Genomic DNA, 54,332 nt, shown 5'->3' with positions numbered 1-54,332 from the left:
GATCGCCACGGTCTCGCGGGCCTCGGCGGCCGTGAGGGTGGCGACCTGGACACCCCTGCGGCCGTGCGGCACCACGAGTCCCTCGGCACGCAACTGCCGCAGCGAGTCGCGGATCGGGCCCCGGCTGGTGCCGAACCGGTCGGCGAGCTCCTGGACGATCAGCCGCCGCTCCGGCTCCAGTCCCCCGGACAGGATCAGGTCACGGAGTTCCCGGGTGATCGCGGCTCCCAGGGCACCCAGCGGCGCCGCGGACTTACTTTCGTCGACCAAATCCTTCACAGCGGTCGACTTTAGCGAGCTAGAGTCGGTCCTGGACTTATTTTGGTCGACGAATTAGGAGAGTCCGTGACAATCACGGGACTGGATCACGTCGTGCTGGTGGCGGACGACGTCGACGAGACGCTCGGCTGGTACGTCACGGTGCTCGGCGCACGGGTGCTGGATCTGGCCGAGTGGCGGCGGGGCGACGCCGAACACCCGGTACTGCACTTCGGCTCGTTCAAGATCAACGTCCATGCGGCGGACGGTGACCTGGCACCGCGGGCGGCACTGGCCCGGCCAGGGACGCTCGACCTGTGCTTCGTCTGGAGCGGCGACGTCGACGCGGCCCGTCGTCAGCTGACCGAGCACGGCGCGGCGATCGAATTCGGCCCGGTCGCCCAGCCCGGGGCTCGCGGCGACGGCACGAGCGTGTACACCCGCGATCCGAACGGCAACCTCGTCGAACTGATCTGCTACCCGGATCCGGCATGAACGGGGTGCACACCCGGATCGCGGCGGCGGTTCGCGACCTCGGCGATCGGCTGTGGGACGTGGCGACCGACCTGCACGCCAACCCGGAACTCGCCTTCGCCGAGCACTATGCCGCCGGGCGGCTGACCGCCGAGCTGAGCGCGGCGGGCTTCACCATCGACCGTCCGGTCGCGGGACTGGACACCGCGTTCACCGGCCGGTTCGGCGATGGCGGCCCCGCGACGGTGGCGCTGCTACTGGAGTACGACGCCCTGCCGGAGCTGGGACACGCGTGCGGCCACAACCTCATCGCCGCCGCGGGCCTGGGGGCGGCGCTGGCGCTGGCACACGCACTGCCGGAACCTGGCGGGACCGTGCTGGCCGTCGGCACACCGGCCGAGGAGGGCGGTGGCGGCAAGGTGATTCTCACCGAGCGCGGCGTGTTCGACGGTGTCGACGCGGCGTTGATGTTCCATCCCGCCGGCCACACCTGGACCTCGGCGACGCTGACCGCGTTCACCGAGATACGCATGACCATGCGGGGAAAGGCCGGTCATCCCACCGGTGATCGCGGCATCGCCGTCAACGCACTCGACGCGCTGCTCCGGGCGTTCCTGGCAGCCACGGCGGAGAACGACCGGCTGCCGCCCGGCGGCAACGTCCACGGCATCATCACCGCCGGTGGCACCAGGACGAATATCGTCCCCGACTACGCCGAGGCACGGCTCGCCCTGCGCAGCCCCACCACCGCGGGCCTGGACGGGTTGTGCGCGACGGTGACCGCCCACGCCCACCGCGCCGCCGCCGAAGTGGGCGCTGTCGCCGAGGTCGTGAGGGACGGCCCCGCTTACGACCATTTCCGCGCCAACGACCCGCTCGCCGAACGTTTCGGCCGCCACCTGGCCGCCGCCGGACTCCCGCCGGCGCCGTCCCGGCCGGAGGTCGTGGTCGGATCGTCGGACATCGGCAACGTCAGCACGGTCGTTCCCGCCATTCACCCGCTGGTGGCGATCGTCGACGAGGACGTCTCCGACCACACGCCCGAGTTCGCCGCTGCCGCCGCCGGTCCGCGGGCCCGCACGGCGTTGCTCGCGGCCACCGAGGCGCTGGCCCGCACCGCCGCCGACGTGCTGCTCGATCCCGGCCTCCGCGACGCGGCACACGCGGCGTTCGCACGCGAGCGGGACAACGACAGCCGCTGACCGACGTCACCGGGCCATCCGCACACCGGGGTGGTTGGCGCGGACGTTGACCGCGGCCAGTTCCACCGTGCGCGCGATCCGGCGCTGCCGGGTCGACGGCCGTTTCGCCGTCGCGATCCACTCCACGATCAACCGCCGCGACGACGGCGGGAAGCGCTCGAAATTGGCGTGTGCTGCCGGATCGGCCTCCAGCGCCGCGCGCAGGTCACCGGGCATCCCGCCGCCCCCGGCCGCGGCGTCCCAGGTGCCTGCCGCCTTGGCCTGGTCGATCACGGCCTGTCCACGTTCGGTCATCTGGCCGAGCTCGGTCATGCGAGCGGCCCGTTCGCGGTTCACCGCACTCCAGCTGCTGCGTGGCCGTCGCGGGGTGAACCGCAACCGCAGGCTGTGCCTGTCGTGCCGGCGGGCATGGCTGTCGATCCAGCCGAAACACAGCGCCTGCTCGATCGCCTCGCCGTACCGGACCCCGGCGACGCCGCTGTCGCGGTGCGGGATGACCAGCCATACCTCGGTCTCCGACCGGCCCGCAGTGGCGAGCCAGGCCCGCCACTGCGCCGCGTCGGCCACGCTGAGAATCCCGGCCATGTCACCGCACTCCCCGCGACCCGGCGATCTCCAGGTAGTGCTGGTTGTACATCACGCCGAGCAGGTTGCCGAACGGGTCGATCACCGACGCCGTGACGAACCCCGGCCCGCGCTCGGTCACCTTCTCGTGCACCGTCGCGCCCAGCGACACCAGCCGGTCGAATGCCGCGTGCACGTCGTCGATGTGCCAGTAGGTCACCGGGCCGCCCTTCGGTTCCGGCCGGGGGTAGGGCGCGAACCGGGCGTCGATCAGGCCCAGTTCGTGCTCGAAGTCGCCGATGCGGAACTCGACGTACGCGGTCGTTCCCTGGATCTCGCGCCGGAAGTACGGCTGGACGCCGAGCAGCTCGGCGTACCAGTCGACGGCGGCGGTCAGGTCGTCGGCGAACAGGTTGACGGTGGACAGTCCTCGCAACATCGGGGTCTCCTTCGAACTCGCTGTCGAAGACCATCCTCCGCGTCAAAGTGCTCACCGAGTGAGCACTTTTCAGCCGCGGTCGAGACGTTTCATCGCGGGGGTCGCGGTGACGCCGTGCACCAGGATCGAGCCGATCACCACCAGGCCGACGACCCGCCACAACGAGTCGGCCGCGGCGAACCGGCCCTCGGCCAGCGCGTAGGCCAGGTAGAACACCGAGCCGACGCCACGCACACCGAAGAACGCGACAACGGCCCGTTCACGGCGGCCGAGATCCGACCGCAGCAGTCCGGCCAGCCCGGCGACCGGGCGCACGACGAGCAGGACCAGCACGGCGACGAGCACCTCGCGCCAGGTCGTCCCGGCCAGCAGTCCGGTGACGGCCGCGCCACCCAGCAGGAAGATGATCACCACGGTGAGCAGGCGTTCGACCTGCTCGACGAACCGGTGCAGGACGACGTGGTAATCGTGCGGCCGCTCCCCCGCGCGCAGCGTGCACCCGCAGACGAATACGGCGACGAACCCGTATCCCTGCACCAGTTCGGTGACCCCGTAGGTGAGAAACGTCGCCGCCAGTGCGACAAAGCCCTCGGCGTGCCCGGCCAGCCGGTACTTCTCCGACGACGCCGAGAAGAACAGCTTGCGCAACAACCGGCCGGCGAGCACACCCAGCCCGACGCCAGCCACCAGCCGCCACAGCACGTCGACCGCCAGCCACTCGCCGAGCCAGCCCGACGGCGCCACACCCGCCAGGCTGATCGCCACCGCGGCGTGGACGAACGGGAATGCCAGGCCGTCGTTGAGTCCCGCCTCGGAAGTCAGCGAGAACCGCGGTTCGTCGTCGCCGGTGTCGTCCGTGGCCGGCTCGCCGACCTGTACCTCGGTGGCCAGCACCGGGTCGGTCGGCGCGAGCACCGCGCCCAGCAGCACCGCACCGGCCACGCCCAGCCCGAGGAGACCCCAGCCGAGCAGGCCGGCGGAGAGCATCGACACCGGCATGGTGACGGCCAGCAGCCGCCAGGTCGTCGACCACCGGCGCAGGCCCACCCGCCGGTTGAGCGCCAGCCCGGCGCCCATCAGCGAGACGACCACACACAGTTCGGCCAGGTGCCGGGTCACCGGGGCGTACCGGACCGGGTCCGGCGGCGAGAGCCCGCCGACTAGGCCGAAGGTGAGCGCTCCGGCGGCCAGGAACACCATCGGCATCGACACCGGTACCTGCCGCACCATGCGTGGCACGACAGCCGCGGCGAGGGTGGCCACCCCGGCGGCGGTGATCAGCACGGTCGCCGTCGTCGCCATCGTCGGCGGGTCCCCGCGCGGACGGAGTCCGAAACGTCTACCGGGGCACGCAGACCGAGCCGACCGCGACGTCCAGCGCACGCCGGTGCAGAACGTCCAGACGATGTTCGACGGCCCCGGCGATCCTGGCCACGACGAGGTGGACCCGGCACAGCGGGTCGCCGTGCCGCAGCCGCTCGGTCGCCGTCAACTCGGCGAGGATCGCGTGGGTCAGCCGGTCCAGTTCGGTGCGGACCTGGCCGAGGTCGGGTGGCGCGGGGGCCTCGCCGGGATGCTCGGTCCAGCGCTCGAACAGCCCGCGCTGCACCACCTTGCTCGCGGCGATCTGGTCGGTGAACACGGCCACGGCCGCGTCGACGTCGATGCCCAGTGCCGCGGCCTCGGTGCGGACGGTCGCCAGCAGTTCCGCTTCCCGCACCGGATCGTCGATCGGACGACCCGTGCCGAACTTCGCGGCGGCGACCAGGTCGGCCAGCCGCAGCCGTTCGATGAGCAGGTCCGCGAGCGGGCCGAACTCGCCGGCTTCCGGAGCGGCCCCGGACGCCACCGGCGTCCCCGCTGCGGGGGCGGCGTGCGCGGCAGGCCCGATCGCGGACGCGGCGAGGACGACGCAGAGGCAGACGACGCTGGTGCGCAGGCGCATTCCCCCATCATCGCGCACCGCGCCCGGCTACGGCACGAACTTCACTGCTCGCGGCGCTGCCGCTGCTCGTCGGCAGCGGCCTCGGCCCTGGCCCGCTCGGCCGCGGCCTCCTTCTCCGCCACCTCACGCTGGGACTCGGCCTTGTCCTGCTGAGCCGCGCCCTCACGGTGCAGCGAGTCGTTGCCGAACAACGCGCCCGCGGCCTCCTTCACCGAACCCTTGACGCCTTCCACCGCACCCTTGATGCCCTCGGAAGGACCGCCGCTCTTGTCAGCCATGGAGAACTCCTCACGCTCATGGATCCTGGACGCACCGTGGCTACCCGCCGTCGCGGCGGTGAAACGGTCGCGGCCCGCGGGCAGGGTCCGCCTGCGGCCGAGCGCCAGCGCCAGCGCGGCCGCGAGCGCGACGCTGACCACCAGGAACGCGGGTCCGCCGCCGAACCGGTCGCCGAGCCAGCCGCCCACGGTGGAGCCGGCCGCGCTGCCGATCTGCCCGACCGTGACGAACCAGCCGTACAGCTCGGCGGCCCGTTCCCCGCCGGCCTCGGCCACCACCTGGTCGTGCGCGGCCAGCCAGCCGGCCAGGCCGAGCCCGAAGACACCGACGGCGATTCCCATGCTGAGCACCGTGCCGGGCAGGACCAGCGGCAGCGAGGTCGCCGCCAGGACGCCCAGCAGGACCAGGTACCGCGTCCGGGCGGGCGACCGGCGTGGCAGGAGTGCCACCGCCACGCCGCCGGCGACGCTGCCCGCCGACCAGACGGCCACCAGCACGCCCGCGGCTGCCGGGGCGCCCGCCCGTCCCGCGAACGCGGGCAGCAGGACCCACATGGCCCCCATGCACACCCAGTACCCCAGGTAGGCACCCGCGAGCGTGCCGACCGCGGGGGTCAGCAGGGTCGAACGGTCCGTCCGGCCGGGCCGGTGCGGCCGCCCGGCAGGGGCGAGCCACGCTCCCGCCGCCAGCGCCACCGCCCCGGTGACACCGGTGACCAGCAACGCCACGACCGGTCCCGCGAACCCCAGCCACGCGGAGACCCACAGCGGCCCGGCCACGTACACGACCTCGGTCGCCACGCTGTTGAGCGTGTACGCCCTGCTCAGCGAGGCCGGTTCGGCGAGCCGGCGCAGCAGCGTCCGCACGCTGCTGGCCACCGGCGGCGTCGTCAGCCCGGTGACGGCGGCCAGCCCGACGAACCAGGCCGGTGTCGCGGCGAACGCGAACGCGACCTGCGCGAGCAGGTACACCGTCCCGGCGACGGCGAGCACCCGGCGGTCGCCGTGCCGCGGCAGGGCCCGCGCCCACCACGGTGCCGACGCGGCCAGCCCGGCGGCCGCCGCCCCGCCGGCCAGGCCCGCCACCGTGAACCCGCCGAACAGTTGCGCTCCCGCCAGGCTGATCAGCAGCGGCCGCATGGCCACCGGCAGCTGCGCGAGGTTCAACGCGACAACGAGGCCACCCAGGCGTACATTCATAACTTATGAATGACTCCGGGGCGGCAGCGGTAAACCTCCTCGGCGCGGCCGGTCTGCTGATCTCCGGGGTGGTCCGGGAGGCGGTGACCGAGGCGGTCGGCGCGGGCGGCGCGCTCGGCGAGGCCCTGATCGCGATCAGGGACCAGCCCGGCAGAACTGCCGACTGGCTCGCGGCCGTCCTGCGCGTCTCCCAGCCGGGCACCGCCCACCTGGTGCGCAGGCTGACCGAGCAGGGCTGGGTGGAACGGGGAACGGCGCGGGACGGGCGCAGCCGTCCGCTTCACCTGACCGCGGCCGGCGAAGCCGTGGCGGACGAGGCGCTGCGGGCACGGCGGTCGGCGCTGCGCCGGCTCGCCGCCCGGCTCACCAGCGAGCAGCACGCGCAGCTGGCGGCCATCGCCGGCGCGCTGCTCGGCCCGGAGGCCCGTGACGAGCGGTGCCTGGCCAGGCTGTGCAGGCTGTGCGACCGGGACAGCTGCCCGCACTGCCCGGTACACGAGGGCTGGCAGCGCGCGGGCGAACGCTAGCGTCGCGGTGTGCTCACCACCCTGGCCGTCGAGAACTACCGCTCGCTGCGCGACCTCGTGCTGCCGCTGTCCCGGCTGACCGTCGTGACCGGGCCCAACGGCAGCGGCAAGTCCAGCCTCTACCGTGCCCTGCGCCTGCTCGCCGACGCCGCGCGCAACGGCGCCGTCGCCGCGCTGGCCCGCGAGGGCGGGCTGCCCTCGACCCTGTGGGCGGGCCCGGAAACCCACGGACGGGCCGTCCGGGAAGGCACGGCACCGGTGCAGGGCACCGTGCGTGGCAAGCCGGTGGGGCTACGGCTCGGCTTCGCGGGCGACGAGTACGGCTACGCACTCGACCTCGGCCTTCCCCGGCAGGGCCGGACGGCGTTCAACCTGGACCCGGAGTTCAAGCGGGAAGCCGTGTGGCACGGTCCGGTACCGCGTCCGGCGACGTTGATCGCCGACCGGTCCGGCCCCGTGGTCCGCACCCGCGGCGAGACCGGCGGCTGGGCGAGCGAGCAGCTGCCGATCGGCCTTACCGACAGCATGCTCAGCGAGCTGGCGGATCCGAGGGCCTGCCCGGAGCTGCTGATCGTGCGTGACCGCATCCGCTCGTGGCGCTTCTACGACCACTTCCGCACCGACGCCGACGCCCCGGCCCGCCAGTCCCGCATCGGCACGCGCACACCGGTGCTGGACCACGACGGCGGCGACCTGGCGGCGGCACTGCGCACGATCGAGGAGTTCGGCGACACCGAGGCGCTGGCGCAGGCCGTCGACAACGCGTTCCCCCGCTCCCGGATCGAGGTGGCCACCACCGACGGCCGGTTCGAGCTGCGGTTGCACCAGCACGGCCTGCTGCGCCCGCTGAGCGCGGCCGAGCTGTCCGACGGCACGTTGCGGTACCTGCTCTGGGTGGCGGCACTGCTCAGCCCGAAGCCGCCGGAACTGCTGGTGCTCAACGAACCGGAGACCAGCCTGCACCCCGACCTGCTGCCCGCCCTGGCCGCGCTCATCGCCACGGCGGCGAAACGAGCACAGCTCGTCGTCGTCTCGCATGCCCGCACGCTGGTCCGCGCCCTCGACGAGGCCGGCGACGACGTCGCGTCGCTCGAGCTCGCGAAGGAGTTCGGTGCGACCGTCCTACCCGGACGCGGCCTGCTGGACCGGCCCGCATGGCGATGGCCGTCACGCTGATCGAGTCTTGACCTGAAGTTTGGTCCAGGTTCTAGCGTCACATGCATGACAAAGACGACCGAGGTACGCGCCGCGCGGGTACGACGCACGCCGACCGCCCTGCTGGCGACGCTGCTCGGCGTCAGCACGATGACCATCATGGCCAGCGCCACCATCACCCCGGCGTTGCCGGGCATGCAACGGCACTTCGCCGGCGAACCACACGCCGACGTGCTGGTCCGCCTTGTCCTCACCCTGCCCGGCCTGGCGATCATGCTGGTGGCGCCACTACTGGGTTACCTGGGCACGCGGGTCGGCCGGGTACGCGTGCTCGTGGCCGGGCTCGGGTTCTACGTCGTCGGCGGCGGTTCCGGCCTGCTGCTCGACTCACTGCCCGCGCTGCTGGCCGGGCGCGCGTTGCTCGGCGTCGGCATCGCGGCGATCATGACCACGGCCACGGCACTGCTGGCCGACCACCACCCGCCCGCCGAGCACGGCAGGGTGCTCGGCCTGCAGGGCGCGGCCATGGGGTTCGGCGGCGTGGTCGCCATGTTCCTCGGCGGCGCACTGGCCGAACTGGACTGGCGTGGACCGTTCGCCGTGTACTTGCTGGCGCTCCCCGTGTTGCTGCTTGTGCTGCGGTTCGTTCCGGAAGCGCCGGCGCCACGGACCGATCCCGACGGCGAGAGCGCGACCGGTACGCCGTGGACACCCCGGCTGCTCGGGCTGTACGGGCTGACCCTGCTCAGCATCGTGGCGTTCTACGTGATCCCCACCCAGGGGCCGTTCTGGCTGGCCGAGGTCGGTGACGCGAGCCCGGTGGTGACGGGCGCGATGATCGCCGGGGTCAATCTGGTCATGACGATCGTCGGCCTGAACTTCGGGCGCCTGCGGGCCCGGTGGGACTTCCGGTCGCTGGCGATCGTGCTGTTCGCGGCCTACGCCGCAGGGCTCGTGCTCATCGGCACCGCCGGCAGCCTGTGGACGGCCACCATCGGGATGCTGATCACCGGTATCGGCGTCGGACTGAGCAACCCCACGCTCAACGGCTGGGTGGTCGCCTCGGTCGATCCGGGCGCCCGGACCCGGGCGCTCGGCCTGGTCACCTCGGTGCTGTTCCTCGGCCAGTTCGCCTCGCCGCTGCTCGCGCAGCCGATCGTCGCCGCCTCCGGCCCCGGTACGACGTTCGTGTTCGCCGGTGCCCTCGGTGCCGCGGTCGCGGCGACGCTGGCGATCGTCCACCTGAGCGCCCGCGCCCGCCGCTGACCGCGTAACGTCGGCCGTGCCCCGAGGAAAGCGAGCGCTTCTTCACCATGGCCAGAACGACTCCAGGCGTGACCAGGCAGCGGGTGCTGGACGAGGCACTGCGGCTGTTCGCCGAGCGCGGGTACGCCGCCACCTCGGTGGCCGACATCCAGGTGGCGTGCGGCCTGGCGCCCGGCTCCGGCGCCCTCTACAAGCACTTCCCGTCGAAGCGGGCACTGCTCGAACACGCGGTCCGCCGCAATCTCGACACGGTGGCGGGCCGCAGCGACGACGCCGTGGCGGAGCTTCCCGCCGAACCAGCCGAGGCGCTGCGGCTGATGGCCGAGGTCGTGTGGGCCACGATGGACGGCGAGCGGAACCTGATCCGGATCATGATCCGGGAGTTCGACGTCTTCCCCGAGTTGTTCGAGCCGATGTGGGACACCGTGGTCGCCGCCGTCTACCGCCGCTGCGCCGACTGGGTGACCGCGCTCGCCGGCCGCGGGATCACGCGCGTCGAGGATCCGGAGGCGACCGCGGCGGTCCTCGTCGCGTCGCTGACCTACTTCCCCATTCTCGACGTCCTGATCGGACGCACACCCGGCGACGTGGGCAAACGCCGGTTCCTGGACGCGTGGCTCGCGCACGCCGCCCGCACGCTCGGCCTGGAGGCCTGACCCGGCACCGATGAGTTTCCCGCGCGGCCGCCGTCAGATGGGTGAACGGACCGACCGGACAACGCGGAGGACGCCATGCGCACACTCGCCATCACCCAGAACATCACCGTCGACGGCGCGATCGAGATGCTCGGCGACTGGTTCGACCCACAGGGCCAGGGCGACCAGTCGGACCTGCTCGAGGAACTGCACCGCCAGGACCGGGAGGCGGACGGCTTCCTCGTGGGCAGGCAGACGTTCGAGGACCTGCGTAGCTACTGGCCCGAGCAGACCGGCGACACCACCGGGATCACCGCCTACCTCAACGCGGTCGACAAGTACGTCGTCTCCTCGACGATGACCGACCCGAAGTGGCAGAACTCGACGGTGCTGACCGGCGACCCGGTTGAGGAGGTCCGGGCGCTGAAAGCCCGTCCGGGCAAGGACATCGTGGTCACCGGCAGCATTACACTGTGCCACACCCTGATCGAGGCGGGGCTGGTCGACGAGTACCGGCTGTTCGCCTACCCGGTGGTGCAGGGCCGCGGTCGGCGGCTGTTCCCGGACGGCTACGCGGTGCCCCGGCTGCGGCTGCTCGACTCGAAGTCGTTCCGCTGCGGAATCAGCTACACGGCCTACGCCCCCGCCTGAGCCGACCGCCACGCGGCCAGTTCCCCGTGCACGCCGCGCAGTGCCGAGTGCACGCCCCGGTAGGCGCGGTAGAGCGGTTCCAGCCGCTCCACCGCGCCGGCCGCGGGTTCGACGAGCTGCCCAGGGCGCACCGCGACCGCCGCCGCGGTCTCGGCGTCGGGGAACAGCCCGGCGGCGACGGCGCCGAGCAGGGCCGCGCCGAGCGCGCCGCTGTCGGGTACCGGAGATCGCTCGATCGGGCGGCCGAGGACGTCGGCGTGGATGCGCGCCCACAGTTCGCTGCGGGCACCGCCGCCCGCGAACACCAGGGTCGACAGCGGACCACCACCCGCCGCCTCGACGACCTCGAGGACATGCCGGGCCGACATCGCCACACCGTCGAGCACGGCACGGGACAGGTCGTCGGCGGTGTGCCCGGAGCCCAGGCCGAGGAAGGCGGCACGCAGGTCGGCGTCCCACAACGGCGCCCGCTCCCCCATCAGGTACGGCGTGAACAGCACACCGGACGAGCCGCGGGCCGCCGAGGCGAGGACGTCCTCGACGGTCCCGCCGCGGACCCGGCTCCACCAGCGCACGGCGTCACCGGCGGCCTGGGTCGGGCCGGCGTGCACCACCACGTCGCCGCGCGGCGGGAAACGCACGACCCCGGCCACCGGCACCGAGCGGTCCGACGCGCCCGCCACCACCAGCGACGTCCCGCAGGACACCATGCCGCGGCGGGGTTCGGTGGTGCGGGTGCCGAAGACCGCGCCGAAAGCGTCCATGGTGCCGACCGCCAGGCCGGTCCCGGTCTCGGCGGCCAGGCCGAGCGAGCTGTCCGGCGGCAGGATCTCGGGCAGCCGCTGCGCCAGCCCGTCGACGACCGCGACGGCCTCGGGCAGGTACCCGTCGCCACCGGCGATCCGCACGCCCGACAGGGCGTCGGTGGCCACCCGCCCGGTCAGCTTGGCGCCGATGAAGTCCTTCGGACCGAGGATCCACCTGGCGGCCGCCCATTCGCGCGGGGTGTGGCGGGCGAACCAGGCAGCCCTGGCGCCGACGAACGACGCGTCCAGCGCCACCGGTCCGCCCCAGATCCGGGTCTTGTCCTCGTCGCTGAACCGGGCGTCGAGTTCGCTCGCCTCACCGGCGCAGCGCTGGTCCTGCCACAGCACGGCGGGGGTCAGCGGGCGCAGCCCGGCATCGACCAGCAGGTGGGTATTGACCTGGCTGACGATGCCCGCGGCGACGACGGTGCCTCCGTGCGTCGCCGCGGACACCGCCCGCAGCCCCTCGGTGCAGCCACGCCACCAGTCCAGTGGGTCCTGCTCGGCCCAGCCGGGACGGGGCCGGTGGATCGGGTAGGGCACGGTGTGGGCCGCGACCGGTTCGCCGCCGGTGGTGAACACGACCACTTTGACCGCGGTGGTCCCGACGTCGATGCCGATCATCAGCTCCATGGCCCCACCCTGTCACCTCACCGGTGGTAGGCGTGCACCACGGCATGTCCGGCGCCGCGCCCGATCAGCCACTTGTTCACCGGCACGGTGAGCACGAAGGCTACGGCGAGAGCGAACGCCAGCGCGGCCCAGAACAGCCAGCTCGCCAGGCCGGCGTCCATGGCGCCCGGCACGACGACCATGACTCCGTTGTCGACGATCTCCATGACGGCGATCGACACCGTGTCGGCGGCCAGCGCGATCTTCAGTGCCTGACGGAAGCCCACACCGGCCCGCAGCACGCCGCGCATGGTCAGGGCGTAGCCGAAGACGAAGGCCAGCGCCACGGCGAGCACGATGGTGGGCACGGTGCCCCAGCCCAGCGCCGTTCCGATGACCATGCCGAGCACCTCGCCGATGGCGCAGCCGGTGAGGCAGTGCAGCGTGGCCGACGCGGCGGTCCGCCAGCTCGCGCCGCCCGCGGCGTGGCCGTGGTGTTCGTGGTGGTGTTCGTGTTCGGACACGACCTTCATCCTTCCCGGTCAAATACGGGTGGGGGGTATTGCCCGGCGAATGTAGCACCGAACCGGTGGATACGCCAGGGGGGTATACGGACCCGGTGTCCGGGAACGCTGTGTTCCCGGACACCGGGAACGGCTCAGCCCTGCGGGAGCTTCGCCCGCATCTCGTCGATCTCTGCCTGCTGGGTCTCGATGATGCGCTGCGCGAGGGCCTTGGCCTCGGGATCACTTCCGCCGGCGACCTCGGCCCTTGCCATCTCGACCGCACCCTCGTGGTGCTTGATCATCATCGTCAGCCAGAGGCGGTCGAACTCGGTGCCGCGTGCCTGCTCCAGCGCACGCATGTCCTCGCCGGTCATCATCCCGGCCATGGCGTGGTGCCCGCCGTGGCCGGGCGCCTCGGCCGGCGCGCCCCACCGGGACAGCCAGCCGCGCAGCTGCTCGATCTCCGGCGCCTGCGCCTGCTCGATACGGGTCGCGAGCGCCTTCACCGCCGGGTCGGCGGCACGGGTGGGCACCAGCTTCGCCATGTCGACGGCCTGGCTGTGGTGCGGGATCATTTCCTGCGCGAACCGGACGTCCTGCTCGTTGTGGCCGGCCGCCTGCTGTTCCGGCGCACCGGAGCAGGCGGCCACGAGCGCCAGAACGGCGAGCACGGTCGCGACGAACCTCGGTCGAATGTTTCGCATTGGCAAACCTCACTGGTCGTGTCGGGATTGGACGGTGACAGCGAGGTCTGTCACGTCCGCGACACGCACAGCGAGGTGAGTACGATCCGGCCGCGTCTGTCCGGCGGCCGGCCACCGGGAGGGCCGCGGAACCGGCCGGGCGGGCGAGGCAGCGTGACCACCGGAGCACGCTCGCCACGCAGCAACGCCAGGACGAGCAGCGCGGTGCCGAGCAGACCCAGCACGGCCAGGCACAGGTGCAGCGCGTCGTGCTCCGAGCCGGCCGGCGCCCCGGGATCGTTCTGACCCGGGTCGTGGCCGGGCATCGGCAGGTCCGTCACGACGGCGTGCCCGGCGGAGGCGCCGTGCTCCCCGCCGGTTCCGGCGACGTGGTGCATGCCGATGACACCCAGCACCAGGGCGCAGAGCAGCAGCAGGTAGCGCAACGTGCGCCGGTCTGCCGCGTCGTGCCTCATCAGGTCACGATGGTAACCGCGGCCGTCCGGTCACCGGCCGCCGCGTTGGCGTGCGGTGGCGGCGAGCGTGCCGAGAAGGGTCAGGGCCTCGCTGCTCGCCGAGGCGGGCTCGGCGTGGTACACGACGAGTTCCTGCCCCGGGCTGGACCGGACGTCGAACGTCTGCATGGTCAGCGTCAGCGGCCCGACGTCGCGGTGGTCGAACCGTTTGTGCGCCAGCGCCTTGCCCCTGGCGTCGTGGCCGGCCCACAGGCGGGCGAACTCCGGGCTCTCGTCGAGCAGTTCCCTGAGCACCTGCTGGATCCGGGGATCGTCGGGGGCCGTGCCGTGACCGAGGCGGAAGCCCGCGACCGAGTTGCGGGCCACTTCGGGCCAGTCCCGGTAGAACGTGCGGGCGGCCGGGTCGGTGAACACGACGTGCATGAAGTTGCGCGAGTGTGCCCAGTCGTGGAACAGCGCGTCCGCGATGGGATTGGACGCCAGCACGTCGTAGGCGCGGTTGTAGACGACGGCCGGGTTGTCCGGCCAGGCCGCCATGAGCGTCAGCAGGGCGGGATCGACACGATCGCTCACGGCGGACTGCCGGGCGCGCGGGCTGAGCCCGGCCAGGCGGAACAGGTGCAGGCGGCCGTCGTCGTCCAGCAGAAGCGCGCTGGCCAGGGCCTCCACCACCTGCGCCGACGGCGTTCGTTCCCGGCCCTGCTCGAGCCGGACGTAGTAGTCGACGCTGACGCCGGTCAGCGCGGCGACCTCCTCGCGCCGCAGCCCCGGCACCCGCCGGTGGCCGGTGCTGGGCAGCCGCAGCTGTTCGGGGCTGACCTGCGCCCGCCGGGCCTTCAGGTACGCGCCGAGCTCGGACCGTGTCACACCGGGGATGGTAGGCCGCGCGGCGGACGGCTTCCTGGGTGCGGCACTCCCAGGAAGAACGTGCCCTGCCGCGGCCCGGCACGGCCGGTCACCGTTGTGGACATGTCCGTCAACCCAGAACTACGTGAGCAGACCGGCAGCAAGGTCGTGCTCGTCACCGGCGCCAGCAGCGGGATCGGCGAGGCCGTCGCCACCCGGCTGGCGGCCGAAGGCCACCGGGTGGTCGCCGGTGCGCGCCGGACCGATCGGCTGCACGCGCTGGCCGAGCGTGCCGGCGGCGGTGTCCACCCGGTCCGCCTCGACGTCACCGACCAGGACGACGTCGAGGCCTTCGTCCGGCTCGCCCGTGATCGTTTCGGGCGGGTCGACGCGTTCGTCGCCAACGCCGGTGTCATGCCACTGTCGCGTTTGGACAGCCTGCTGGTCGGCGAGTGGAACCGGATGATCGACGTGAACGTCCGGGGCCTGCTGCACGGGATCGCCGCCACCCTGCCGTGCTTCGCCGACCAGGGCGCGGGCCACTTCGTGACGATCGCGAGCATCGGCGCTCACCAGGTCGTGCCGACCAGCGCCGTGTACTCCGGCACGAAGTACGCGGCCTGGGCCATCACCGAGGGGCTGCGCCAGGAGTCCGACCCGTCGATCCGCGTCACGACCATCTCCCCCGGCGTGGTCACCTCCGAACTCGCCGACTCCATCACCGAGTCCGGCGCGGCCGAGGCCATGCGCACCTACCGGGCACACGCCATCGAGCCCGACGCCATCGCCAGGGCCGTGGCCTACGCCCTGGAGCAACCGGCCGACGTCGACGTGAACGAGATCGTCGTGCGCCCGGCCCGGCAGCGCTGACTCATGACCACTCCTCCTTCCACCTGGGACCTCACCGGCCGGGTCGCCGTCGTCACCGGCGCGGCCCGCGGCATCGGCCTGGCCACCGCCACCCTGCTGCGGGAACGCGGCGCGCGGGTGCTGGTCACCGACCGGTCCGACGCCGTCGAGCAACTCGCCACAGACGACCCGGACAACGTGGCCGCACTGGTCGGCGACGTCGCGGACGAGGACCACGCCAGGATGACCATGCGGCTGGCCGCCGAGCGGTTCGGCAGGCTCGACATCCTGGTCAACAACGCGGGCCGCACGCTGAACAAGCCGATCACCGACACCACGGCCGAGGACTTCGACTCGATCCTGCGGGTCAACGCCCGCGGCAACTTCCTGCAGGCGCGCGAGGCGTTCCGCGTGATGGAGGCCGGTGACGGCGGAGCGATCGTCTCGATCGCGTCGGTCTCGTCCGTAGTCGCCTTCGCCACCCAGACCGCCTACGCGGCCTCGAAGGGCGCGCTGGCACAGATCACCCGCGTGCTCGCCATCGAAGGCGGGCCGAAGCGCATCCGGTCCAACGCCGTGCTCCCCGGGGTCGTCGACACCGACATCATGGAGGGCGTCGTGGAGGACGGGCGCGCGATGCTCGCCTCGTTCGGCGACGCGCATCCGATCGGCCGGATCGGCCGGCCCGAGGAGGTGGCCGAGGCCGTGGCGTTCCTCGTCTCCGACGCCGCCGCGTTCATCACCGGCGCACTCGTCGCCGTCGACGGTGGCTGGACAGCCCAGTAGCCCATCTGGACAGTTTGTCTGCACTGGACATATAGTCCAAACTCGTGGACGACCCCAGAGTCCGGGCGTGGGCACCGGCATGCGAAGCCGTGGCCCGGCTGCTCGGCCCCTACGCCGAGGTCGTGCTGCACGACCCGGTCACCGACCGGATCCTCGCCGTCTGGAACCCGGCGAGCGGGCGCGGCCCCGGCGACCCGTCGCTGCTGGGTGAGCTGGACGCGCTGGACGAGTCGGCACGCGACGTCTTCGGCCCGTACGAGAAGCTGCTCGCCGACGGCAGGCGGCTGTCGTCGGTTAGCGCGGTGCTGCGTGACGAGCGTGGCGAACCGGCCGCCGTGCTGTGCGTCAACCTCGACCGCACTCCGCTGGAGCAGGCGGCGGCCATGCTGTCGGCGTTCGGTGCCCCGGTTTCCCCTCGCCCAGAGCCGTTGTTCGAGCAGGACTGGCCGGAGCGGATCCAGCAGCTGATCGGCGAGTTCCTGCGCGAACGCGGCCGGCCGGTGGAGCGACTGACCCGGGCGGACCGGCTGGCCGTGCTGCGGCGGCTCGACGAGGCCGGGGTGTTCACCGTGCGCCGGGCGGCGCCGCTGGTCGCGGGAGCGCTGCGGGTGTCGCGGTCGACGCTGTACAGCCTGCTCGCCGAACTGAGGGAGGAGCCATGACCCGGCTGCCCGACTTCCGCCTGGAGACCTACTTCTCCCGCTGGGAGTTCACCGCCCGGCACCACCTGACGGCCTCCGACGCGCAGACCATGACCGTGGCCGAACTGCTATCACTGGCCGGCGAGGACCGCGGCGTCCTGGACAACCTGCCGCTCGGCTACACCGAGACGTTCGGCGATCCCGCGCTGCGTGAGGCCATCGCCGCGACCTACGACCACGCCGCGCCCGCCGACGTGCTGTGCTTCGCGGGCGCCGAGGAAGCCCTCTACCTGGCGATGAACGTCCTGCTCGACCGCGACGACCACGCCGTGGTGGTCACCCCGAACTACCAGGCGGCGGAAACGGTACCGCTCGCACTGTGCGAGGTCACCGGGGTCGCACTCGACCCGGACCGCGACTGGGCACTCGACCTGGACCGGGTGCGTGCCGCGCTGCGGCCGAACACCCGCGTGGTGTCGGTGAACTTCCCCAACAACCCCACCGGCGCGGTGACCGGCCGTGCCGAGTTCACCGAACTGGCCCGGCTGTGCGACGAGCGCGGCATCCACCTGTTCAGCGACGAGGTGTACCGCGGGCTGGAGCGCGATCCCGCACGCACGCTGCCGCAGGCCGCCGACCTGTCGCCGCGGGCGCTCTCGCTCAACGTGATGTCCAAGGCTCTCGGCCTGCCCGGGCTGCGGATCGGCTGGATCACCTGCCGGGACCGGGAACTGCTGAGCAGGCTGGAACGGGCCAAGCACTACACCAGCATCTGCAACTCCGCCCCCAGCGAGGTGCTGGCCCGGATCGCGCTGGGTGCCCGCGCGGCGATCCTCGACCGCAACCGCCGCCTCATCGACCGCAACCTGCCGGTGTTCGACGAGTTCTTCGCCGAGTTCGGCGACCTCTTCGAATGGCGCCATCCCGACGGCGGCTGCGTCGCATTCCCCCGCTACCGCGGCCCCGGCGACGTCGAGCGGCTGTGCACCCGGCTCGTCGAGGAGGCGGGTGTCCTGCTGCTGCCGGCCAGCATCTACCGGTCCGAGCTCACGCCGACGCCCACCGACCGCTTCCGGATCGGCGTCGGCCGCCGGGACCCCGAGGCCGGTCTGGCCGAGTTCGCCCGGTGGCTGCGGCGGCGGTGGCGGCCTCAGCCCAGCACGATCAGGACGAACGACGCGATCGACAGGACGAGGTAGGACACGGCGTAGCCGATGTTGTGGAACACCCTCGCCCGCACGTGCGCGCCGACGGCCCCGACGAAGAACAGGACCAGCCCGGCGGCCGCCGCGACGCCGATGAACGGAACACCGGCCAGGCCCGCCACCAAGCCAGCGGCACCGGCCGCCTTGAGCGCCCCCAGCGCGGGTAACCACGACCGCGGGACCCGCACCTGTCCCGCGTTGGCGAACACCCGCTCCGGTAACGTCCAGTCGACGACGGCCGAGAACACGCAGGCCACGGCGGTGACCACGATGACGACGGTGGTGACGATCTCCATGCCGCCACCTTCACGCCGCGACGACGACGACGTCCAATACCTGCTTCTATAACCTGGCGGCATGGATGTGGACACCCGGTTGCTGCGCTACTTCGTCGCGGTGGCCGAGGAAGGCAACCTGACCCGCGCCGCCGAGCGGTTGTTCGTGTCCCAGCCAGCGCTGACCAAGCAGATCAAACAGTTGGAGTCCCAGCTGGGGACCCGCCTGTTCACCCGGTCGCGGGCCGGTATGGAGCTGACCGAGCCCGGCAGGACACTGGCCCAGCGGGCGCCGGCGTTGCTGTCCGGCTGGGAGCAGGCCGTGCGGGAGGTCAACGCCACGGCCAGCCGGGAAGCCCACGTCCTGCGGGTGGGCTTCATCGCGAGCGCCGCCAACGAGGCGACGCCGGAGATCGTCGCCGCGTTCACCCGCCTGCGACCGGACTGGCGGGTCGACATGCGGCAGGCGTCGTGGTCGAACCCGACGGCCGGGCTCGCCGACGGCGAGGTCGACGTCGCACTGCTCCGGCTGCCGTTCCCCGGCCAAGAGGACCTGCGCGTCGCCGAACTGCTCAGCGAGCCGCGGCTGGTGGCGCTCGCGGCAACGCATCCCCTGGCGGACCGGGAGGAGATCGCGTTCCACGAGCTGTGGGACGAACCTTTCGTGAGCGCTCCGGGCGCGACCGGGGTATGGCGGGATTTCTGGCTGGCCACTGGGGACCGCGACGGGCGGCCGGTTCGTATCGGCGCGGTCACCGATCAACCCGACGCGTGGCTCAGCGCCATCGCCAACGGCTACGGTGTGGCACTGGCACCGGAGTCGGCAGCGCGGTTCTACGCCCGGCCCGGGGTCGTGTACCGGCGGGTGAGCGGCGTCAGCCCGACCCGGGTGGGGGTCGCCTGGCCGCCATCGGCCGACGACGATCCCGTCGTGCGGGACTTCGTCGCCTGCTGCCTGGAGAACCGGACCCGCTAGGAGGCGCGATGGCCGTCGTCACCCTGGTGCTGGTCGTCGCCTGGGTCACCGTCGTGGCGGTGGTGCCCACTCTCGTGCAAGCCCGCCGGGGCAACCGGGTGCCGCCGTTGCGAACCACCGACCGGCCGGGAAGCGCGCAGTGGTGGGCACGGCTGTTGTCGGCGGTCGCCTTCGCCGGCATGCTCGCCGGCCCCATCGCCGAACTCGCCGGCCTGCCGCCGTGGCGGCCGCTCGATCACCCGGGCGTCCGGGCCGCCGGTATCGCCGTGGCGCTGCTCGGAATCGCGGCCACCCTGACCTCGCAACTGGCCATGAAGGACTCCTGGCGCGGCGACGTCGATCCGGACCAGCGCACCCCGCTGGTGACCGGCGGTCCGTTCCGGCTGGTCCGCAACCCGGTCCTGACCGCGACCGGGTTCACCGCCGCCGGTCTGGCGCTGACCGTGCCGAACCCGATCATGGCGGTGGCGCTGGTGCTCGTCCTGGCCAGCCACCAGCTCCTCGTCCGCCGCGTCGAGGAGCCCCATCTGCGACGGGTGCACGGGCCCGAGTACGCCCGGTACGCCGCACGAACGGGCCGGTTCGTCCCGTGGGCCGGCAGGTCACGTTCCGGCTGAGCGCCGCCACGCCCGCTCGCCCACTTTCAGGCGCCACGGCCGCAGGGCGAGCACGGTGATCCGCTCGTCCCGGTGGTCGGCGCTGCCGAGCATGCGCGGGTCGAAGCCGAGCGGCGGGGCCGCCGTCTCGAACAGGTCCCATACCCGGCGACGGCTGCCCTCGTCGCCCGCGAAGGTGGCAGCGCACTCGGCGACGGCCGTCTCGTGTCCCGGGTCCCAGTAGGAGCAGGACGCGAACGGGCTGTGGTCCAGGTGCGCGACCTTCAGCGGGGTGGGCCGCGTGAACACCCAGCCGACGACCTCGTCACCGGAGACCTCCCAGTACGGGTGCACGACCCGCGAGCGCGGCCGTCCCCGCCGGTCGACCGTCGCCAGCGTGCACCAGACGATCCGGTGGGCGACCCGCACGAACTCCCCGGTCAGCTCCGGCGGCGGTACGGTAGATTCCACAACCATGGTTGTGAACCCTACCTCGGACGAGCTCGATCTGTCACTGCTCGCGCTCTTCGCGGGCTGGGCGATGCAGGACGAGGTGCAGCGGCGGCTCGTCGCCGACGGATTCGGCGACCTGCGGTTCAACGACGGCGTGGTGATCCAGCACGTACTGGCCGGCCCGCTGACGATCACCGCCCTGGCCGACCGAATGGGCGTCACCCAGCAGGCGGCGTCCAAGGCCGTGGCCGACCTGGAACGCCGCGGTGTGCTTACCCGGCGTCCCGCGCCGGACGACGGCCGGGCCCGGCTTCTCCACCTCACCAAGCACGGCACCGCGGCCGTCGAGGCAGCACGGGCCCATCGCGCCGCACTCGACGCCGAGGTGACGGCACGGTGGGGCGCCGAGCGGGTCGCGGGGACCCGGAGCCTGCTGCGGGAGATCCTCACCCGGTTCGACGCCGACGACACCGTCCGGCACCGCCGGGTCCGGCCTCCCGCCTAGACCAGCCCGGAACCGATCTCGCGGACCACAGACACCAGCAGCTCGATGTCGGCCTCGCCGGTACGCCAGTTCACGATGGCCGGGCGCAGCCCGGTCCGGCCGCGGTAGGTGGTGGTCCCGGCGTACACCCGGCCGTCGGCCAGCAGCCGCTCGCCCAGCTCGGCGTTGAGCCGGTTCAGCCGGTCCTCCCCGAGACCGTCCGGGCGATACCGGAAACACACCACGTTGAGACCGGGTGGCGCGAGCGCCTCCAGGTCCGGCGCCTGGTCGACCAGCCGTGCCAGCAGCAGCGCCAGGTCGTGGTGCCGCTCCACCATCGCCCGGTACCCGTCCCTGCCGTACGCCCGCAGGGTCGCCCAGATGGGCAGGGCGCGCGCCCGGCGGGACGACTCGGGCCCCAGCGCGTTGAAGTTGACCCTGACCTCGTCGCCGACCGGAAGGTAGGCCGCCTCCAGGGTGCCGAACGCCTCGGCCAGCCGCCTGGCCTCCCGGACGAAGGCGAAGCCGCTCTCGTAGGGAACGTTGAGCCACTTGTGCGCGTCGGCGGCGACCGAGTCGGCCCGTTCCACCCCGCGGACCAGGTGCGCGGTCCGCGGTGAGACGGCGGCGAACAGGCCGAACGCGCCGTCCACATGCAACCAGGCGCCGTAACTCTCGGCGAGATCGGCGAACTCGGCGATGGGGTCGAAATCGCCGGTGTTCACCTCTCCCGCGTTGGCGATCAGGACCGCGGGCCCGCCCACGGCAGCCAGTCCGGCCTCCAGGGCCGCCAGGTCGGCCCGTCCGGCGTCGTCGCGGGCGAAGACCCGCACGCTGTCGCGCCCGCATCCGAGGATCTGCAACGCCTTGCGGCTACTAGGATGTACGTAGCCGCTGGACAGCACCGGCATCCGGGGCAGGCCGGCCAGGCCGTCCGCACTCACGTCCACGCCGTGCCGGCCGGCCCACCAGTGCCGGGCGGCGGCCAGCCCGGTCACGTTGGCCAGCGTGGCGCTGGGTGTGAGCACCCCACCGTGGGAGGCGGGCAGCCCGAACAGCTCCTTGAGCCAGGCCAGCGCGATGTCCTCCACCCTGGTCGCGAGTGGCGAGGCAGGCCACAGCCCGGACACCTGGTCCAGCAACGAGGTCAGCCAGTCCGCCGCCTGTGCCGCAGGCGTCGACCCGCCGACCACGAAGTGGAAGAACCGCGGCCCGGACGAGTGGGTGGCCGCGTCGGTCGCCACCCGCAGCAACTCACCGACGGCGGCCAGGGTCCCGTCGCCCCGCTCCGGCAGCGGGCCGTCCAGTTCGTCCGGCAGCGTGCCGGTGGCTGGGTCCTGGACCAGCCGATCGCCCAGCGACGCGAGGTAGGGGCCCGCCGCGTCGGCCACCACCTTCAGCGCTTCGGCGGCCAGGTCCGCGTCATCGCGAGGATCACCCATGGCGGCAGAAGATCACGCGCGGGGCCGCACGGGCAAGACCGGGCTCACAGCTCCGTGTAGCAGCTGAGCTGGTTGCCGTCCGGGTCGGTGAACTCGAAGTACGCCACGGCGCCCTCGACCCGGATCAACTCGCCCACCGCCACACCGAGGGAGGCGATCCTGTCCCGCTCGGCCGCGGCATCGGCCACCCCGAGCCTGAGCACCCACTCCCCCGGCGCAGGCGCCGGTACCCGCATCAGCTGGAGCCAGCACCCGCCGAGGTCGTACTCGGCGACGCCGGGCACCGGCTCGTACTCCGGCGGGCCCAGCTCGAAGACCCGCTCGTACCATTTCCGCGCGGCGGCCAGCTCCGCCACCGCGACCCCCACGGTCACACCCGTCCGGTCCACGGCCGCCTCCCTTGATCCACTCGGGTCGGACCACGATACGGAGCCCGCGGGATCACGACGACCGCTCTGCCATCGATTTGCCAGCTATGGAGTTGTCAATCAGCACGGTTGTCCGCGGCGAACACAACTGACGTTACGGTCGTGGCCGGGGCGCGCCATCCGCATTTCGTCGACATCGGTATTCGACTTTGGTCTCAGACCGTCCGTCTCTTTCGCGACATCACCGATATCCGAAAGTCGGATGCCACCCGGCCGTGCCAAGGGCTGTACTTTGAGCAACCGCGTCCACACCGGCGGCGCGACCGAACGACGAGGAGACGAACGATGGTGACCACAATGGACATACCCGCGCCCCGTGCGCTGTACGGCTGCATGGGTCTCGGCGGTGCCTGGAACACGGAACCGTACGGACCCGCCGACATCGACGTCGCCGAGAAGGCCATCGGTGCCGCACTCGACGCGGGTATCACCGCGTTCGACCATGCCGACATCTACCGGCACGGCAAAGCCGAATCGGTGTTCGGCGAGGTGCTGGCCCGCGCGCCGGACCTGCGCGGGCGGATCCTGTTGCAGAGCAAGTGCGGAATTCAGCTGCCGGCCGGTGGCCGGGCCGGCTTCTACGACCTGCGTGGCGGCGGTCTGGAGGACCGTGTCGAGGAAAGCCTCGACCGTCTCCGTACCGACCACCTCGACGTACTGCTGCTGCACAGGCCCGATCCGCTGACACATCCGGACGCGGTCGCCGCGGCGGTGCGCAGGTTGCACGAGCAGGGCCTGATCCGGCACATCGGCGTCTCCAACATGAGCGGCGCGCAGATCGCCGCCCTGCAGGCGCGGCTCGACCTGCCGATCGTCGCCAACCAGCTGGAGATGAGCCTGTCCAGGCGGGACTGGGTGGAGTCGGGTGTGCTGGTCAACACCACGCAGGCGACGGCGAACGGCTTCCCGCACGGGACGGTCGAGCACTGCATCGACACCGGTGTCCAGTTGCAGGCGTGGGGAGCGCTCGCGCAGGGCCGCTACACGGGCAACGAGCAGACACCGGCCGAGCGGGCCACGGCGGAACTGGTCCGCCGGCTGGCCCGGGAGAAGGACACCACACCCGAGACGATCGTCCTGTGGTGGCTGCAGCGGCACCCAGCCGCGATCGCCCCGGTCATCGGGAGCACGAACCCGAGCCGGATCGTCGCCTGCGGCGACGCGGTCCGGCGTAAGCCGATCCTCTCCCACGAGGAGTGGTACGACCTCTGGGTGGCGGCCCGCGATGAACCACTTCCGTGAGAACCGGGCAGGGCAGGACGAAATGTTCCTTTTCTTGCTTAAGCTAACTAACATCATGGGGTATGCGCCCACGCAGACTCCCCACCCTCGCCGTCCTCGTCCTGTCCGGCATGGCTCTGGCCGGAGGCACCACGCCCGCTGTCGCCGTACCCGACGACGGCCTGAATGTCACCTCGGTGGCGTGCAGCGAAGCACCCCGCGAACTGCCGATCAACGAGTTCACCGACCACCGTGAGCTGGGAATCGAGCTGGACCGGATCGAACGGGTCAGCGGCGGCAAGGTCCAGGTCGAGCAGGCCGGCCGCAGCAACCGCGGCCGGGAGATCTACACCGCTCGCGTCGGGACCGGCCGCAAGGCCGTCCTGCTGACCAGTGAGATCCACGGCAACGAGAAGACCGGCACCGACGCGATCCTGGACCTGCTGGACTGGGTCGGCACGAGCGACTCGGCCAAGGCGAGGAAGTGGCGCAGCGAGCTGACCATCGTCGCCATTCCGAAGATGAACCCGGACGGCGCCGAACTCGACCGGCGCGGCAACGACATGACCTGGCAGGAGGTGACCGCCCGGCACCCGCAGCTGCGCGGTGCGCAGCCGGCCTGGAACTACTACACCACCCCACGGCAAGGTGACGACTACGCCGTCCGGCCCGGGTTCGACATCAACCGCGACTACAACCCGGACCTGAACTACGTGCCACGCAAGGAGGACCTGCCGGGTCACTCCGCGCAGACCGGCTGGTACCTGTCGCCGGAGACGTCCCTCGTGCGTGACGTCTACCGGGGCCTGACCGCCGAGTTCGGCAAGGTGGACACCTACGTCGACCTGCACCACCAGGGTGCCTGCTTCGTGATGCCGGACGACCCCGACGAGTTCGTCACGTTGTCGATCTCGGGCAAGTTCGTCGACGACCCGGCGACCACACCAGGATTGGAGAAGTATGCGAGGAACTACGACCTGACCTACTCCAAGCAGCTCAACGTCGCCGTGAACAACGCACTGCAGGGCGCGGCCAACAACCGGCCGGTGTTCGGCAACGTGACGCTGTACCCGCAGGACACCAACCTGCCCGGTACCGGGCTGGGCTCGTTCGCCCTCAACGGCAGCGGAACGGTGTTGTTCGAGGTACGCGGGCAGACGCAGACCCTGGGGCAGAAACACCGTGCGGTGCTGACGAGGTCGGTCTACATCGGACTGGACGGCATGCTGTCCGCGGTCGCCAGCGGCCAGGTGCGCAAGCTGAACCCCGCCGACTACGACCGGATCCCGCCTCGCGGACCCAACGTGGGAACCGGCGCCGAGGAAGCCCGCGTGGACTTCTGACCACGCGGCCGGCCCGGCGCCGGGGACGCCGCGGGCCCGTTCAGGTGCCCGCGGCGCGCTCCCGTGCGGTGGCGACGGCTTCGGCGAGCGATCCCCGCCACGGCAGGCCGTGACCGGGCAGCACCAGGTCGGCGTCGAGGCCGTCGAGGACGTCCAGGGCCGCGAGCGCTTCGTCCGGTGAGTGGGCGAAGAACCCGGGCAGCAGTTGCGGGCCGTGCCGGCGGGTGAGCGGGTGGCCGGTGACCAGCGCGTCGCCGGTGGCGACCGCACCGGCGGCGGGCAGGTGGTACGCGCTGTGGCCGGAGGTGTGGCCGTGGCAGGTGACCGGGACCGGCCGGCCGGGCAGGTCCAGCGGGCCGTCGGCGGGAAACGGCCGCGCGTGCGGGACCGACGTGTGCCGGAGCGCGCCGGCCCGGATGATCCGCGCGCTCCAGGCGAGCACGGCAGGGCGCCAGGCCCGTCTGGCGACGTCCAGTGGCGTCGCCTGCTCCAGGCGGCCGTCGCGGGCGTGCGGCACCTCGGCGGGGTCCATGTACACCGGTGTCCCGTAGCGGTCGTGGAAGTGGTTCAGCGCGCCCAGGTGATCCAGGTGGGCGTGGGTCAGCAGGATCGCCCGGATGTCCTCGGGGCGGCGGCCGAGGGCGCGGATGGACCGTTCGACGGCGGGCAGGTCGCCCCGCCAGCCGCCGTCGATCAGGGTCAGGTCACTGCCTTCGCGGACCAGCACCCAATTGACGTCGGTTCCGCCCACGCAGAAGACGTCCTTCGCCACCTCGCGCACACCGGCCTCCTCGGGTCGTTCACGGCACCGGCTCCAGTGTGACAACCTCCGGGTGCGCCCCGGACAGGCTGACGGCCCGGCGCGCCACGGGCGTCAGCCCGTGCGTGGCCGCGCCGGCCAGCAGCGCCGCCGCGTCCGGGACGAGCAGCACGGCCCGGCCGTCCGGGCGCAGCACCCGGCGCAGCTCGGTCCAGAACCTCGGCGGCCGCCGGGCCAGTGTGCCCGCCGGTGACACCTGCCGTCCCCACGGCGGATTGGTCACCACCAGGTCGACCGAGCCGGACGCCACGGGCAGCCTGCCCGCGTCGGCCAGCGTCCACGCGACGGCCGTGCCCACACCGTTCGCCGCCGCGGCCGCCACGGCCGCCGGGTTCACATCACCGGCCACAATGGACAAAGCCGTCCCCGACCGCGCGGCTTCGACGGCGACGGTTCCCACCCCGCAGCAGGGATCCAGCAGGCGGGCCCCGTCGAACGGGCCGGCCAGCCGCACCATCGCGGCCGCCAGCGGCGGATGCAACGCGCCGGGCAGCGACACCCGGCGGTACCGCCTGCGGTGCAACGGCCGCCGGCCGATCCGCAGTGCCAGCAGCGCGCGGTCGCCGGTGAGGGTGACCCGCCAGGCCAGAGTGTCCGCCGGGGGCGCGACGCCGGCCCGCCTGCTGTGGTACGGCAGGCCGAGCGCGGTGGCCAGCGGTTCGCCGACCGCGTCCTCCACGTCGTACCGGGTGAAGTTGCGCCTGCCCAGAAACGACGCCGACACGTCGACCGCCACCGCACCGGCGGGCCGCCCGGCGCACCGGGCCCGGGTCGCCAGCAACTCGGGCACCGGCACGGACTTCACGGCGTCGGCCAGCAGCCGCAGGCCGGACCGGGCCCGGCCCACGCCGTGCACCACGGTGCCGACCAGGAACACGTCGTCGGCACAACGCAGGTCCAGCACCCCCGGTCCGGGATCGGGGCAGCGGAACCACACCTCACGGTGGTCCAGCTGTTCTACCGTGCCCAGTCCCCGATCCCGGACCTCCCCGGCCAGTACCCGCTCGATTCCCCGCACCGTCCGCGCCACCAGGCGCGTGGCCGTCACCAGGCGACGACGGTGCCAGGACGTGGAGTGTCCCCGGCGTGCGGGCACGCCGGTACGAACGAGATCACGTTGATCTTCTCCTCGTCGCGACTCGGAGCGGAATGTCGCCGCTCCGCATCGCCGGCGAGGGGTTTCCGCAACCCGCCGGCGGTCGCGTCAGACTCGGAAGAAGAAGTTCATGCCCGCAAGGCTAGCGACGGGCGCAACCGGATTCCGGCCACACGGGCCCGGCACCTACAGGTCCGGTGCCGGGCCCATCGCGTTGAGCCGGCCGAGCACGGTCCGCTCCTCGTAGTCGAAGTGCGCCTCCAGCTCGTCGGCCAGCCGGTTCAGTTCTGCCCGCAACCGGTGCGGATCGCTCTGACCCGGCACGTACTCCTCGGTGAGCCGCCGGATGTCGGCCTGCAACGCGGCGACCACCTTGTGCTCCTCACCGAGCCGGGTCAGTTCCGGCTCCAGCTCGGGATGTGCCGCGGCCAGCATCGGAAACGCTCCCCTGTCCTCCCCGGTGTGGTGCTGTTCCAGCGCACCGCAGAACTCCCGGCAGTGCAGCCGCAGCTGCTGCCGGAGGCCGGCACCGTCGACGGCCCGGTCCGCCTCCCGCCGCAGCTCCGCCAGCTCGGCACGCAGCCAGTCGTGTGCCTCCCGCAGGAAGTCACCCAGGCCCCGCACCCGGGTCAGCGTGACCACCGGCAACGGCCGCGCCGTGTTCGCCTGGTACTCCCCCATGCTCGCGTCCTGCGCGACCACGTCGGCGAACAACGCCTCGCGGCGCGCCCCGGACGTCACGGCCGCGGTCGCCCGGTAGGTGTCGGTACCGGTCTCCACGACGACGTCCGGATTCGCCCGGACGTTGTGGTACCAGGCCGGATTCACGTCCGACCCCATCGCCGACGCGACGACCAGCGGCTGCCCGCCGACCTCGAAATAGCCCAGCACGCTCTCCCGCCGCAGCCCCGTCCTGGCTCCGGTGGTGGTCAGCACACACAGCCGGTAGCCCTCGAACATCCCGCCGACCCTGCCGTCGTTGGCACGGAACTCGGCGATGATCCCGCGCTGGAACGCCCGCGGGTCGAAATCCTCGGTCAAATCAATCCTTTCGGTGTCGACGTGACCGGGCACGACAAAGCCCCGCAGGCTGCCTGACGACATGGAGACACACCGGATCAACACTGGTGTGAAAGGGAAGCCATACGGAACACGGCCTTGCCGTGTCCGGATCACTGGTGGCTCAGAAAGCCGTAACCTCCATGCGTAGGCCCATACGGGGCACGCGCTGAGGCTACCAACACCGGCACCGCGACCGCAACGGCGCTCAGTCGTCCAAAGCGGCGTACGCCAGCTCCCAGAAGTCCCTGATGAGCCCGGGCGTGTCCGCCGTGTCCTGCGCCACCTGGGTCAGCAGCACACCGCTGAGCTGCCGCGCGGGATCGACCTGAACCGACGTGCCGAGGCCACCGTCCCACCCGAACTGTCCGACGGAGGCGGCACCACGGCGGATGGTCCGGACCCCCAGCCCGAACCCGAAACCACCGTGGTCGCCGAACAACTCCGGGAATCTGTCCTTCTCCTCTTTCTGTTCCGGCGTCAGCTGATCGGTGGTCATCTGCCGCACGGACTCCTCCGACAGGATCCGGACCGCGCCGCGCCTGCCGCCGTTCAGCAGCATCTGCGTGAAGACGTGGTAGTCGTCCACTGTGGACACCAGACCGTCGCCGCCGACCTGGAACGGTGGCGGGCTGCTGTACTTGCCGCCGGCGGCCGGGTCCCACACCACCAGCTCGCCGGTGTCCGGGTCGTGCGCGTAGCTGGTCGGCAACCTGCCGATCTTGCCGGCGGGTACGTGGAAACCGGTGTCGACCATGCCCAGCGGCCCGAACACCCGCTCGGCGAGGAAATCTCCGAACGTCCCGCCGGTCACCCTGGCCACCAGCACACCGAGCACGTCGGACCCGGTGTTGTACAGCCATCGCTGCCCGGGCTGGCACATCAGCGGCAGGCTGCCGAGCCTGCGCAGCCACTCGTCGGGATCCAGCGCCGCGGGTGACGTGCCGTCGCTGCCGATGCCCAGCTCCGCCATGGCCCGCTGGATCGGGTAGGTGCCCGGCGGTGCGATCACCATGCCGAACCCCCAGGTGAACGTCAGCAGGTCGCGCACGGTCACCTCGCGGCGGGCGGGCACGGTGTCGTCGAGCTCGGCGTCGATGCCGCGCAGGACCCGCCGGCCGGCCAGCTCGGGCAGCCAGCGCCGCACCGGATCGTCCAGCCGCAGCCGCCCGTCCTCCACCAGCCGCAGCACCGCGGTGGCGGTGACCGGCTTCGTCGCCGAGGCCATGCGGAAGATCGTGTCCCTGCGCATCGGCTCACCCCCACCGGCATGCAACGTGCCCAGCACCTCGACGTGCGGCTCCCCCTTGACGGCGACCAGCGCCACCACGCCGGGGAACGCACCCGAGCCCACCGCCTCGGTCAGCCGTTCGTGCAACGCGTTCATCTCGACCCCCAGTCATATTCTGTGTTGACTGACATAGAAGCAGACGGACAGCACATCCGCTAGCCTTCGACACAGATCGACCACCAGGAGGACCGATGCCGACCCGTCGCGCCGAGACGAGCCAGGAAAGCCGCAGGCTGCTGATCGAGGCCGCCGTCACGGCGTTCGGCGACCGCGGCTACCGGCAGACCACCGTCGCCGACATCGCCGACCTGGCCGGCATCAGCCGCGGCTCCATCCCGTGGCACTTCGGCAGCAAGGAAGGCCTGCTGCTGGCCGCGGTCGAGCACACCTTCGGCCGGACCATCGACACGTTCCCCCAGCCACAGCGCCCCGGCCCGGACGGGCTGGCCGACCTCACCGGCCGGATCTCCGCCTTCGTCCGGCTTCCCGTCACCAAACTGCTGATCAGCCTGCTGGCCGATGCCATGGACCCGGACTCGCCGATTCACGGCCAGTACGTCGACCTGCACCGGGCCATCCGCCGGCACGCCGCCGACTGGGCCGAGACGAGCCTCGCCACCCACGAACTGCCCGACGGGACGACCCCCGACGACATCGGCACCCTGCTGCTCGGCGCCGCCATCGGGATCCACCTGCAGTGGCGGGTGGCCCCCGGCGATGTCGACCTCGACCGCGCCTTCGAGACCCTGAACCGGGTCGTCGGCGCCGCGCTGACGCCCCGTCAGGCCAGCGGGAACGCGGCGAGCTGATCGAACCGGGGCCGCCCCGGCGCCGACCTGTCGGCCAGCAGCTCGACGGTGCCCGCCGTCCACTCGGCGGCGACCGGCTGACCGGCCAGCGCGGCCGGGACACGCCCGCGGGCCAGCACGACGTCGGCCTGGAACGGCTGCGGATGGGTCACCGGGACCAGCGGCTCGGTCGCGGCGAACACCACGTCCGCCAGCTCGTCCAGCCCGGCCACCGGCGCGCCCAGCCACTGGCCGCCGATCCGCCTGGTGACCGGTCCCAGCACACACCGGACGGGCCCGGCACCGGCCAGTTCGGCGGCGAGCACGTCCACGAGCGGCCCGGTCACGTGCTCGGGCACGTGACCGAGCGGACGTAGCGTCACCAGCCACTGCCCGGGCGCCGACCAGTTCACCCGCGACGCGGGCTCGCGCGGCAGCCGCCGCAGCACGTCACACACCCGCGACGGCGGCCGGATCGCCACCGACAGCCTGGTCACCGCACCTCCCTGTGGCCGAGCCCACATCGTCACACGTTTGCCCTCCGGCCGTCACCGGGACAAACTCTAACGAGTGTTCAATTTTATCCGGAGCAACCCGTACCGTGAGCTGTTCGCCGCCCGCGGCTCACTGGCGTTCACGGCGGCGGCCTTCGTCGCCCGGACCGCGATGCCCATGACCGGCATCGGGATCATCACGATGCTGTCGCAGCTGCGCGGCGAGTACGGCCTGGCCGGAGCCGTCGCCGCGGCCTTCACCCTGTCCCTCGCGGTCGCCGGGCCGCAGGTCTCCCGGCTGGTCGACCGGCGCGGCCAGGCCCGGATCCTGTTGCCGGCCACCGGGATCAGCGTGGCCGCGCTCGGCGGCCTGCTGCTGTGCGCCCGCTACGACGCGCCCGCCTGGACGCTGTTCGTCCTCGCCGTCGCGGCCGGCTGCATGCCGAATCTGGCGGCGATGGTCCGCGCCCGCTGGTCGCGGCTGTACCAGGACTCGCCGCGGCTGCACACGGCCTTCGCGTTCGAGTCCGTTGTGGACGAACTGACCTACGTGGTCGGCCCGGCCCTGTCCGTCGCGCTCAGCACCGTGGTCTTTCCGGAGGCCGGCCCGCTGGTGGCCGCCGCCCTGCTGACGCTGGGGGCGCTGCTGTTCGCCGCGCAACGCGGCACCGAACCCGCCGTGGTTCCGGCCCGCCGCGACGCCACCCGCTCGCCGATCACCTCGGCGCCGCTGGTGGTCCTGGTGCTGATCCTGGCAGGCGGCGGCACCATCGTCGGCACGGTCGACGTCGTCAGCGTCGCCTTCGCCGAGCACCAGGGCAACGGTGCGGCAGCCGGCATCGTCCTGTCGGTGTACGCGGTGGGCTCGGCACTGTCCGGGCTCGTGTTCGGGGCACGCCGGCCGCCGTGGCCGCTGCCGCGGCTGCTGCTGGCCGGGGTCGCCGGGACGGCGCTGACCACGCTGCCGCTGCTGGCGGTGGACGGCATCGCCACGCTGTCGGTCGCGGTGTTCCTCGCCGGGGTGTTCTTCGCGCCGACCATGATCGTGGTGATGGGCCTGGTCGAGCGGATCGTGCCGGCTTCCGCGCTGACCGAGGGCATGACCTGGGCGATCACCGGCCTCAACGTCGGCGTCGCGCTCGGTGCGGCGGTGTCCGGCGCCGCGGTGGACGGGTACGGCCCGGCGGGCGGCTTCGCCGTCGCCATCGCGGCGGGAGCGGCGGCGCTGCTGATCGCGGTGGCCGGTTACCGGGTGCTCGCCGGTGCGTATTCTCGGGCCGCCGAACCGGACCGGGAGTGCCACGCTGAACGAGCCGACGACTGACGGGCGCCGCCTCAAGGGCGAACGCCGCAAGCGGGAACTGATCGAGGCCACCCTGCGCGTCGTCGCGCGTGACGGCGTCGCGGGGGTCAGCCACCGGACGGTGGCCAGGGAGGCCGGCCAGCCGGCCACCGCCGCCGCGTACTACTTCAAGAGCATCGACGATCTGCTCACCGCGGCGCTGACCAGCTGCATGGACGCCGACGCCGAGCGGATGCGTGTGCTGGCTGCCGAGGCGGACGGCGGCGCGGACAGCCTGCGCGCGCTCGCCCGCCTGATGGCCGAGGTGGTCCGCGAACCCGCCCACCTGCTTGCCGAGTTCGAGCTGTACCTGCTGGCCGCGCGGGACACCGCCCTGCGCCCGTCCACGCAACGCTGGCTGGCCGCGGTGGCCGACTTCGCCGGGCGCTACACCGACGACCCCGCGCTCGTAGCGGCCGTCGTCGGCGCCGTCGACGGCCTGCTGATGCAGGCCCTGCTGACCGACCGGCCACCGTCCGCGCAGCAGTTCGAAGCGATCCTGCGGGCGTTGCTGCCCTGCGCGGACTGACCGGACCCGCCCTCCTGCTTCCGGAGGAGGTGGTCCGGCCCGCCGGCGGATGCGGGCACCCCGCGCCGCCGTGAACGTGCCGGTGGACCACCGCGAGCCGGACGGCGAACGGCTGTCGATGGCCGTGGCCCGCCGCACGGCAGGCGACCCGGCCGCCCGGGTGGGCACGCTGGTCTACCTGCCCGCGGGGCCGGGTAGCTCGGGCGTGCAGGCGGTCACCGACGACGCGATCTTCCGGCTGGTGTTCCCGCCCGAGGTGGCGCGCCGGTTCGACATCGTCGGGTTCGACCCGCGCGGGGTCGGCCGCAGTAACCCGGTGGTGTGCGATCCCGCGGTGGTCGCCCGGCTGCAGCAGCTGCCCGAACCCGCCGACCAGGCGGGGTTCGACCGGCTGCTGGCCACGCAGGCCGACGTCGGCGCGGACTGCCGCCGCCGCACCGGCCCGGTGTTCGACCACCTCGACAGCAACGACATCGCCAGGGACGTCGACGCGCTGCGGGCGGCACTCGGCGAGTCCACGATCAACCTGTACGGCCTGTCCTACGGCACGGTGCACGGGCAGATGTACGCCGAGCGGTTCCCGGACCGCATCCGCACGCTGATCCTCGACGCCGTGTTCGACCACAGCGTCGACTCCGACACGTTCGCCCGCACCGGCGCCGTGGCCGCGCAGGAGTCGTTCGGCCAGTTCGTCGCCTGGTGCGACCGCACGCCGGACTGCGCGCTGCACGGCACCGACGTCCGCGCGACGGTCGCCGCGTTGTTCACCAGGGCGGAGCAGGGCAGCCTGCCCGACCCCGACGACCCCGCACGCCCGCTCACCCCGTCCGGGCTCACCAGCCGGATCGTCTCGCCGCTGACCCGGCCGGACCTGCCCGGCGTGGCCGCCGACATCGCCAGGCTCTCCGGCGGAACGGCCGGGCAGCCCCGGACGGTGGCCGCAGGCGAACCGATCCGGCTGCCGATCTACCTGTCGTGTGCGGACAACGTCAACCGCACCCGGTCGTTCGCCGCGGCGCAGCGCCTGCGGGAACAGTCCCGGCGGCTGGCCCCGGACATGCGGGAGTCCGCGTTCGAGATCGCGTCACTGTGCATCAACCCGCCGGTGCCCGCGACCAACCCGCAACGCAGGCTGCACGCACCGGCCGCGCCGCCGGTCCTGGTGCTCAACGCCCGCTACGACGCCTCGACGCCGCACGCGGGTGCGGTCCGGGTGGCCCGGCAGCTGCCCAGGGCGACGCTGCTGACCTACGACGGCATGGGGCACGGCGCCGCGACGCGGACACCGTGCACCAGGGACGCCGTGCTGCGTTACCTCACCGACCGGGTCCTGCCCTCACCCGGCGCGCACTGCCCCGCCGGGTGAGGACGGCCCGGCCTACTGGGCGGACTCGGCGGCGAGCCGCTCCGCGCCGCTCTGGGTCTTCAGCGGGATCTGCCGGATGAACAGCAGCACCACGAACGCCAGCACGGCGATCGGTGCGCCGATCAGGAAGATCTCGCTGGTGGCCTCGCCGTAGGCGTCGCGGATCACGGTCGCCACCGGCTCGGGCAGCGTGGCGAGGTTCGGCACGGCGTGTGAGCCGCCCCCGCCGGTCTCCGGCATCGGGATGCCGAGCCCTTCGGCGGTGAGCGTCCCGACCCGGCTGGCCAGCACGGCACCCAGCGCGCTCACCCCGATCGATCCGCCGAGGCTGCGGAAGAACGACAGTGTCGACGTCGCCGTGCCCAGGTCGGTGACCGGCACGTCGTTCTGCGCCACCAGCACCAGGTTCTGCATCAGCAGACCGATGCCGACACCGAGCACCACCATGTAGACGCTGAGCAGCAGCACCGGCGTGTGTGCGTCGATCGTGCCGAACAGCAGCAGACCCGCGACCAGCAGGATGCCGCCCAGCAGCACGTGTGCCCGCCAGACGCCGGTGCGGCTGATCAGCTGACCGGACACAGTGGACGACACGAGCAGGCCGAAGATCATCGGCAGGCTCAGCAGGCCCGCCTCCGTCGGCGACTTGCCCAGCGACAGCTGGAAGTACTGGGACAGGAACACCGTCCCGGCGAACATGGCGGTACCGACCAGGAAGCTGGCCAGCGTGGTCAGCGTGACCGTCCGGTTGCGGAACAGCCGCAGCGGCAGGATCGGCTCCGGCACCCGCGACTCGACGTACAACGCCGCACCCAGCAGCGCCAGGCCGCCGGCGACCAGCGCCGCCGTCTGCCAGGAACCCCACTCGAACTGGTGACCGGCCAGCGACGACCACACCAGCAGCACCGACACGCCGCTCATGAGCAGCGCGGCGCCGAGGTAGTCGACCCGCACCTCCTTGCGCACGGTCGGCAGGTTCAGCGTCCGCTGCAGCAGGACGATCGCCGCCAGGGCCAGCGGCACACCGAGGAAGAAGCACCAGCGCCAGCCCAGCCACGACGTGTCCACCATGAGACCGCCGATGAGCGGCCCGGCGACGGTGCCGACGGCGAACACGGCGCCGAAGACGCCGTTGTACTTGCCCAGTTCACGGGGCGAGACGATGAGCGCCAGGATGATCGGGGCCAGCGCCGTGAGGCCGCCGGCGCCGACGCCCTGCGCGATCCGGCTGCCGATCAGGACCTCGATGCTGGTCGAGAACCCGGCCACCAGCGAACCGACGACGAACAGCGCCAGCGACAACTGCACCAGCAGCTTCTTGTTGTACAGGTCGGCGAGCTTGCCCCACAACGGCACGGTCGCCGTCATCGCCAGCAGCTCGGTGGTGACCACCCAGGTGTAGGACGACTGGGAGCCGCCGAGCTCGGACACGATGCGCGGCAGCGCGTTGGCCACCACGGTCGAGGCCAGGATGGCCACGAACATGCCCATGAGCAGGCCGGAGAAGGCCTGGAGCACTCCCGTTCTGTTCATCTGCTGCCCGGATCTCTCCGGGCTCTCTGCGGTAACGCTCACGAAAACCCCTTCATACTGCGGAGAACTCCTAGACGTCGCCGGATCACGACGCGGGATCGGGTGCCGGCAGGCCGGCGGTGAGGCAGGCGAACGCCTCGTCGAGCAGGCCGGAAAGCGACGACTTCCCGTCGGCGATCTGCCACTGGCGGACCGCCGTCGTCGTCGCGCCGTGGACCGCGGACAGCACCAGCCGCGGGTACAGGTGCCGCACCGGGTCGAGCCCGGTCCGGGTGGCGACGGCCGCCAGCAGCGCCTCCTCGCTGGGCGCCTGGGCGACCAGGATGCGGGCCAGCAGCGCCGGGTTGTCGGCCACGACCTTCATCCGGATCAGCCATTCCTCGGGATCGTCCTCGATCGCCATGACCGCCGGCCGCATCGCCTCGGCCAGCGCCGGGACGGGCGCGACACCGGCCGGCATGGCCAGGAACCGCTCGACGACCTCGCGGTTGCGCTCCTCGACGTCGGGATAGGGCGAGAGCAGCGCGTCCTCCTTCGACGCGAAGTAGTTGAAGAACGTGCGTGGTGAGACACCGGCGGCGGCGCTGATGTCCTCGACCGTCACCTCGTCGATCCCCCGCTCGGCCACCAGGCGCAGGGTGGCGGACACGAGTTCACGGCGGGTGGCGGCCTTCTTCCGTTCCCGCAGACCGGTTACCTGTTCGGACACCATTCCTGTGTAGCAAGAAAATTGCAGAGCCTGCAAACTTGCAGGCTCTGCAACTTCGTGGTCTTGATCACAGTGCCGGCCGGCCGCCTGCCGCCAGCCGCATGAGGTCGGAGTCGAGATCGATGTCGACCTCCGTCCCGCCCGCGCTGCCGAACTCGTGCTGGTAGCTGTGCCAGGACTCGTCCCGCACCTGCTTGGCGAACCCGCTCTCCATCAGCAGCACCAGCTCGAACGCGGCGCGGTCGACGCGCTTGTTCAGCGCCGGGTCGCCCCAGTCCTCCGTGGAGGCGAACAGCGACGTCGGCACGGTCGTGGTGCGCAGGTAGGCGAACAGCGAGCGCAGCTGCTCGTCGACGACCAGGGCGTGCCGGGCGGTGCCCGCGGTGGCGGCGAGCACGACCGGCTTGGCGATCAGCAGGTCGTTGTCCAGCACCTGGAAGAACGAGGTGAACAACCCGCTGGGCCCGGCCTTGTAGACCGGGGTGCTGACCACGATGCCGTCGGCCGCACCAAGGGCCTCCACCGCCTTCGCCAGCTTCGGCCCGGTCAGCTGGGACACCAGCGCGGTGGTGATCTCACCGGCGATCTCCCGCAGGTCGATCACCCGCACCCGCACCGGCTCGCCCCGCTTGTCCGCGATCGCGCCGACCCGCTGGGCGACGCGGTCGGCCAGCATCCTCGTCGACGACGGGTCGCCCGTTCCCGCTGTGACGACCACCAGGTCGAAGCCGCTCATGAGTCCTCTCCGTTCTGTGCCGCCAGCTTGCGGCCGATCGATTCCAGCTGTGCGATCTCCTCGGGCGTCAGCCGCCCCGCGACGGCCCGCGCCACCCCGCGGGCGTGCTGCCTGCCGATCTCCCGCTGCGTCCGCGCGCCGGCCTCGGTCAGCCGGAGCAGCACCCCCCGGCCGTCGGCGGGATCGGTGTCCCGCGCGACGAACCCGCGGGCCACCAGCCGGTCGACCATGCGGGACAGCGCGGGCTGGCTGAGCAGCACATGCCGGTTCAGCTCGCCGATCCGCACCGGATCGTCGCATTTGGACAGTGTGTAGAGCACGTCGTACTCCCGCATGGACACGTCCCGCCAGATCGCCTCGGCGGCGAACTGCTTCATCAGCACGGCGTAGGCGGACATCAGTGCCTCCCACGCGTTGTTGGCCAGCGCCATCACAGGCTCGGGTAGCTCGCCCGGACCTCCGGGGCGGTGTCCTGGTACGGCGACGCCCCGGTCACGTTGTCGCCGCGGTTGGCGTTCGGCCTGGGCTGCCGCGGCGGGGTGTCGCCGTACTTGGCCTTGACCAGGCCGGCGTGGGTCGGCGCGTCCGGCACCTCGGGGTCGCGGCGGGCGGCCAGTTCCTTGCGCAGGGTCGGGACGACCTCGCCGCCGAGCAGCTCCAGCTGGTCCAGGACGGTCCCCAGCGGCAGGCCGGCGTGGTCCATCAGGAACATCTGCCGCTGGTAGTCGCCGAAGTGCTCGCGGAAGGTCAGCGTCTTGTCGATGACCTCCTGCGGGCTGCCCACCGACAGCGGCGTCATCTCCATGAAGTCCTCCATGGACGGCCCGTGCCCGTAGACCGGTGCCTCGTCGAAGTACGGCCGGAAGTCACGCTTGGCGTCCTGGGACCGGCGGGCGATGTAGGCCTGTCCGCCGAGCCCGACGATGGCCTGCTTCTCGGTGCCGTGGCCGTAGTGGGCGTAGCGCTGCCGGTAGAACCGGATCAGGCGCATGTAGTGCTCCTTGGGCCAGAAGATGTTGTTGGCGAAGAATCCGTCGCCGTAGTACGCGGCCTGCTCGGCGATCTCCGGGGTGCGGATCGAGCCGTGCCAGACGAACGGCGGCACGTCGTCCAGCGGGCGCGGGGTCGAGGTGAAGCCCTGCAGTGGCGTGCGGAAATTGCCTTCCCAGTCCACGACGTCCTCCCGCCACAGCCGGTGCAGCAGGTTGTAGTTCTCCAGCGCCAGCGGCAGGCCCTGGCGGATGTCCTGGCCGAACCACGGGTACACCGGCGCGGTGTTGCCGCGGCCGAGCATGAGGTCCATCCGACCCTTGGAAAGGTGCTGGAGCAGCGCGTACTCCTCGGCGATGCGCACCGGGTCGTTGGTCGTGATCAGCGTCGTCGAGGTCGACACGACCAGTCGCTTGGTGGTCGCCGCGATGTAGGACAGCAGCGTTGAGGGCGCCGACGACACGAACGGTGGATTGTGGTGCTCGCCGATGGCGAAGACGTCCATCCCCACCTCTTCGGTCTTCTGCGCGATCCGCACGAGCGCGTCGATCCGGTCGGCTTCGCTCGGCGTCTCGCCCGACACCGGGTCCCTGGTGATGTCGCTGACGGAGAACACTCCGAACTGCATGACCGCCTCCTCAGGTTCTATGCATTTGCATCTAACCCTAACGAGACGGCTCCCGGATCTATTTCCCGCTGGTCAGCGGCGCTGCCGTGCGGACGACGAGCAGACCGCCGATGCCGGGGATCAGCGCCATGGCCTTGCCCCGGCCCGGACAGCCCGCCACCCAGGTGAGCGCGATGGTGGCGAGGTAGGCACTGCCGTGCAGCGGCCCGAACAACGACGAGACCACCGGCAGGTGGACGGTGGCCACGTTGGCCAGCAGCACCACCAGGGTGGCCAGCTCGGCGACCGAGACGGCCTTCAGCGCCTGCCACACCCGCGGCGACGGCGTCTGCGTGCTCATCTCACACCCCCGTCGTAGAGCCGGGCCGGACGATCATCAGGACGGTGACGACGACCCAGGTCAGCGCGAACATCCCGGTCACCATGGACAGCCGCTTCAGCCGTGCCGTCACGGAGTCATCGGGCGCCTGCCCGGTGATGACCGCGAGAATCCGGCGCTGTTCCGGCACGATCACCACCGCGAGCAGGACGACCGCCAGCGCGGTCAGCGCCATCGAGACCAGCAGCCACGGGTCGGTGAGCACCCCCAGCTTGGCGCCGGTGGCGACGCCGAACACGGGCACGGCGACGGCGGCCACGCTGTAACCGACGCTGATCCGGTGCAGCAGCTTCACCACCGCACCGTCGGACCCGTCGCGCAGCGCTTCGCGGCCGTACCGGGGGAACAGGCTCGCGGCCACCGTGATCGGCCCGATCAGCACGATGGCGCCGATGACGTGGACACTCAGCAGGAACGCGGTCATCGGTGCCCCCTACGGCAGTGCGGCGACGATGTCGGCCGGGCCGCGGCGCGGACCGGTGTAGAACGGGGTCTCCTCGCGGACATGGCGCCGGGCACCGGAGGCCCGCAGCGCACGCATCAGGTCGACCAGCCGGTGCAGCTCGTCGGCCTCGAACGCGAGGATCCACTCATAGTCGCCGAGCGCGAACGACGACACCGTGTTCGCCCGCACGTCCGGGAACCCGCGGGCCTGCTGCCCGTGCTCGGCGAGCAGTTCCCCGCGCTCGGCCTTCGGCAGCAGGTACCAGTCGTAGGAGCGCACGAACGGGTACACGCACACGAAGTCGCGGGGATCCTCCCCGGCCAGGAACGCGGGCAGGTGGCTCCGGTTGAACTCGGCGGGCCGGTGCAGCGCCACCTGCGACCACACGGGCTCCAGGTGCGAGCCGAGCACCGTCCGGCGCAACCGGGCGTAGGCCCGCTGCAACGCCGAGGAGTCCGGAGCGTGCCACCACACCATGACGTCGGCGTCCGCGCGGAAACCCGAGACGTCGTAGAGCCCGCGGGTGACGACACCGTCGCCGGCCAGGCCGGCCAGCAGTTCCTCCAGCTCGGCGGTACACGACGCGCGCCGGTCCGGCAGCGGTGAACGGGACCGGAACACCGACCACATGGCGTACCGGATGGTCGCGTTCAGCTCGTTGATGCGAGATGCCTTCGTCGGCTTCGGTTCGCTCACGCCGCCAAAGTAACAGCCAGGCTGAAACTCGGGTACGACTGTGACGAAGGTTTCAGTTAGACTGTTTCTATGCCCCGAATCGAACTGTCCGCCGGCCCCGTCGAGTACGAGGACACCCGCGGGACGTGACGCTGGTACTCAACGACTGGGGCGGCGGCCAGTTCCTGATCTCCGAGGGCCGCGCGGACCGCGTCGGCAAGCTGGCCTTGGTGGCGCGCGAGGCGTTCGACAACTTCCCGCCCGGCCCGGCGAAGGCCGTGAGCCGGATCGCCGGCCTGCCCGGCGGGGTGTGGCTGCTGATGCAACTGCTCCGGATCCGGCCGATCCGGAACGCCCGCAACGGCTACGGCGGCATGAGCCTGCGTGGCGCCCCCGACGAGGTGCTCGACGACTGGTTCGCCCCCGCCCGCGGCAGCGCCGAGATCCGCAGGGACTTCGCCAAGTTCGCCACCGGTGCACCCGACAGGGCGACCCTGCTGACGTGGAGCGAGCGACTGCGGGATTTCGACCGTCCGGTGCTCGTGGTGTGGGCGGCCGAGGACCGGCTCATGCCGCGCGAACACGGTCCCCGCCTGGCCGAGCTGTATCCACGGGGCCGCCTGGTCGAGATCGCCGGCTCCTCCACACTGATCCCCGAGGACCAGCCGCAACGCCTCGCCGAGGTACTGATCGACTTCGCCGGTTAGGTCACGGCGAACCGCCGGCGGTACTGCTGCCGAACGGTCACATCGCGCTGAGCAGCCCCGCGACCAGCGCCCCGATCAGCACCGCGACCAGCAGGAGCGGCAGCCGATCGCCGGCCCGCAACGGCAACGTCATACCAGCTCGCCTCGACATCGGTGTCCTCCTCCGCACGACTGCTCTCGCAGCCGGAACGCGGCCGGACGACGGCCATGACGCGAGCCGTCCCGACGATCACCCACAGGGGTGACGACGGCTGAAGCACGTGAAGGCCACCTTCATCACGTCTCACGTGGTGAAGGTGGCCTTCACGTGCTGTGGGGCCCCGGACGGTCAGGCGCTGGCGGCCTTCGCCGGGGCGTCGTCGAGGTCGGTGGTCAGTACCGCGGCCACCGCCTCCAGCGCCTCCTCCGCACCCGGGCCCTCCGCCTCGATGGTGACCGTGTCACCGCCGGAGACGCCGAGGGCGAGGATCGAGATCAGGCTGCCGGCGTCCACCGCCGGCCGGTCACCGGCGCTGATCCGGACCTTCACCTCCTGCTCCCCCGCGGTCTTCGCGACCACCGCGGCCGGCCGGGCGTGCAGCCCGATCCTGGACGCGACCACGACCTGCTTGCTGGGCATGAGTCCTCCTCGACTACCGGGTCAGCCCCGGATCTCCTCGCCGTCCTTGATGGCCTTCTCCACCTCGTCGAACACCGGGTCGCCGAGGAAGGCGTTGAACGGCACCACGACGGCGTTCGGCGCGGACGCCCTCGCCCGCTCGGCCAGGTCGGTGTGGGTGAGCACCACCTGCGCGTCGTCCGGGATGTCGTTGACCGGCACGTGCTCGACGGTCACGCCGTACGGCTTGAGCCTGGTGCGCATCTGGCTGGCCAGCATCACGCTGCTGCCCATGCCCGCGTCGCAGGCGACCAGCAGCTTCTTGACGTCCTTGCCGGCGACGACCCGCGTCTCGCCCGAGGACGGCGCCGTCGACGCGCCGACCTTCGCCTTCGCGGGTGTCTTCGCGTTGACCGCGGGTACGTCGACCAGCTCGTCGGCCCCGCGGCCGAACCGCAGCAGCATCGCGGCGAGCAGGAACGACACACCGGTGGCGACCACAATGGACAGCAGCACGCTGAGGTGCCCGCCCTTCGGCGTCACCGCGATGTAGGCGAAGATGCTGCCCGGCGACGGCGACGCGACCAGACCCGAGTTGGTGATCATCGCGGTGGCCACGCCTGCCATGCCGCCACCGATCGCGGCCAGGATCAGCCTCGGCTTCATCAGCACGTACGGGAAGTAGATCTCGTGGATGCCGCCGAGGAAGTGGATGATCATCGCGCCGGGCACGCTCGGCCGCACCACGCGCGGGCCGAACATGAAGAACGCGATCAGGATTCCCAGTCCCGGCCCCGGGTTGCTCTCGATCATGAACAGCAGCGACTGGCCGACGCTGCTGGACTCCGACGCCGCCAGCGGGCTGAGCACGCCGTGGTTGATGGCGTTGTTGAGGAACAGCACCTTCGCCGGTTCGACGATCACCGACACCAGTGGCAGCAGGCTGTTGTCGACCAGGAAGTCGACGCCCTTGCCGGCCAGCGACGTCAGCCCGTCGACGAGCGGGCCGACCGTGACCAGGCCGAGCACGGCCATCGCGCCGCCGATGATGCCGGTGCTGAAGTTGTTGACCAGCATCTCGAAGCCGGACTTGATCTTGCCGTCGATGAGCCGGTCGAAGCCCTTCAGCACCGCCGCGGCGGCCGGGCCGATGATCATGGCGCCGAGGAACATCGGCGACTCGGCCGCGGCGATGACCCCGACCGTGGCGATCGCGCCGATCACCGCGCCGCGCTGACCGTGTACCAGCCTGCCGCCGGTGTACCCGATCAGGATCGGCAGCAGGAACTTGATCATCGGCTCGCCCAGCGCGTTCAGCGTCTCGTTGGGCAGCCACCCCGTCGGGATGAACAGTGCGGTGATCAAGCCCCACGCGATGAACGCGCCGATGTTCGGCATGACCATCCCGGCGAGATGGCCACCGAAACGCTGCACTCTGGCACGGAAGCCGTTGCCTTGTAAGTTCTTCAGATCTGCGGGACTCGTCATCGAATCTGCTCCAATCCGTACACCTCATGGGGACCGCTCAACGGCCGGGAAAGGTCCGGCGGCTGGTGGAGGCGGACCGTGGACCGGTCCACGTCCTCCGGCGCCGGCATGCGACTGCCCGGCATCCGGACCGCCGCGGCCCCCCACGACAAGGCTTCGACCAGTGCGTCACCACCGGTGCTGCCGGCGGCCAGGAACCCGGCGAGCATCGCGTCGCCTGCTCCGACCGAACTGCGTCCGCCGCCGTCGACCGGCGAATCGCCACACCGCACACCCCGTGCGTCGACCAGCACCGCGCCGTCGGCTCCGAGGCTGGCGAGCACGGTGCCCGCGCCGTCGCGCCGCATCCGCTCGGCCACGCGCACCACGTCGGCGACGGTGGTGATCGGGTGCCCCGCGAACTCGGCGAGCTCGTCCCGGTTCGGCTTGACCAGCGCGGGCTCCGCCGCGAGGGCGGCCCGCAGCGCCGGACCGGACGTGTCCACCGCGAACCGCACGCCGAGATCACGCAGCGCGTGCCCGAGTTCGGCGTAGAACGTGTCGGGCACGCCCGGCGGCAGGCTGCCGCTGGCCACCACCCACTCCGCCTGCTCGGCGGCGGCCAGCACGGTGCGCACGATGTCCTCGAGGTCGGCCTCGCCGAGCTGCCCGCCCGGTTCGTTGACCTTCGTGACGGTTCCGTCGGGTTCGGTGAGGCTGACGTTGGATCGCGTGTAACCGCTGACCGCGACGGCACGCACGTCGATACCACCGGCGATGAGCAGCGCCACCAGCTCGTCACCCGCGGCTCCGTTGCGTGGAACGACGGCACAGGAAGGGATACCGTGCACGGTGAGCGCCCTGGCGACGTTGACCCCCTTGCCGCCGGGGTCCAGCCACGTGCCGGTCGCACGCATCATCGCACCCGGGACCAGCTGGGACACCTCAATGGTCCGATCGAGGCTCGGGTTGAGCGTCACCGTCACGATCATGTTGGCGTCTCCGTCGCGGATGCCCGTACGACAGTTCAGCATGTGGCCTTGCTGCCGTTTCATCTGTGTATCGTTGTGTTTACATTGTTTCGCCTGGTGTGGTCAAGACCATAGTCACCAGGTTTCTCCACATTTCGGTATCGGAGCGTGATCGACAGCTTCACTCGGTGAGGTGACGAAGGTCTCCGACCGAAATGGTCGGTTAGCCGACCGATCCGGTCGTAAACGCTGTTAACGTCGTGGGCATGCCCCGATCGTTCCGAGAGCACGTCGACGAGGAAATCCTCGAAGGCGCGGCCAGCCTGTTCGCGCAGCACGGCTTCGCCCAGACGTCGCTGCAGGCCGTCGCGGATGCCGTCGGGCTGTCCAAGGCCGGCCTGCTGCACCACTTCCCCACCAAGGATGCCCTGTTCACAGCCGCACAGGACGTGGTGAGGGTGCAGAGCGAGCGGGTCCACGGCATGGTCGCCGACCTGCCCCCCGGGCAGGCGCGAGACCGGCGGGCACTGGAGTTGCTGGTCGACATCGCACTGGACCGGCCGGGTCTGGTCGCGCTGGCACTCGGCCCGCTGAGCCATCCGGACACCTCCGACCCCAAGACCGGCGACATCGCCGGCGACGGTGGCCGGATCTTCGAGATCTTCGCACTCGATCCCCAAACGGGGGACCCCGAACGGCTGGTGCGGGTGATGGGCGCGCTGAGCGCCCTCGCGGTCCTCAGCCTGGCCGCCAACCGCGCCGGTGAGCGCACCGGCTGGCGGCCGCACATCGTCGCGACCTGCCTGGACGCACTCGGCTACCACCACGCCGCGCGCCCGGAAACCGAACACGGAAAGGCCTGATCGACATGGCACGCCTGCTGTACCGACTCGGACTCGGCGCGCACCGCCGCCGGCTGCCGGTGGTGATCGTCTGGCTGCTCGTACTGGCGGCGACCGCGGTCGGCGCGGTCACGCTGTCCGGCACCACCTCGAACAGCTTCTCCATCCCCGGCCAGGAGTCCACGACCGCGATGGAGCGCATCCAGAGCGAGTTCGGCTCCGGCGGGGCGACCGCCCGCGTCGTGGTCCGCGCACCCGACGGGCAGAAACTGGTCGCACCGCCCCAGACCAAGGCCGTGAACGACCTGGTCGCCGAGCTGCGGACGCTGCCCGGCGTCGCCAGCGCCAGCAACCCGCTCGACCCGGCGGCCCCGACGGTCAATCCCGCCCTCGACACCGCCTACAGCACGGTCACCTACAACTCCACCGTCGGCGACATGAAGCCCGAACAGCGGGACGCGCTGCTCGCGGCCGCCGAGTCCGCCCGCGCCGGCGGGCTGACGGTCGAGGTCACCGGTGAGGCCATGACCGCGCCACCGGAGATCGGCGGCGCGGCCGAGGTGATCGGTGTCGTCGTCGCCCTGCTGATCCTGGCGCTCACCTACGGTTCGCTGGCCGTGGCCGGGATGAACCTGCTCACGGCGGCCGTCGGCGTCGGGATCGGCGCACTGGGCGTCACCATCGCCACCGGCTTCATGGACCTGCAGTCCACGACCCCGATCCTGGCCACGATGCTGGGCCTGGCCGTCGGCATCGACTACGCCCTGTTCATCATCAACCGCTACCGGCAGGAACTCCGCGACGGCGCCGACGTCGGCCCCGCCATCGCCACGGCCGTCGGCACCGCCGGGTCCGCGGTGGTCACGGCCGGGCTCACCGTCGTCATCGCGCTGGCCGGGCTGGCCGTCGCCGGTATCCCGTTCCTGACCCAGATGGGTATCGCCGCCGCGGCGACCATCGTCGTGGCCGTGCTCATCGCCGTCACGCTCGTCCCGGCAGTGCTCAGCTACCTCGGCCGCCGCGTCCTGCCCAAGCGGGAGCGCTCCGGTGCCGGTCCCCGGCCCGAGCGCGGCGTGTTCGGTGGCTGGGTGCGCACCGTCGTCCGCGGACGGCTGCCCGCGCTGCTGGTGACGGTCGTCGGCCTCGCCGTCGTCGCCGTCCCGCTGTTCTCCCTGCAGACGACGCTCGTCCCGCGTCAGCCGGAGGGCTCCACCCAGGCCCGCGCCGAGCAGCTCATCGCGGAGAACTTCGGCGCCGGGGTCAACGGCCCGCTGGTCGTCCTGATCGAGGGCCGCGACGCCCCGGCCGCCGCCGCCCAGGCGGGGCAGCTGATCCAGCCGCTGGACGACGTCGCCATGGTCGCGCCCGCCATGCCCAACGCCGACCGCAGCGCCGCGCTGGTCACGGTCATCCCGAAGTCCGGGCCGACCAGCGAGGCGACCGAGCAGCTGGTCACCGACATCCGCGGCAAGCTGTCCGGGCTCGACGGCGTCACCGCGTCGGTCACCGGAGCCACGGCGGTCAGCGTGGACGTGGCGGTGACCCTGGACGCCGCCCTGCCGGTCTACCTGGTGGTGGTCGTCGGCCTGGCGCTGCTGCTGCTCGTGCTGGTCTTCCGGTCCCTGCTGGTGCCGCTCGTCGGCGTGTTCGGGTTCCTGCTGACCATCGGCGCGTCGCTCGGCGCGACCGTCGCGGTGTTCCAGTGGGGCTGGCTGGGCGACGCGGTCAACCTTGACAGCACCGGCCCGCTGATCAGCCTGACCCCGATCATCGTCATCGGCATCCTGTTCGGGCTCGCCATGGACTACCAGGTGTTCCTGGTCTCACGCATGCACGAGGCACACCATCGCGGGCTGTCCTCCCGGGACGCCGTCGTGTCCGGCTTCCGGCAGGCCGCCCCGGTCGTCGTCGCGGCGGCGCTGATCATGTTCTCGGTCTTCGCCGGCTTCGTCCCCGCCGGTGACGCCACGATCAAGTCGATCGCGTTCGCGCTGGCGATCGGCATCCTGGTGGACGCCTTTGTGGTCAGGATGGTGCTGGTCCCGGCCGCATTGGCGCTGCTCGGCGAGCGGGCCTGGTGGCTGCCGAGCTGGCTGCGCTGGCTGCCGGCGCTCGACGTCGAGGGCAGCGCGCTGGAGGACGACCCGGACGAGAAGCGGGAACTGGTCGGCTCCAGCCGGTGAGCGAACTGCCCTCAGGTTGTCCGAAATGGACGATCTGAGGGCAGGATCACCAACACTGGCGGTGGCGTAGACCACATCGGTAGCTTCGATGCGGTGTCCGGCAGACTCCTGATCAGCGTGGTGGTGGCGGTGACGCTCGCGGTGGCGGCCCTGGTGGGCCTGGCCACCGCCGTCGAGACGCCACTCACCGTCGACCGGGCCGCCGGGCGGGCGGAGTTCGTCGTCGACTACGTCCCCGGCCCGACGACCGGCCCGCAGTGCTCACTGGACCAGCGCTACGTCGACGAGCAGCCCGAGGGACTGCGGCCGGACGTGCTGGAAGCATGGAACCGGCTGCGCTCGGCCGCCGAGGCGGCCGGGGTGAAACTGTGCGTGAACGACGGCAAGCGCAGCGCGGGCCAGCAGCAACACGAGTTCGACGACGCCGTCCGGCGGTTCGGCACCCCCGAGCTGGCCGGCCGGTACGTGCTGCCGCCGGACAAGTCGATGCACGTCAAGGGAATCGCGGTGGACATCCAGCCGCTGGCGTCGGCCGCCTGGGTCGAGCGCAACGGCGGCAAGCTGGGCTGGTGCCGCCGCTACGACAACGAGAAGTGGCATTTCGAGTACGACGCGTCCTACGCGACGGCGGGGTGTCCCGCTCTCCTGCCCAGCGCCACCGGACAATGACCGGGTGACCTGCATCGTGGCAAGCTGACCCGCACCGGTCGGGCCCGTCGGCGTCTGGACTGACGAGCCCAAAGGCCGCTCCGCGGCCGACGGCGAGGAGGGAAGACGCCGACTAAGGGGGCCCGAACGACGTCCGAGCGGAGCGAGGACAGATGACACAGATTGATCCCCGCAGGCTCCGGGTGCTGCAGGCGCTGGCCGACCACGGCACGGTGACCGCGGCGGGCGAGGCACTGCACCTGACGCCGTCGGCCGTGTCCCAGCAGCTGGCCACCCTGGAGGCCGAGACCGGGCAGGAGCTGCTACACCGCCGGGGCAGGCGGGTGTCGCTGACCGCGGCCGGTGAGCTGCTCGTCCAGCACGCCAACGCCGTCACCGCCGAGCTGGAACGGGCGCAGGCCACGCTGGCCTCGTTCACCACCGGCGCCCGCGGCCGGGTCGAGCTGGCCAGCTTCGCCTCGGCCATCACGCAGGTGGTCGCGCCCGCGATCCAGCGGCTGCGGCAGTCCACACCGGACGTCACGGTGGTGGTTCGCGACGCCGAGGGGCACACCAGCCTGCCGCTGCTGCTCGACGGCGAGATCGACGTCGCGATCACCGAGGAGTACCGGCCCTCGCACCGCACCGACCTGCGGGTCATCCGCTACCCGCTGTACAGCGAACCGTTCGACGCGGTGCTTCCGGCAGGCCACCGGCTGGCCGGCCGCCGATCGATCGGCCTGAAGGAGCTGTCCGGCGGTGACGACGACTGGATCGCGCCGCTGCCCGGCAACCCGTGCCGCGACGTCGTCGAACTCGCCGGCGCGAGCCCGCGGGTCACGCACACCTCCGACGACTTCAGCGCGATCGTCGCGCTGGTCGCCGCGGGCGCGGGCATCGCGCTGGTGCCGCGCAACGCGTTCACCGCGGCCGACGGCGCCGTCGCGGTGCCGATCGGGCGGTCGGCACCGCGGCGGCGGGTGTTCGTGGCCGTCCGGCGCGGCAGCGAGGAGCATCCGCTCATCCGTACCGTGCTGGACGGCCTGCTCGTCACTCCCGGTCGAGCTTCGCCCGGGCGGCCACGAACGCGTCGACCGCGCGGTTGATGTCGTCGGCCGAGTGCGCGGCCGACATCTGCGTGCGGATCCGCGCCTTGCCGCGCGGCACCACCGGGTAGGAGAACCCGATCACGTAGATTCCCTGCTCCAGCAGCAGATCGGCGAGCCGCGACGCCCGCGCCGCGTCCCCGATCATCACCGGGATGATCGGATGCTCGCCGGGCAGCAGCTCGAATCCCTCCGCCGTCATCCGCTCCCGGAACAGCGTCGCGTTGGCCCGCAGCCGGTCCCGCAGCTCGCCGGACGAGCTGAGCAGGTCCAGCGCGGCCAGCGACGCCGCGGTGATCGACGGCGCCAGCGAGTTGGAGAACAGGTACGGCCGCGAGCGCTGCCGCAGCATCTCCACGATCTCCGCGCGGCCGGACACGTAGCCGCCGCTGGCGCCGCCCAGGGCCTTGCCGAGCGTTCCGGTGACGATGTCGACCCGGTCGGTCACGCCGAACAGCTCGGGCGTGCCCGCGCCGCTGGGGCCGGTGAAGCCGACGGCGTGCGAGTCGTCGACCATGACCAGCGCGTCGTAGCGGTCGGCGAGGTCGCACAGTTCGTCCAGTGGCGCGAGGTAGCCGTCCATGGAGAACACGCCGTCGGTGGCGATGAGCCGGTACCGCGCGTCGGCGGACTCCTTGAGCTGACGCTCCAGGTCGGCCATGTCGCGGTTGCGGTAACGCAGCCGCCTTGCCTTGCTCAGCCGGACGCCGTCGATGATCGAGGCGTGGTTGAGCTCGTCGGAGATCACCGCGTCCTGGTCGGCCAGCAGGGTCTCGAACAGGCCGCCGTTGGCGTCGAAGCACGAGCTGTACAGGATGGTGTCCTCGGTGCCGAGGAACCGCGACAGCGCGGTCTCCAGCCGCTTGTGCGGCTCCTGGGTTCCGCAGATGAACCGGACCGAGGCCATGCCGAAGCCCCACTCGTCCAGCGCCGACTTCGCCGCCTCGACCAGCGCGGGATGGTCGGCGAGGCCGAGGTAGTTGTTGGCGCAGAAGTTGATGACCTCCGCGCCGTCGCCGACCCGCACGTTGGCGCGCTGTGGGGTGCCGATGACCCGTTCCGCCTTGTACAGGCCTTCGGCACGGATCCGGTCCAGCCCGTCCCGCAGGTCCTCGCGCATCGCGCCGTACATCAGTCCTCCGTCCAATCGAGAATGATCTTGCCGCAGTTTCCCTGCCGTGCGGTGGCGAACGCCTGGGCGTAGTCGGCACTGCGGTACCGGTGTGTGATGACCGGGCTCAGGTCGAGGCCGGCCTCCAGCAGCACCGACATCGAGTACCAGGTCTCGAACATCTCCCGGCCGTAGATTCCCTTGATGTGCAGCATCTTCAGCACGATGCTGCTGAAGTCGACCGGGAACTGCGTCGCGGGCAGGCCGAGCAGGGCGATCCGGCCGCCGTGTGCCATGCCGTCGATCATCGCGCGCAGTGCGCTGGGCTGGCCGGACATCTCCATGCCGACGTCGAAGCCCTCGGACATGCCGAGCATCCCCGGCGCGTCGGCGATCGAGGCGGTGCCGACGTCCAGCGCGAGATCGACGCCGACCTGCTTGGCCAGCTCCAGCCGGTGCGGGCTGACGTCGGTGATGGCGACGTGCCGCGCACCGGCGTGCCGGGCGACCGCGGCGGCCATGAGGCCGATCGGGCCGGCGCCGGTGATCAGCACGTCCTCGCCGATGACCGGGAAGGACAGCGCGGTGTGCACGGCGTTGCCGAACGGGTCGAAGATCGCCGCGACGTCGAGGTCGACCGGGTTGCGGTGCACCCAGACGTTCTGCTCGGGCAGCATCGCGTACTCGGCGAAGGCGCCGTCGCGGTGCACACCGAGGCCGCGGGTGTTGGCACACAGGTGACGTCTGCCTGCCTTGCAGTTGCGGCAGGTGCCGCAGACCAGGTGGCCCTCGCCGCTGACCAGGTCGCCCGGCTTGGCGGCGGTGACGGCCGCGCCGGTCTCGACGACCTCGCCGACGAACTCGTGGCCGACCACCAGCGGCGCGGTGATGGTCTTCGCGGCCCAGTCGTCCCACGCGTCGATGTGCAGGTCGGTGCCGCAGATGCCGGTCCGCAGCACACGTACGACGACGTCGTTCGGCCCCGGCCGCGGGTCCGGGACGTCGGTGTACTCCAGGCCCGGGCCCTCAGCGACCTTGATGAGTGCCTTCATGCGAGCAGTCTGGCCGCGCCCCGCTGTGCAGTCCATCGGGACTTTCTGAAGTCGCTTGTTAGCTCAGCTTCACAGCGACGGCGTAGCTGAGGTCGGTGGCGGTGAGCCGGTCCGGGCTCATCCGCAGCCAGACGGTGCCCTTCTCCGCGGGGTCGCCGAGCAGGTAGTCGCGGAACCGCGGGTCCCAGCCCGCCTCGTCGGTGCCGAGGTAGCGGGTCAGCTTGCGGCGTCCGCGCGGGATGTCGAAGGGCAGGATCTCGGCGCGCCCCCTGGCGATGACCTGCCGGACCACTCCGGTGGCGAGGTCGCATTCGTCGACGACGAGCGCGAGCGCGGGATCGGCCCTGACCCGCTCCGGAAGCGTGGCCCACGGGCCGGTAAGGATCCAGAACGTCCGGTCCTCCCAGAGGAACCAGGTCGGGCGCACGGTCGGCCCGTTGGTGGCGACCCGCGCGGTGAGCGGGCGGGTCAGGAACTCGTCGACGTCGAAGTCCATCGGCCGAGTATGCGGCCTCGGACGATGGTGGTGTTCACCCTGGCTTTCCCCGGCATTACTTGTCTATACAAGGCGGGCGTGCGACGGTGCGAGCCGTGACCTCGCTGATCGACACCATCACCGCCCGCTACGCCCGCTGGGACGGCGCCGGCAGGCCGTTCACCGTCGTCGCCACCGAGGTCCCCGGCACGCCGGGGCCGCGGGAGGCGCTCGTGCGGGTGGACCTCGCCACCGTGTGCGGCAGCGACCTGCACACCGTGTCGGGTGCGCGGCCCTCGCCGGTGCCCGGTGTGCTCGGGCACGAGCAGGTCGGCACGGTCGTCGCGGTCGGCGACCCCGCGCCGCGCTGCTTCGACGGCACGCCGGTGACGCCAGGGCTGCGGGTGACCTGGTCGGTGGCCGCGTCCTGCGGCCGGTGCGACCGCTGTGTGCGGGACATCCCGCAGAAGTGCCGCGAACTGCGCAAGTACGGCCACCTGCCGTTGCGCGCCGACCGGCCGCTGACCGGCGGGTTCGCAACCCACTGCGTGCTGCTCCCGGGCACCACGATCGTCGAGGTGCCCGCGATGGTGCCCGACGCCGTGGCGGCACCGGCGTCCTGTGCCACCGCGACCGTCGTCGCCGCCCTGCGTGCCGCGGCGGCCGACCTGGCGGGCCGGACCGTGCTGATCACCGGCGCGGGCATGCTCGGCGTGACCGCCGCGGCCATGGCGGCGACGGCGGGCGCACACGTCCACGTCGCCGATCCCGACCCGGCCCGCCGCGAGCGGGCCAGGGCGTTCGGCGCCGCGGCGGTCGGCGAACCGGCCGGTGAGTTCGACGTGGCCGTCGAGCTGTCCGGCGCGCCGGCGGCCGTCGCGACCTGTCTGGACAAGCTGGCTGTCGGGGGTACCGCGGTGCTGGCGGGAACGGTGTCGCCCGGCCCCGCGGCCGCCATCGACCCGGAACGGGTGGTCCGCGGCCTGCACACGGTGACCGGCGTGCACAACTACCGCCCGGCCGACCTGCACACCGCCGTCGGCTTCCTCGCCGAGCACCAGGGTCGCTTCCCCTTCGCCGAGCTGGTCGAGGGCCGGTTCGGCCTCGACGAGCTGGACGCCGCGTTCGCCGCGGCACGCACCGGGACGGCGCCGCGTCAGGCCGTCCTGCCCGGCGAGTAGCCGGGGCTCACAGGTCGGTGAGGGTGATGCGCGAGCCGCGCCGGTTGGTCACGGTGACCGTGGCGACGTCGGGCCGGTAGCGGTCCTCCGACCATTCCAGCGGCGTGCCGACGGAGTCCGACGTCAGCCGCCGCTCCCGCAGCAGCGGAGCGCCCTCGGACACCCGCAGCAGCGACGCGTCCAGCTCGTCGGCGGGCACGGCGTCGAAGGTGTGCCGGGCACTGTGCAGGTCGACGCCGCGGTCCAGCAGCAACGCGTAGATCGAGCCGGCGTCGAGGTCGGCGTCCAGCAGCGGCCTGCCGACGGCCTCGGTGTAGGTCATCCGTTCCAGCATGGCCGGCCTGCCGTCCAGCAGCCGCAGCCGCACCAGCTGGACGACGTGGGCGTCCGGCTCGATCTGGAGCACCGCCGCCACGGCGGGATCCGGGCGGCGCAGGGCGATCTCCTGCAGCTGCTGCCCGGGTTGGTGCCCGGTCAGCTCGGCGCGGCGGGTGAACGACAGGAACGTCTCGAACGGCTGCGCGGGCACCGAGTCCAGCACCACGGCCCGCCTGCCCTGGCCGCCGCCGATCAGGCCGTCCTCACGCAGCGCGGCCAGTGCCTGCCGCACCGGCCCCCTCGACGTGGCGAACTCCCGGCACAGCTGCGCTTCCGACGGCAGGGAGTCGCCGACGCGCAGCTCGCCTGCCTGGATTCGGCGGCGCAGCTCGGCGGCGAGGGCTCGGTGCAGGACAGGCATGATCGCCAGCCTACCGAGCCTGACTGGACAAGTTGAGGTGTCGGCACGGAAACGCCGCTATATCCGCAGATGAACCCCAAATGACTTGTATACCTATGTTGTTGACCCAGGCGCCGGGGAGCTGCGAACGTCGGCGACGCCCCCGCCGCGTCCACTGGAGCCAGCATGCGCAGAATCCTCACCGCACTGACCGCCGTCCTCCTCGTCGTCACCGGTTGCGGTACCTCCGAGCCCAGCAGCGCCAACCCGTCCTGCCCGGACGGCCGGATCCGCTTCGGCGTGGAACCCTTCGAGGACCCGGCCCGGCTGACGCCGGCCGCGCAAGTCCTCGCCGACGCCCTGTCCCAGGCCCTGAGCTGCCCCGTCGAGCTGACCATCACCGACGACTACTCGGCCGAGGTACTGGCCATGGAGAACGACAAGCTCGACGTCGCCATCTTCGGCCCGCTCGGCTACGTGTTCGCCCACCGCCGCGCCCAGGCCGAGGCCGTCGCCTCGTTCGGCGACGCGACCGGCAAGCTGTCCAGCTACACCGCCGGCATCTGGGTACCGGCCGGCTCGCCGATCACCACGGTCGCGCAGCTGCGCAGCAAGTCCCTCGCGCTGGGCTCGGTCGGCTCCACCTCCGGCGACGCCCTGCCCCGGCAGGCACTGCTCGACGCCGGCCTCGCCCCCGCCGACGTCCGCATCGACTACGCGGGGGGCCACCCCGAGGCACTGCTCGCGCTGGCCAACGGCAAGGTCGACGCCGCGGAGATCAACTCCCAGCAGCTGCGCAGCGCGACCGACGCCAAGACCTTCGACCCGGCCAAGTTCCGGCAGATCTGGCAGTCCGCGCCGATCCCCAACGACCCGGTGACCGTCCGCGGCGACCTCGCCCCCGAGGCCAAGAACGCGATCAGGCAGGCCCTGCTCGGCCTGCCGCCCGCCGCCATCGGGCAGATCGGCGCGCTGCTCGACGTCTCGCCGCCCGGGCCGCTGGTCCAGGTGGACCAGGCGACCTACCGGCCGCTGTTCGAACTGGCCGACAAGCTCGGTCTGTCCGAAAAGGACGCCTGATGCTGGCGCTGTCCGGGATCTCCGCGCGCTTCGGCGATCGCACGGTGCTGCACGGCGTGGACGTCCGGGTCGCCGAGGGCGAGCTGCTCGC

The 54,332-nt window shown here is 71.8% G+C and carries 62 protein-coding genes and 1 pseudogene (2 of these 63 cut by a window edge); 28 read left to right on the top strand and 35 right to left on the bottom strand.

All coding sequences use genetic code 11. The features are described 5' to 3' along the window. Positions 1-279 carry the 5' end (the start) of a GntR family transcriptional regulator gene (locus EWH70_RS19570; protein WP_130476886.1) on the bottom strand. The gene continues 393 nt to the left of window position 1, outside the view, so only the first 279 of its 672 coding nucleotides appear in the window; the start codon lies at positions 277-279; the stop codon falls past the left edge of the window. A gap of 66 nt (positions 280-345) precedes the next feature. Here EWH70_RS19570 and EWH70_RS19565 point away from each other — a divergent pair, with 66 nt between their 5' ends. Both EWH70_RS19565 and EWH70_RS19560 read left to right on the top strand, forming a co-directional pair. Next, positions 346-753, top strand: a complete 408-nt coding sequence (locus EWH70_RS19565) for a VOC family protein (protein WP_165436336.1) — start codon at positions 346-348, stop codon at positions 751-753. Further along, the gene (locus EWH70_RS19560; protein ID WP_130476884.1) at positions 750-1,934 is read left to right on the top strand and encodes an amidohydrolase; all 1,185 of its coding nucleotides are present in this window, start codon (positions 750-752) and stop codon (positions 1,932-1,934) included. Before EWH70_RS19565 ends, EWH70_RS19560 begins: the two co-directional genes overlap by 4 nt. Positions 1,935-1,940: 6 nt before the next feature. On the opposite strand, the gene EWH70_RS19555 is transcribed toward EWH70_RS19560, so the two are convergent. The 5 genes from EWH70_RS19555 to mbp1 all read right to left on the bottom strand — a co-directional run bounded on the left by EWH70_RS19555 (position 1,941) and on the right by mbp1 (position 6,360). Then, positions 1,941-2,519 (bottom strand): YdeI/OmpD-associated family protein, encoded by a 579-nt coding sequence (locus tag EWH70_RS19555; protein ID WP_130476883.1) that lies wholly within the window; start codon positions 2,517-2,519, stop codon positions 1,941-1,943. A 1-nt stretch (position 2,520) separates the two neighbouring features. Next, positions 2,521-2,937, bottom strand: a complete 417-nt coding sequence (locus EWH70_RS19550) for a VOC family protein (protein ID WP_130476882.1) — start codon at positions 2,935-2,937, stop codon at positions 2,521-2,523. 69 nt (positions 2,938-3,006) lie between these two features. Further along, positions 3,007-4,239 carry a cation:proton antiporter gene (locus tag EWH70_RS19545; protein WP_130476881.1) on the bottom strand — a complete coding sequence of 411 codons (1,233 nt, stop codon included), beginning with the start codon at positions 4,237-4,239 and terminating at the stop codon, positions 3,007-3,009. A gap of 37 nt (positions 4,240-4,276) precedes the next feature. Then, a complete protein-coding gene (gene aroQ / locus EWH70_RS19540) occupies positions 4,277-4,882 on the bottom strand; it encodes a gamma subclass chorismate mutase AroQ (protein WP_130476880.1) in 606 nt (201 codons plus the stop codon). A gap of 41 nt (positions 4,883-4,923) precedes the next feature. Next, the gene (gene mbp1 / locus EWH70_RS36615; protein WP_130476879.1) at positions 4,924-6,360 is read right to left on the bottom strand and encodes a microaggregate-binding protein 1; all 1,437 of its coding nucleotides are present in this window, start codon (positions 6,358-6,360) and stop codon (positions 4,924-4,926) included. 5 nt (positions 6,361-6,365) lie between these two features. Here mbp1 and EWH70_RS19530 point away from each other — a divergent pair, with 5 nt between their 5' ends. From EWH70_RS19530 to EWH70_RS19510, 5 genes are all read left to right on the top strand, one after another. Next, a complete protein-coding gene (locus EWH70_RS19530; protein ID WP_130476878.1) occupies positions 6,366-6,887 on the top strand; it encodes a MarR family winged helix-turn-helix transcriptional regulator in 522 nt (173 codons plus the stop codon). A 9-nt stretch (positions 6,888-6,896) separates the two neighbouring features. Continuing rightward, on the top strand, positions 6,897-8,063 hold the full coding sequence (locus tag EWH70_RS19525; RefSeq protein ID WP_130476877.1) for an AAA family ATPase: 1,167 nt from the start codon (positions 6,897-6,899) through the stop codon (positions 8,061-8,063). Positions 8,064-8,108: 45 nt separating this feature from the next. Continuing rightward, positions 8,109-9,308, top strand: a complete 1,200-nt coding sequence (locus tag EWH70_RS19520; protein WP_130476876.1) for an MFS transporter — start codon at positions 8,109-8,111, stop codon at positions 9,306-9,308. 68 nt (positions 9,309-9,376) lie between these two features. Next, positions 9,377-9,964 (top strand): TetR/AcrR family transcriptional regulator, encoded by a 588-nt coding sequence (locus EWH70_RS19515; protein ID WP_240687078.1) that lies wholly within the window; start codon positions 9,377-9,379, stop codon positions 9,962-9,964. A gap of 75 nt (positions 9,965-10,039) precedes the next feature. Continuing rightward, the gene (locus EWH70_RS19510) at positions 10,040-10,594 is read left to right on the top strand and encodes a dihydrofolate reductase family protein (RefSeq protein WP_130476874.1); all 555 of its coding nucleotides are present in this window, start codon (positions 10,040-10,042) and stop codon (positions 10,592-10,594) included. Here the strand turns inward: EWH70_RS19510 and EWH70_RS19505 are convergent. From EWH70_RS19505 to EWH70_RS19485, 5 genes are all read right to left on the bottom strand, one after another. Beyond that, positions 10,579-12,033: a xylulokinase gene (locus EWH70_RS19505; RefSeq protein ID WP_130476873.1), complete on the bottom strand. Its 1,455-nt coding sequence runs from the start codon at positions 12,031-12,033 to the stop codon at positions 10,579-10,581. The genes EWH70_RS19510 and EWH70_RS19505 overlap by 16 nt on opposite strands. A 17-nt stretch (positions 12,034-12,050) precedes the next feature. Beyond that, positions 12,051-12,545: a DUF4396 domain-containing protein gene (locus EWH70_RS19500; protein ID WP_130476872.1), complete on the bottom strand. Its 495-nt coding sequence runs from the start codon at positions 12,543-12,545 to the stop codon at positions 12,051-12,053. A gap of 125 nt (positions 12,546-12,670) precedes the next feature. Further along, a complete protein-coding gene (locus EWH70_RS19495) occupies positions 12,671-13,222 on the bottom strand; it encodes a DUF305 domain-containing protein (protein WP_130476871.1) in 552 nt (183 codons plus the stop codon). 50 nt (positions 13,223-13,272) lie between these two features. Beyond that, positions 13,273-13,677, bottom strand: coding sequence for a DUF6153 family protein (locus EWH70_RS19490; RefSeq protein WP_240687077.1), 405 nt, complete (start codon positions 13,675-13,677; stop codon positions 13,273-13,275). Between the two features lie 30 nt (positions 13,678-13,707). Further along, positions 13,708-14,544, bottom strand: a complete 837-nt coding sequence (locus EWH70_RS19485; protein WP_205669174.1) for a helix-turn-helix transcriptional regulator — start codon at positions 14,542-14,544, stop codon at positions 13,708-13,710. Positions 14,545-14,646: 102 nt separating this feature from the next. Here EWH70_RS19485 and EWH70_RS19480 point away from each other — a divergent pair, with 102 nt between their 5' ends. The 4 genes from EWH70_RS19480 to EWH70_RS19465 are packed head-to-tail and all read left to right on the top strand — an operon-like array spanning position 14,647 to position 17,998. Further along, positions 14,647-15,393, top strand: a complete 747-nt coding sequence (locus tag EWH70_RS19480) for an SDR family oxidoreductase (RefSeq protein WP_130476869.1) — start codon at positions 14,647-14,649, stop codon at positions 15,391-15,393. A gap of 3 nt (positions 15,394-15,396) precedes the next feature. Further along, positions 15,397-16,158 (top strand): SDR family NAD(P)-dependent oxidoreductase, encoded by a 762-nt coding sequence (locus EWH70_RS19475; protein WP_130476868.1) that lies wholly within the window; start codon positions 15,397-15,399, stop codon positions 16,156-16,158. Between the two features lie 44 nt (positions 16,159-16,202). Next, the gene (locus EWH70_RS19470) at positions 16,203-16,820 is read left to right on the top strand and encodes a helix-turn-helix transcriptional regulator (RefSeq protein ID WP_130476867.1); all 618 of its coding nucleotides are present in this window, start codon (positions 16,203-16,205) and stop codon (positions 16,818-16,820) included. After that, positions 16,817-17,998 carry an aminotransferase class I/II-fold pyridoxal phosphate-dependent enzyme gene (locus EWH70_RS19465; RefSeq protein WP_130476866.1) on the top strand — a complete coding sequence of 394 codons (1,182 nt, stop codon included), beginning with the start codon at positions 16,817-16,819 and terminating at the stop codon, positions 17,996-17,998. The genes EWH70_RS19470 and EWH70_RS19465 overlap by 4 nt, the downstream gene beginning before the upstream one ends. Here EWH70_RS19465 and EWH70_RS19460 read toward each other — a convergent pair. Next, complete coding sequence (locus EWH70_RS19460) at positions 17,950-18,300, bottom strand: DoxX family protein (RefSeq protein WP_130476865.1); 351 nt, start codon at positions 18,298-18,300, stop codon at positions 17,950-17,952. The genes EWH70_RS19465 and EWH70_RS19460 overlap by 49 nt on opposite strands. A 61-nt stretch (positions 18,301-18,361) precedes the next feature. Here EWH70_RS19460 and EWH70_RS19455 point away from each other — a divergent pair, with 61 nt between their 5' ends. Both EWH70_RS19455 and EWH70_RS19450 read left to right on the top strand, forming a co-directional pair. Next, the gene (locus EWH70_RS19455) at positions 18,362-19,255 is read left to right on the top strand and encodes a LysR family transcriptional regulator (protein ID WP_130476864.1); all 894 of its coding nucleotides are present in this window, start codon (positions 18,362-18,364) and stop codon (positions 19,253-19,255) included. An 8-nt stretch (positions 19,256-19,263) separates the two neighbouring features. Further along, positions 19,264-19,872 carry a methyltransferase family protein gene (locus EWH70_RS19450; protein ID WP_130476863.1) on the top strand — a complete coding sequence of 203 codons (609 nt, stop codon included), beginning with the start codon at positions 19,264-19,266 and terminating at the stop codon, positions 19,870-19,872. Here EWH70_RS19450 and EWH70_RS19445 read toward each other — a convergent pair. Then, positions 19,858-20,328 carry a pyridoxamine 5'-phosphate oxidase family protein gene (locus tag EWH70_RS19445; protein ID WP_130476862.1) on the bottom strand — a complete coding sequence of 157 codons (471 nt, stop codon included), beginning with the start codon at positions 20,326-20,328 and terminating at the stop codon, positions 19,858-19,860. The genes EWH70_RS19450 and EWH70_RS19445 overlap by 15 nt on opposite strands. Here EWH70_RS19445 and EWH70_RS19440 point away from each other — a divergent pair. Further along, complete coding sequence (locus tag EWH70_RS19440) at positions 20,327-20,809, top strand: MarR family winged helix-turn-helix transcriptional regulator (RefSeq protein WP_130476861.1); 483 nt, start codon at positions 20,327-20,329, stop codon at positions 20,807-20,809. The two genes, EWH70_RS19445 and EWH70_RS19440, sit on opposite strands and share 2 nt — an antisense overlap. On the opposite strand, the gene EWH70_RS19435 is transcribed toward EWH70_RS19440, so the two are convergent. Both EWH70_RS19435 and EWH70_RS19430 read right to left on the bottom strand, forming a co-directional pair. Next, positions 20,806-22,230, bottom strand: coding sequence for a pyridoxal phosphate-dependent decarboxylase family protein (locus EWH70_RS19435; RefSeq protein WP_130476860.1), 1,425 nt, complete (start codon positions 22,228-22,230; stop codon positions 20,806-20,808). The two genes, EWH70_RS19440 and EWH70_RS19435, sit on opposite strands and share 4 nt — an antisense overlap. 44 nt (positions 22,231-22,274) lie before the next feature. After that, positions 22,275-22,619, bottom strand: coding sequence for a VOC family protein (locus EWH70_RS19430; RefSeq protein ID WP_130476859.1), 345 nt, complete (start codon positions 22,617-22,619; stop codon positions 22,275-22,277). A 324-nt stretch (positions 22,620-22,943) separates the two neighbouring features. Here EWH70_RS19430 and EWH70_RS19425 point away from each other — a divergent pair, with 324 nt between their 5' ends. Together EWH70_RS19425 and EWH70_RS19420 are read left to right on the top strand one after the other, a co-directional pair. Then, positions 22,944-23,900, top strand: a complete 957-nt coding sequence (locus EWH70_RS19425; protein WP_240687076.1) for an aldo/keto reductase — start codon at positions 22,944-22,946, stop codon at positions 23,898-23,900. 62 nt (positions 23,901-23,962) lie between these two features. Then, entirely contained in the window at positions 23,963-25,222 is a 1,260-nt protein-coding gene (locus EWH70_RS19420) for a M14 family zinc carboxypeptidase (protein WP_130476858.1), read from the top strand. Positions 25,223-25,262: 40 nt separating this feature from the next. Here EWH70_RS19420 and EWH70_RS19415 read toward each other — a convergent pair whose 3' ends face one another. The 4 genes from EWH70_RS19415 to EWH70_RS19400 all read right to left on the bottom strand — a co-directional run bounded on the left by EWH70_RS19415 (position 25,263) and on the right by EWH70_RS19400 (position 29,584). After that, positions 25,263-26,003 (bottom strand): MBL fold metallo-hydrolase, encoded by a 741-nt coding sequence (locus EWH70_RS19415; protein ID WP_130476857.1) that lies wholly within the window; start codon positions 26,001-26,003, stop codon positions 25,263-25,265. Positions 26,004-26,022: 19 nt separating this feature from the next. Beyond that, positions 26,023-27,090: a methyltransferase domain-containing protein gene (locus EWH70_RS19410; protein WP_130476856.1), complete on the bottom strand. Its 1,068-nt coding sequence runs from the start codon at positions 27,088-27,090 to the stop codon at positions 26,023-26,025. 234 nt (positions 27,091-27,324) lie between these two features. Beyond that, the gene (locus EWH70_RS19405; protein ID WP_240687075.1) at positions 27,325-28,179 is read right to left on the bottom strand and encodes a nitroreductase/quinone reductase family protein; all 855 of its coding nucleotides are present in this window, start codon (positions 28,177-28,179) and stop codon (positions 27,325-27,327) included. 226 nt (positions 28,180-28,405) lie between these two features. Beyond that, on the bottom strand, positions 28,406-29,584 hold the full coding sequence (locus tag EWH70_RS19400; protein ID WP_130476854.1) for a serine hydrolase domain-containing protein: 1,179 nt from the start codon (positions 29,582-29,584) through the stop codon (positions 28,406-28,408). Between the two features lie 95 nt (positions 29,585-29,679). On the opposite strand from EWH70_RS19400, the gene EWH70_RS19395 reads away from it, so the two are divergent. Beyond that, positions 29,680-30,297 (top strand): TetR/AcrR family transcriptional regulator, encoded by a 618-nt coding sequence (locus EWH70_RS19395; protein ID WP_130476853.1) that lies wholly within the window; start codon positions 29,680-29,682, stop codon positions 30,295-30,297. Here EWH70_RS19395 and EWH70_RS19390 read toward each other — a convergent pair. Continuing rightward, positions 30,270-30,773 carry a 2'-5' RNA ligase family protein gene (locus tag EWH70_RS19390; RefSeq protein WP_240687074.1) on the bottom strand — a complete coding sequence of 168 codons (504 nt, stop codon included), beginning with the start codon at positions 30,771-30,773 and terminating at the stop codon, positions 30,270-30,272. The genes EWH70_RS19395 and EWH70_RS19390 overlap by 28 nt on opposite strands. A 73-nt stretch (positions 30,774-30,846) precedes the next feature. Here EWH70_RS19390 and EWH70_RS19385 point away from each other — a divergent pair, with 73 nt between their 5' ends. The 3 genes from EWH70_RS19385 (at position 30,847) to EWH70_RS19375 (ending at position 34,007) form a co-directional block, all read left to right on the top strand. Beyond that, positions 30,847-32,094, top strand: coding sequence for an MFS transporter (locus tag EWH70_RS19385; RefSeq protein WP_240687073.1), 1,248 nt, complete (start codon positions 30,847-30,849; stop codon positions 32,092-32,094). Continuing rightward, entirely contained in the window at positions 32,033-32,641 is a 609-nt protein-coding gene (locus EWH70_RS19380; RefSeq protein WP_240687072.1) for a TetR/AcrR family transcriptional regulator, read from the top strand. The genes EWH70_RS19385 and EWH70_RS19380 overlap by 62 nt, the downstream gene beginning before the upstream one ends. Before the next feature lie 70 nt (positions 32,642-32,711). Then, on the top strand, positions 32,712-34,007 hold the full coding sequence (locus EWH70_RS19375) for an alpha/beta hydrolase (RefSeq protein WP_165436335.1): 1,296 nt from the start codon (positions 32,712-32,714) through the stop codon (positions 34,005-34,007). 12 nt (positions 34,008-34,019) lie between these two features. Here the strand turns inward: EWH70_RS19375 and EWH70_RS19370 are convergent, their stop codons facing one another. The 8 genes from EWH70_RS19370 to hemQ all read right to left on the bottom strand — a co-directional run bounded on the left by EWH70_RS19370 (position 34,020) and on the right by hemQ (position 40,123). After that, positions 34,020-35,540, bottom strand: a complete 1,521-nt coding sequence (locus tag EWH70_RS19370; protein ID WP_130476970.1) for an MDR family MFS transporter — start codon at positions 35,538-35,540, stop codon at positions 34,020-34,022. Between the two features lie 85 nt (positions 35,541-35,625). After that, positions 35,626-36,252 (bottom strand): TetR/AcrR family transcriptional regulator, encoded by a 627-nt coding sequence (locus EWH70_RS19365; RefSeq protein WP_130476850.1) that lies wholly within the window; start codon positions 36,250-36,252, stop codon positions 35,626-35,628. A gap of 64 nt (positions 36,253-36,316) precedes the next feature. After that, on the bottom strand, positions 36,317-36,985 hold the full coding sequence (locus EWH70_RS19360; RefSeq protein ID WP_130476849.1) for a CE1759 family FMN reductase: 669 nt from the start codon (positions 36,983-36,985) through the stop codon (positions 36,317-36,319). After that, entirely contained in the window at positions 36,982-37,383 is a 402-nt protein-coding gene (locus EWH70_RS19355) for a MarR family winged helix-turn-helix transcriptional regulator (protein ID WP_240687071.1), read from the bottom strand. The genes EWH70_RS19360 and EWH70_RS19355 overlap by 4 nt, the downstream gene beginning before the upstream one ends. Positions 37,384-37,415: 32 nt before the next feature. Then, complete coding sequence (locus tag EWH70_RS19350; protein ID WP_130476847.1) at positions 37,416-38,603, bottom strand: LLM class flavin-dependent oxidoreductase; 1,188 nt, start codon at positions 38,601-38,603, stop codon at positions 37,416-37,418. A 58-nt stretch (positions 38,604-38,661) separates the two neighbouring features. Further along, positions 38,662-38,943: a DUF3817 domain-containing protein gene (locus tag EWH70_RS19345; RefSeq protein ID WP_130476846.1), complete on the bottom strand. Its 282-nt coding sequence runs from the start codon at positions 38,941-38,943 to the stop codon at positions 38,662-38,664. 1 nt (position 38,944) lies between these two features. Beyond that, positions 38,945-39,406 (bottom strand): DUF2269 family protein, encoded by a 462-nt coding sequence (locus EWH70_RS19340; protein ID WP_130476845.1) that lies wholly within the window; start codon positions 39,404-39,406, stop codon positions 38,945-38,947. A gap of 9 nt (positions 39,407-39,415) precedes the next feature. After that, positions 39,416-40,123, bottom strand: coding sequence for a hydrogen peroxide-dependent heme synthase (gene hemQ / locus EWH70_RS19335; protein WP_338078586.1), 708 nt, complete (start codon positions 40,121-40,123; stop codon positions 39,416-39,418). A gap of 122 nt (positions 40,124-40,245) precedes the next feature. Between hemQ and EWH70_RS19330 the strand changes: the two are divergent. After that, positions 40,246-40,809, top strand: a pseudogene (locus EWH70_RS19330) (alpha/beta hydrolase); the annotation flags it as partial. Between the two features lie 328 nt (positions 40,810-41,137). Here EWH70_RS19330 and EWH70_RS19325 read toward each other — a convergent pair. From EWH70_RS19325 to pfkB, 3 genes are read right to left on the bottom strand one after another with little or no spacing between them, the layout of a single operon-like run. After that, positions 41,138-41,428, bottom strand: a complete 291-nt coding sequence (locus tag EWH70_RS19325; protein ID WP_130476844.1) for an HPr family phosphocarrier protein — start codon at positions 41,426-41,428, stop codon at positions 41,138-41,140. A 21-nt stretch (positions 41,429-41,449) separates the two neighbouring features. Then, complete coding sequence (locus tag EWH70_RS19320; protein WP_240687069.1) at positions 41,450-42,841, bottom strand: PTS mannitol transporter subunit IIBC; 1,392 nt, start codon at positions 42,839-42,841, stop codon at positions 41,450-41,452. A 50-nt stretch (positions 42,842-42,891) separates the two neighbouring features. Then, positions 42,892-43,929, bottom strand: coding sequence for a 1-phosphofructokinase (gene pfkB, locus EWH70_RS19315; RefSeq protein WP_240687068.1), 1,038 nt, complete (start codon positions 43,927-43,929; stop codon positions 42,892-42,894). Between the two features lie 182 nt (positions 43,930-44,111). Between pfkB and EWH70_RS19310 the strand changes: the two genes are divergently transcribed. The 4 genes from EWH70_RS19310 to EWH70_RS19295 all read left to right on the top strand — a co-directional run bounded on the left by EWH70_RS19310 (position 44,112) and on the right by EWH70_RS19295 (position 48,624). Further along, positions 44,112-44,708, top strand: coding sequence for a TetR/AcrR family transcriptional regulator (locus tag EWH70_RS19310; RefSeq protein ID WP_130476842.1), 597 nt, complete (start codon positions 44,112-44,114; stop codon positions 44,706-44,708). A 5-nt stretch (positions 44,709-44,713) separates the two neighbouring features. After that, positions 44,714-46,870, top strand: coding sequence for an MMPL family transporter (locus tag EWH70_RS19305; RefSeq protein WP_130476841.1), 2,157 nt, complete (start codon positions 44,714-44,716; stop codon positions 46,868-46,870). Between the two features lie 93 nt (positions 46,871-46,963). After that, positions 46,964-47,539 (top strand): D-alanyl-D-alanine carboxypeptidase family protein, encoded by a 576-nt coding sequence (locus EWH70_RS19300; protein ID WP_240687067.1) that lies wholly within the window; start codon positions 46,964-46,966, stop codon positions 47,537-47,539. A gap of 152 nt (positions 47,540-47,691) precedes the next feature. Further along, the gene (locus EWH70_RS19295; protein ID WP_130476840.1) at positions 47,692-48,624 is read left to right on the top strand and encodes a LysR family transcriptional regulator; all 933 of its coding nucleotides are present in this window, start codon (positions 47,692-47,694) and stop codon (positions 48,622-48,624) included. Here EWH70_RS19295 and EWH70_RS19290 read toward each other — a convergent pair. From EWH70_RS19290 to EWH70_RS19280, 3 genes are read right to left on the bottom strand one after another with little or no spacing between them, the layout of a single operon-like run. Then, the gene (locus EWH70_RS19290) at positions 48,569-49,756 is read right to left on the bottom strand and encodes a glycine C-acetyltransferase (protein ID WP_130476839.1); all 1,188 of its coding nucleotides are present in this window, start codon (positions 49,754-49,756) and stop codon (positions 48,569-48,571) included. The two genes, EWH70_RS19295 and EWH70_RS19290, sit on opposite strands and share 56 nt — an antisense overlap. Continuing rightward, positions 49,756-50,787 carry an L-threonine 3-dehydrogenase gene (gene tdh, locus EWH70_RS19285; RefSeq protein ID WP_130476838.1) on the bottom strand — a complete coding sequence of 344 codons (1,032 nt, stop codon included), beginning with the start codon at positions 50,785-50,787 and terminating at the stop codon, positions 49,756-49,758. The genes EWH70_RS19290 and tdh overlap by 1 nt, the downstream gene beginning before the upstream one ends. A 58-nt stretch (positions 50,788-50,845) precedes the next feature. Next, entirely contained in the window at positions 50,846-51,283 is a 438-nt protein-coding gene (locus EWH70_RS19280; RefSeq protein WP_130476837.1) for a pyridoxamine 5'-phosphate oxidase family protein, read from the bottom strand. A gap of 95 nt (positions 51,284-51,378) precedes the next feature. On the opposite strand from EWH70_RS19280, the gene EWH70_RS19275 reads away from it, so the two are divergent. Then, entirely contained in the window at positions 51,379-52,443 is a 1,065-nt protein-coding gene (locus tag EWH70_RS19275) for a zinc-binding dehydrogenase (RefSeq protein WP_205669173.1), read from the top strand. A 7-nt stretch (positions 52,444-52,450) separates the two neighbouring features. Here EWH70_RS19275 and EWH70_RS19270 read toward each other — a convergent pair whose 3' ends face one another. After that, on the bottom strand, positions 52,451-53,182 hold the full coding sequence (locus EWH70_RS19270; protein WP_205669172.1) for a GntR family transcriptional regulator: 732 nt from the start codon (positions 53,180-53,182) through the stop codon (positions 52,451-52,453). Between the two features lie 165 nt (positions 53,183-53,347). Here EWH70_RS19270 and EWH70_RS19265 point away from each other — a divergent pair, with 165 nt between their 5' ends. Both EWH70_RS19265 and EWH70_RS19260 read left to right on the top strand, forming a co-directional pair. Further along, on the top strand, positions 53,348-54,241 hold the full coding sequence (locus EWH70_RS19265) for a phosphate/phosphite/phosphonate ABC transporter substrate-binding protein (RefSeq protein ID WP_130476835.1): 894 nt from the start codon (positions 53,348-53,350) through the stop codon (positions 54,239-54,241). Further along, positions 54,241-54,332: the 5' portion of a phosphonate ABC transporter ATP-binding protein gene (locus EWH70_RS19260; protein ID WP_130476834.1), read on the top strand. Its footprint extends 622 nt past the window's final position; the window shows 92 of its 714 coding nt (coding positions 1-92); its start codon is at positions 54,241-54,243; its stop codon lies off the right edge, out of view. The genes EWH70_RS19265 and EWH70_RS19260 overlap by 1 nt, the downstream gene beginning before the upstream one ends.

Source organism: Amycolatopsis suaedae (genome assembly GCF_004214935.1).
Classification (GTDB): Bacteria; Actinomycetota; Actinomycetes; order Mycobacteriales; family Pseudonocardiaceae; genus Amycolatopsis; species Amycolatopsis suaedae.
The sequence above is the reverse complement of the archived record's forward strand: the minus strand, read 5'-3'. Positions and strand labels throughout refer to the sequence as shown.

Coding starts and splice junctions, on each gene's coding strand:
- EWH70_RS19400 (WP_130476854.1), bottom strand. CDS start 29,584: ATGAACGCGTTGCACGAACGGCTGACCGAGGCGGTGGGCTCGGGTGCG.
- EWH70_RS19495 (WP_130476871.1), bottom strand. CDS start 13,222: ATGCGAAACATTCGACCGAGGTTCGTCGCGACCGTGCTCGCCGTTCTG.
- EWH70_RS19270 (WP_205669172.1), bottom strand. CDS start 53,182: ATGCCTGTCCTGCACCGAGCCCTCGCCGCCGAGCTGCGCCGCCGAATC.
- EWH70_RS19555 (WP_130476883.1), bottom strand. CDS start 2,519: ATGGCCGGGATTCTCAGCGTGGCCGACGCGGCGCAGTGGCGGGCCTGG.
- EWH70_RS19560 (WP_130476884.1), top strand. CDS start 750: ATGAACGGGGTGCACACCCGGATCGCGGCGGCGGTTCGCGACCTCGGC.
- EWH70_RS19475 (WP_130476868.1), top strand. CDS start 15,397: ATGACCACTCCTCCTTCCACCTGGGACCTCACCGGCCGGGTCGCCGTC.
- EWH70_RS19360 (WP_130476849.1), bottom strand. CDS start 36,985: ATGAGCGGCTTCGACCTGGTGGTCGTCACAGCGGGAACGGGCGACCCG.
- EWH70_RS19455 (WP_130476864.1), top strand. CDS start 18,362: ATGGATGTGGACACCCGGTTGCTGCGCTACTTCGTCGCGGTGGCCGAG.
- EWH70_RS19465 (WP_130476866.1), top strand. CDS start 16,817: ATGACCCGGCTGCCCGACTTCCGCCTGGAGACCTACTTCTCCCGCTGG.
- EWH70_RS19435 (WP_130476860.1), bottom strand. CDS start 22,230: ATGGGTGATCCTCGCGATGACGCGGACCTGGCCGCCGAAGCGCTGAAG.
- EWH70_RS19310 (WP_130476842.1), top strand. CDS start 44,112: ATGCCCCGATCGTTCCGAGAGCACGTCGACGAGGAAATCCTCGAAGGC.
- EWH70_RS19520 (WP_130476876.1), top strand. CDS start 8,109: ATGACAAAGACGACCGAGGTACGCGCCGCGCGGGTACGACGCACGCCG.
- EWH70_RS19370 (WP_130476970.1), bottom strand. CDS start 35,540: ATGAACAGAACGGGAGTGCTCCAGGCCTTCTCCGGCCTGCTCATGGGC.
- EWH70_RS19530 (WP_130476878.1), top strand. CDS start 6,366: ATGAATGACTCCGGGGCGGCAGCGGTAAACCTCCTCGGCGCGGCCGGT.
- EWH70_RS19305 (WP_130476841.1), top strand. CDS start 44,714: ATGGCACGCCTGCTGTACCGACTCGGACTCGGCGCGCACCGCCGCCGG.
- EWH70_RS19460 (WP_130476865.1), bottom strand. CDS start 18,300: ATGGAGATCGTCACCACCGTCGTCATCGTGGTCACCGCCGTGGCCTGC.
- EWH70_RS19365 (WP_130476850.1), bottom strand. CDS start 36,252: ATGGTGTCCGAACAGGTAACCGGTCTGCGGGAACGGAAGAAGGCCGCC.
- EWH70_RS19450 (WP_130476863.1), top strand. CDS start 19,264: ATGGCCGTCGTCACCCTGGTGCTGGTCGTCGCCTGGGTCACCGTCGTG.
- EWH70_RS19280 (WP_130476837.1), bottom strand. CDS start 51,283: ATGGACTTCGACGTCGACGAGTTCCTGACCCGCCCGCTCACCGCGCGG.
- EWH70_RS19545 (WP_130476881.1), bottom strand. CDS start 4,239: ATGGCGACGACGGCGACCGTGCTGATCACCGCCGCCGGGGTGGCCACC.
- EWH70_RS19510 (WP_130476874.1), top strand. CDS start 10,040: ATGCGCACACTCGCCATCACCCAGAACATCACCGTCGACGGCGCGATC.
- EWH70_RS19420 (WP_130476858.1), top strand. CDS start 23,963: ATGCGCCCACGCAGACTCCCCACCCTCGCCGTCCTCGTCCTGTCCGGC.
- EWH70_RS19445 (WP_130476862.1), bottom strand. CDS start 20,328: ATGGTTGTGGAATCTACCGTACCGCCGCCGGAGCTGACCGGGGAGTTC.
- EWH70_RS19290 (WP_130476839.1), bottom strand. CDS start 49,756: ATGTACGGCGCGATGCGCGAGGACCTGCGGGACGGGCTGGACCGGATC.
- EWH70_RS19550 (WP_130476882.1), bottom strand. CDS start 2,937: ATGTTGCGAGGACTGTCCACCGTCAACCTGTTCGCCGACGACCTGACC.
- EWH70_RS19480 (WP_130476869.1), top strand. CDS start 14,647: ATGTCCGTCAACCCAGAACTACGTGAGCAGACCGGCAGCAAGGTCGTG.
- tdh (WP_130476838.1), bottom strand. CDS start 50,787: ATGAAGGCACTCATCAAGGTCGCTGAGGGCCCGGGCCTGGAGTACACC.
- EWH70_RS19265 (WP_130476835.1), top strand. CDS start 53,348: ATGCGCAGAATCCTCACCGCACTGACCGCCGTCCTCCTCGTCGTCACC.
- EWH70_RS19345 (WP_130476846.1), bottom strand. CDS start 38,943: ATGAGCACGCAGACGCCGTCGCCGCGGGTGTGGCAGGCGCTGAAGGCC.
- EWH70_RS19490 (WP_240687077.1), bottom strand. CDS start 13,677: ATGAGGCACGACGCGGCAGACCGGCGCACGTTGCGCTACCTGCTGCTG.
- EWH70_RS19440 (WP_130476861.1), top strand. CDS start 20,327: ATGGTTGTGAACCCTACCTCGGACGAGCTCGATCTGTCACTGCTCGCG.
- mbp1 (WP_130476879.1), bottom strand. CDS start 6,360: ATGAATGTACGCCTGGGTGGCCTCGTTGTCGCGTTGAACCTCGCGCAG.
- EWH70_RS19425 (WP_240687076.1), top strand. CDS start 22,944: ATGGTGACCACAATGGACATACCCGCGCCCCGTGCGCTGTACGGCTGC.
- EWH70_RS19325 (WP_130476844.1), bottom strand. CDS start 41,428: ATGCCCAGCAAGCAGGTCGTGGTCGCGTCCAGGATCGGGCTGCACGCC.
- EWH70_RS19395 (WP_130476853.1), top strand. CDS start 29,680: ATGCCGACCCGTCGCGCCGAGACGAGCCAGGAAAGCCGCAGGCTGCTG.
- EWH70_RS19295 (WP_130476840.1), top strand. CDS start 47,692: ATGACACAGATTGATCCCCGCAGGCTCCGGGTGCTGCAGGCGCTGGCC.
- EWH70_RS19340 (WP_130476845.1), bottom strand. CDS start 39,406: ATGACCGCGTTCCTGCTGAGTGTCCACGTCATCGGCGCCATCGTGCTG.
- EWH70_RS19350 (WP_130476847.1), bottom strand. CDS start 38,603: ATGCAGTTCGGAGTGTTCTCCGTCAGCGACATCACCAGGGACCCGGTG.
- EWH70_RS19505 (WP_130476873.1), bottom strand. CDS start 12,033: ATGGAGCTGATGATCGGCATCGACGTCGGGACCACCGCGGTCAAAGTG.
- aroQ (WP_130476880.1), bottom strand. CDS start 4,882: ATGCGCCTGCGCACCAGCGTCGTCTGCCTCTGCGTCGTCCTCGCCGCG.
- pfkB (WP_240687068.1), bottom strand. CDS start 43,929: ATGAAACGGCAGCAAGGCCACATGCTGAACTGTCGTACGGGCATCCGC.
- EWH70_RS19500 (WP_130476872.1), bottom strand. CDS start 12,545: ATGAAGGTCGTGTCCGAACACGAACACCACCACGAACACCACGGCCAC.
- EWH70_RS19355 (WP_240687071.1), bottom strand. CDS start 37,383: ATGTCCGCCTACGCCGTGCTGATGAAGCAGTTCGCCGCCGAGGCGATC.